Origin of the sequence: Streptomyces sp. HD (assembly GCF_028369295.1) — a bacterium.
Lineage (GTDB): Bacteria > Actinomycetota > Actinomycetes > Streptomycetales > Streptomycetaceae > Streptomyces.
In genome coordinates this window covers 1-56,129 of record NZ_JAQMYP010000021.1, presented here as the reverse complement: position 1 = coordinate 56,129, position 56,129 = coordinate 1, and the positions used below count along the sequence as shown (strand labels likewise).

Below are 56,129 nucleotides of genomic sequence, written 5' to 3'. Positions count from 1 at the left end.
CAAGGGGCACGACCCGGACCGGCCCGAGGACGTCGACACCGTCCGCGGCCAGGCCACCGTCGCCCTCACCCCCGGTGAGGTGCAGTCGGTGCACGTCGTACCGCACGACCCGCCGGCCGTGCCGGAGGCCGTCGCCGCCGTCCGGGACGCGGACTGGGTGGTGCTCGGCCCGGGCTCCTGGTTCTCCTCGGTCATCCCGCACCTGCTGGTGCCGGATCTCCTGGACGCCCTGACCGAGACGAAGGCGCGCCGGGTACTCTCGCTGAACCTCGCGCCGCAGCCCGGAGAAACCGAAGGCTTCTCTCCGCAGCGTCATTTGGAGGTTTTGGGACGACACGCCCCTAAACTCGCCCTGGACGTGGTGCTGGCCGACGAGGCCGCCGTGCCCGACCGGGATGTGCTCACCGAGGCCGCAAAGCGGCTCGGTGCCGCGGTCGAGCTGGCCCCGGTGGCCCGGACGGATGGGACGCCCCGGCACGACCCGGAGCTCCTCGCCGCCGCGTACGACCGTATTTTTCGGATGCATGGAAGGATCGGCCCATGGCGATGACGGCAGCGGTGAAGGATGAGATCTCCCGGCTTCCCGTCACCCGGACCTGCTGCAGAAAGGCGGAGGTCTCCGCCATTCTGCGGTTCGCCGGCGGCCTCCACCTGGTGAGCGGACGGATCGTGATCGAGGCGGAGCTGGACACCGCGATGGCGGCCCGTCGGCTCAAGCGGGACATCCTGGAGATCTTCGGCCACAGCTCCGAGCTGATCGTGATGGCGCCCGGCGGACTGCGCCGCGGCTCGCGCTACGTCGTGCGCGTGGTCGCGGGCGGTGACCAGCTGGCCCGCCAGACCGGCCTGGTCGACGGGCGGGGCCGCCCGATCCGCGGCCTGCCCCCGCAGGTGGTCTCGGGGGCCACCTGCGACGCCGAGGCCGCCTGGCGCGGCGCCTTCCTGGCGCACGGCTCGCTCACCGAACCCGGCCGTTCGTCCTCCCTGGAGGTGACCTGCCCGGGCCCCGAGGCCGCGCTCGCCCTGGTCGGCGCCGCCCGCCGGCTGTCGATCGCCGCCAAGGCCCGCGAGGTACGTGGCGTGGACCGCGTGGTCGTCCGGGACGGCGACGCGATCGGCGCCCTGCTCACCCGGCTCGGCGCGCACGAGTCGGTGCTGGCCTGGGAGGAGCGCCGGATGCGCCGCGAGGTGCGTGCCACGGCGAACCGGCTGGCCAACTTCGACGACGCCAACCTGCGCCGCTCGGCCCGCGCGGCCGTCGCCGCCGGCGCCCGGGTCCAGCGCGCCCTGGAGATCCTCGGCGAGGAGGTCCCCGAGCACCTCGCGGCCGCCGGACGGCTGCGTATGGAGCACAAGCAGGCCTCCCTCGAAGAGCTGGGCGCGCTCGCCGACCCGCCGCTGACCAAGGACGCCGTCGCCGGCCGTATCCGCAGGCTGCTGGCCATGGCCGACAAGCGGGCCCAGGACCTCGGCATCCCGGGCACGGAGGCAAACCTCAGCGAGGAACTGGCGGACAACCTCGCGGGGTGAGGTGACGGATCGCCAACACGCCGGTGCCGACGCCCACTTGGGATTCGGCACCGGCTTTGTGTGTCTTTGCGACACTCTTGACTGGGCAGTGAAGTGGCATGAGCCTGGCAGTCATTCGTCACTGTGGCGAAACACTGCTAGGGGGGTACATGAGACCCAGAGCGAGATCGATCCTCGCTGCCGGTGCGCTCCTGATAGGCGGAGCGAGTATTGCACCCATCGCCCAGGCACAACCGGGAAGTTCACAAGGAACCGACCCGAACGAAGTCAAGGTCTTCCGCGCCGAGGTCACCAAGAAGCAGGTACCCCTGCTGCTGGCGGCCGGCCAGGACGGCCATGAACTCAGTGAGCAGGCACCCGAGAAGGGCAAGGCCACCGTCGAGGTCTACCTCACGGACAAACAGGCCGCGAAGCTTGAGAAGCAGGGTGTCCAGCTCACCGAGCATGATCTCTCCGCCAAGGCGGAGGCCCGTACGGAGAAGGCCGCGGAGGGCGTGTACCGCCCGTACAGCGGAAGTGGGGGGCTCAAGGAGGAGATCGTCCGGACCGGGCAGGAGAACCCGGACCTCACCAAGGTCGTCTCCATCGGCAAGACCGTCGGCGGCCAGGACATCCTGGCCCTCAAGCTCACCAAGAACGCCAAGAAGACGAAGGACGGCGCCAAGCGCTCCGTCCTGTACGTCTCCAACCAGCACGCGCGCGAGTGGATCACGCCGGAGATGACCCGGCGTCTGATGCACTACTACCTGGACAACTACAAGACGGACAAGCGCGTCAAGAAGATCGTCGACTCCACCGAGCTGTGGTTTGTCCTGTCGGCCAACCCCGACGGCTACGACTACACCTTCAAGGACTCCAGCACCCGTCTGTGGCGCAAGAACCTGCGTGACATCAACGGCGACGGAGCCATCAGCACCGGTGACGGCGTCGACCTCAACCGCAACTTCGCCTACAAGTGGGGCTACGACGACGAGGGTTCGTCGCCCAACCCCACCAGCGAGACCTACCGCGGCGCGTCCCCGGCCTCCGAGCCCGAGACCAAGGCACTGGACGCCTTCGAACGCCGTATCGGATTCGACTACGGCATCAACTACCACTCCGCGGCCGAGCTCATCCTCTACGGCGTCGGCTGGCAGGTCGCCACCAACACGCCGGACGACGTCCTCTACAAGGCGCTCGCCGGCACGCCGGACAACCCCGCGATCCCGGGCTACCACCCGCAGGTCTCCTCGGAGCTGTACACCACCAACGGCGAGGCCGACGGACACGCGGGCAACGTCAACGGCATCGCGATGTTCACGCCCGAGATGTCGACCTGCCAGACCGCGTCGAACATCGACCCGAACGACCAGTGGAACGCGGCCGACTGCCAGTCGGTGTTCAACTTCCCGGACGACGAGAAGCTGATCCAGCAGGAGTTCGCCAAGAACATCCCGTTCGCGCTCTCCGTCGCCGAGACCGCCGCACACCCGGACCAGCCGTCGTCGTCGGTCGGTCTGAAGGCCGCCGACTTCACGCCGGCGCCGTTCACCACGTCGTACTCCCGCGGCGCGGACCAGAAGGTCTCCGTCGTCGTACGGAAGTCCGTGCGCGACAAGGAGCTCAAGTACCGCGTCAACGGTGGCCGTACCGAGGACATGGCGCTCCGGCCATGGAAGGGCGGCGAGACGTACGGCGGTGCGGACAACCTCCACTTCGACCAGTACCGCGCCAAGGTCGCCGACGGCGACCCGGGCGACAAGGTCGAGGTGTGGTTCACCGGCGAGACGAGGAGCGGAAAGCCCGTCTCCAGCGAGCACTTCACCTACACCGTGACGCAGCGGCCGCGCGCGGACGTCCTCGTGGTCGCCGAGGAAGGCGCCACCGCCACGCACGCGCAGAAGTACGTCGACGCGCTCAAGGCGAACGGCCGCAGGGCGATCGTCTGGGACGTCGCCGCTCAGGGCGCGCCCGACGCGCTCGGTGTGCTGAGCCACTTCGACACCGTCGTCCACTACACGGGCGCGAACGTCCCGGGCAACGCCACCCAGCTCCAGCTGCGCGCCTTCCTCAACGAGGGCGGCAAGCTGATGGAGGCGGGTGAGCAGGCCGGCGGCAACGTGGACCTCGGCGGCGGCACCCTGTCGAACGACTTCAGCCAGTACTACCTGGGCGCCTACTCCCGTACGTCACTGCCCGGCGCCACCGGCTTCACCGGCTCCGGCAAGCTCGGCGGCTTCACCGGAGCGCTCGGTGACGCCACCGGCAACCCGCTCGACAAGGCCGGGAGTTACAGCGTCACCTCGGACCAGCTGGCCGTCGACAAGTACCCGCAGTTCGCCAGCGCGGGCGCGGGTCAGTTCGCCGGAACGGTCAACCCGTACGGTCCCTACGCGGGCTCCTGGATGGTGGCCGCCGTGCACACCGACGACGCCTACAAGCGGCTCACCAGGACCGTCGACCTCACCGGTGTGACCGCGGCGCAGCAGCCGACCCTGCGCACCCAGTTGCTGTGGGACGTCGAGCCCGGCTACGACAACGTCCTGATCGAGGCCCACAGCACCGGGGCCGAGGACTGGACGACACTCCCCGAGAAGAACGGTGCCGGCAGCAACACCGTGCCGGCGGAGTGCGAGGCCGGCTTCTACATGGCCGAACACCCCTGGCTCAAGCACTACCTGACGCAGTCGGCCGCAGGCTGCACCGCGTCCGGCACCAGCGGTCAGTGGAACGCCCTCACCGGTGCTTCCGCGGGTTGGAAGCAGGTCGAGTTCGACCTGAGCGCGTACGCGGGCAAGTCGGTGGAGATCTCGATCAGCTATGTCTCCGACCCGGGCTTCGGTGGACGCGGCGTCCTCGCCGATCAGGCCGCGCTCGTCGTCGGCGGCACGGCCACCGAGACCGAGGGTTTCGAGACGTCGCTCGGCGCCTGGAAGGTGACCGGACCGCCCGCGGGCAGCCCGGCCGTCCTCAAGGACTGGGCACGTACCGGAACGCTGTTCCAGACCTATGGAGCGATCACCACGGACGACACCGTGCTGCTGGGCTTCGGCCTGGAACACGTCACCGCGGCGGCCGACCGTACGGCGCTCATCGGAAAGGCCCTCACCTCACTTGAGGACTGACACGCCGAGGTCAACAACACGCGACACAGCGTGACCGAATCGAGTGATCCAGGCCTCCGGGCCGGGCGGTCCGTACCCCTACTGGCGGGTACGGACCGCCGTGCCGTGTATGAGGCATCTGGATGTCACCACGGCGGCCACAGAGAGGTAGGGTCGTAGGCGGTCGGGGACATCCCAAATAGAGCTCGCCGGCACCGCATGGCCGGCGTACCAACGAGGAGATCGGTTCGTGACGATCCGCGTAGGCATCAACGGCTTCGGTCGTATCGGTCGCAACTACTTCCGCGCGCTGCTGGAGCAGGGCGCTGACATCGAGATCGTGGCTGTCAACGACCTGGGTGACACCGCAACCACTGCCCACCTGCTGAAGTACGACACGATTCTGGGCCGTCTCAAGGCCGAGGTGTCGCACACTGCCGACACCATCACCGTCGACGGTCACACCATCAAGGTCCTTTCCGAGCGCAACCCCGCCGACATCCCGTGGGGCGAGCTGGGCGTCGACATCGTCATCGAGTCGACGGGCATCTTCACCAAGAAGGCCGACGCCGCCAAGCACCTCGCCGGCGGCGCCAAGAAGGTCCTCATCTCGGCTCCGGCCAAGGACGAGGACATCACCATCGTGATGGGCGTCAACCAGGACAAGTACGACGCGGCCAACCACCACGTCATCTCGAACGCCTCCTGCACCACCAACTGTGTGGCGCCGATGGCCAAGGTCCTCGACGAGAACTTCGGCATCGTCAAGGGTCTGATGACGACGGTCCACGCGTACACCAACGACCAGCGCATCCTGGACTTCCCGCACTCGGACCTGCGTCGCGCCCGCGCCGCGGCCGAGAACATCATCCCGACCACCACCGGCGCCGCCAAGGCGACCGCCCTGGTCCTCCCGCAGCTCAAGGGCAAGTTGGACGGCATCGCCATGCGCGTCCCGGTCCCGACCGGCTCGGCCACCGACCTGGTCGTGCAGCTGCAGCGCGAGGTCACCAAGGACGAGGTCAACGCCGCGTTCAAGAAGGCGTCCGAGGACGGCGACCTCGCGGGCTACCTGTCGTACACCGAGGACCCGATCGTCTCCTCGGACATCGTCAGCGACCCGGCCTCCTGCACCTTCGACTCCTCCCTGACCATGGTCCAGGAGGGCAACTCGGTGAAGATCCTCGGCTGGTACGACAACGAGTGGGGCTACTCCAACCGCCTCGTCGACCTCACGGTCTTCGTCGGCAACCAGCTCTGATATCCAGAGCAGGCGCATTGATGTGAGTCAGGGCTCGGGCGGCGCAGGGACGCGCCGCCCGAGCCCTGACGCGCGTGCAGAACAGACCTGTTGGATCACGAGCGCTTTCGAGCGATCAAGAGCGATCACGAGCCCTCCTCAGGAGTCCCCTTCATGAAGACGATCGACGAACTTCTCTCCGAAGGCGTCGCAGGCAAGCGGGTCTTCGTCCGCGCCGACCTGAACGTGCCGCTGGACGGCACCACGATCACCGACGACGGCCGTATCCGCGCCGTGCTGCCCACCGTCAAGGCCCTCGCCGAGGCGGGCGCCCGCGTGCTCGTCGCCTCCCACCTGGGCCGCCCCAAGGGCGCCCCGGACCCGGCCTTCTCCCTGGCATCCGCCGCCGCGCGCCTCGGTGAACTCCTCGGCGCCGAAGTGGCGTTTGCGACCGACACGGTCGGCGAGTCCGCCACGGCCACGGTCGCCGGCCTCACCGACGGCCAGGTCGCGGTCATCGAGAACCTCCGCTTCAACGCCGGCGAGACCAGCAAGGACGACGCCGAGCGCGGCGCCTTCGCCGACCGGCTCGCGGCCCTCGCGGACGTCTACGTCGGAGACGGCTTCGGCGCGGTGCACCGCAAGCACGCCTCGGTGTACGACCTCCCGGCCCGTCTGCCGCACTACGCCGGCCACCTCATCGCCACCGAGGTCGGCGTCCTGAAGAAGCTCACCGACGACGTCAAGCGGCCGTACGTCGTCGCTCTCGGTGGCGCCAAGGTGTCCGACAAGCTCGCCGTCATCGACCAGCTGCTCGGCAAGGCCGACCGGCTGCTCATCGGCGGCGGCATGGCGTACACCTTCCTCAAGGCCAAGGGCCACGAGGTCGGCATCTCCCTCCTCCAGGCGGACCAGATCCCGGCCGTCACGGAGTACCTGGAGCGCGCCGAGAAGAACGGCGTCGAGATCGTCCTGCCGGTCGACGTCCTGGTCTCCACCGAGTTCCCGGACCTGAAGACCAAGGCCCCGGCCAACCCCACGACCGTCGCCGCGGACGCCATCCCCGCCGACCAGGAGGGCCTGGACATCGGTCCGGAGACCCGCAAGCTGTACGCCTCGAAGCTCGCCGACGCCGCCACCGTCTTCTGGAACGGCCCCATGGGCGTCTTCGAGCACCCCGACTACGCCGAGGGCACCAAGGCGGTCGCCCAGGCCCTCGTCGACTCCAAGGGCTTCACCGTGGTCGGTGGCGGCGACTCCGCCGCGGCCGTCCGCACCCTGGGCTTCGACGAGAAGGCATTCGGCCACATCTCGACCGGTGGCGGCGCCTCCCTCGAATACCTTGAGGGCAAGACGCTCCCCGGCCTCGCCGCACTGGAGGACTGACCCTTTATGAGCACGCGCACGCCGCTGATGGCGGGCAACTGGAAGATGAACCTCAACCACCTTGAGGCCATCGCCCACGTCCAGAAGCTCGCCTTCGCCCTGGCCGACAAGGACTACGAGGCCGTCGAGGTCGCCGTCCTGCCGCCCTTCACCGACCTGCGCTCCGTACAGACCCTGGTCGACGGCGACAAGCTGAAGATCAAGTACGGCGCCCAGGACATCTCGGCCCAGGACTCCGGTGCCTACACCGGCGAGATCTCCGGCTCGATGCTGGCCAAGCTGAAGTGCACCTACGTGGCGATCGGCCACTCCGAGCGCCGCCAGTACCACGCCGAGACCGACGAGATCGTCAACGCCAAGGTCAAGGCCGCCTACAAGCACGGCCTCACCCCGATCATGTGCGTCGGCGAGGAGCTCGACGTCCGCGAGGCCGGCAACGCCGTCCCGCACACGCTCGCCCAGGTCGAGGGCGGTCTGAAGGGCCTCCCGGCCGAGCAGGCCGAGACCATCGTGATCGCCTACGAGCCCGTCTGGGCCATCGGCACGGGCAAGGTCTGCGGCGCCGAGGACGCCCAGGAGGTCTGCGCCGCCATCCGCGGCAAGCTCGCCGAGCTGTACTCGCAGGACGTGGCCGACAAGATCCGCATCCAGTACGGCGGCTCCGTGAAGTCGGGCAACGTCGCCGAGATCATGGCGCAGGCCGACATCGACGGCGCCCTGGTCGGCGGTGCCTCACTGGACGCCGACGAGTTCGTCAAGATCGTGCGCTTCCGCGACCAGTGAGTATGCGGTAGCGGCGATACGTCGTACCCTTGCGGGGGCACAGCCCTGAGGCTGTGCCCCTGTCGTCCATCCAGATCCGAGGAAGTTGGTCCAGCCGTGGTTATGGGGTTCTCGATCGCCCTGATCGTCTTCAGCGGGCTGATGATGCTGCTGGTGCTGATGCACAAGGGGAAGGGCGGCGGCCTCTCCGACATGTTCGGTGGCGGCATGCAGTCGTCCGTCGGTGGCTCCTCGGTCGCAGAGCGCAACCTCGACCGGATCACCATCGTTGTCGGTCTGCTGTGGTTCGCGTGCATTGTCGTACTCGGCATCCTGACGAAGGTCAACAACTGACCTGACCAGGTCGGAAGCAGACCGGCGGGCCTATTCCGCCCGCATTCCACACGTAAGGCCCCATGTTCGGTACGCGCAGCTGAGCGCGGCCTATCATGGGGCTTGCGTCTTGGTGTGAGGGCTCTGTAACTCCAATCACTGGACGCGCGTTGGGCCTTACGTAGACTGAGGCGCTCGCAGCGAAGCGAAACGCCGACTCGCTTTGCGGCACCATCACGCAGGGAGTTACGACCGTGGCAAGTGGCAACGCGATCCGAGGAAGCCGGGTCGGGGCGGGGCCGATGGGCGAGGCTGAGCGGGGCGAGTCCGCGCCCCGGCTGCGCATCTCCTTCTGGTGCTCCAACGGGCATGAGACGCAGCCCAGCTTCGCCAGCGACGCGCAGGTTCCCGACACCTGGGACTGCCCGCGCTGCGGCTTTCCCGCCGGGCAGGACCGGGACAACCCGCCGGACCCGCCGCGCACCGAGCCCTACAAGACGCACCTCGCGTATGTACGGGAACGACGCAGCGACGCAGACGGCGAGGCGATCCTCGCCGAGGCACTCGCCAAACTGCGGGGCGAGATCTAGGAATTGAGGACCGGCCGGGTGCCTGCGGGCGCCTGGCCGGACCTGTTTGACCCACGGCCCCGATCCGCTCGCGGACCGATTGTCAGTGGTGCCCTCTACGGTTCGTGTATCGATCTTCCGCATCGAAGGACCGTGAGGGGGAGCTGTGGCGACGGCTGAGGTGGCTGGCCTGTGCGCGCCTGCGTGGCGCGGCGGATTCGGACGGCTGTGGAGCGCCGCCGTGCTCTCCAGCTTCGGCGACTCCCTGCGTACGGCCGCCCTGCCGCTCCTGGCCGTGACGCTGACGGACCGGCCGCTGCTGATCGCCGCGGTCACCGCCTGCGGCTATCTGCCGTGGATCGTCTTCGGGCTGCTCGGCGGCGCCGTCGCCGACCGGGTGGACCAGCGGCGCGCGATGTGGACGGTGGACGCGTTACGCGGCCTCCTGGTCGCCGCGTTCGCGGTGGGCGTGGCGCTCGGGCACGCCTCGATCGGCCTGCTCATCGCACTGGCCTTCACCCTGACCGCGCTCCAGACCCTCTTCGACAACGCGTCCACGGCTCTGCTCCCCGCCCTGGTGGACCATGACGCCCTCGGCAGCGCGAACGCCCGGCTGATGACCGGGCAGCGCATCGCGGGCGGACTGGTCGGCGGGCCGGTGGTGCCGCTGCTGCTGGCCGTGGGCGCAGCCGTCCCCTTCGCCGCCGACGCCGCCACCTTCCTGATCGCGGCCGCACTGGTGGCCTCGCTGCGCGTCGAGGCGCCCGAGCGGAAGCCGGCCGTGGCGGGCAGCACCCTGCGCCGGGAGATCGCGGAGGGCCTGCGCACCCTGTGGCACGACGGGCCCCTGCGAGGCCTGTGTGCCGCGACCGCCCTGTGCAACATCGGCATGGGCGCCCAGCTCGCCACCCTGGTCGTCCTGGTGACCGGATGGCTGGACGCCGGTGCCGCGGGGTACGCGGCGGTGGGTGCCGCGTTCACCGTCGGCGGCCTCGCCGGGGGAGTGGTGAACGGACGGATCGTGCGGCGCCTGGGGCGGATCCCGGCCGTGCTGCTCGCCGGTGCGGTGCAGACCGCCGCCCTGATCGTCATGGGCACCGTGCGCAGCCTGGCCGTGCTGGTGGCGGCCCTGGCCGTATTCGGGCTCATGGGCATGGTGTGGAACGTCAACACGACGACGCTCATGCAGCAGCGCAGCCCCGCCGAACTGCTGGGCCGGGTCGCCTCCGCCTTCCGGACGCTGGCCTTCGCCGGGGTGCCGCTCGGCGCCCTGCTCGGCGGTGCCGTCGCCACCGCCTGGGGGCTGAACACCCCGCCCCTGCTCACGGCCGGCTTCTTCGTACTGGCCCTCGCCGCGCTGATACCCGCGCGCAAGGCGGACGTATCTGTTGTTGCGCCGGACGACGCCGCCACGACGGGTCATGCCACGCGCTGATCAATTAGGTTGGAACAGCTGGGACAGGCACGAAAGAAGGCTGAAGTCGGACATGAACGCAGACGGCCGTATCAGGCTCAACCGGACGCCCGAGTGGACCGCGCTGGCCAAGCACCGCGAGGAGCTGGGCGAGGTGCGGCTGCGCGAGCTGTTCGCCGCCGCCCCGGGCCGCGGTGCGGGGTACACACTGCAGGTCGGCGACCTGCACATCGACTACTCCAAGCACCTGGTCACCGACGAGACGCTGCGGCTGCTGCGCGAGTTGGCCGCCGCCACGGACGTGTTCGGGCTGCGGGACGCGATGTTCCGCGGCGAGAAGATCAACACCACCGAGAACCGGGCCGTGCTCCACACTGCGCTGCGGGCGCCGCGCGAAGCGGTGGTCGAGGTCGACGGGGAGAACGTGGTCCCCGGCGTGCACGCCGTCCTCGACAAGATGGCCGACTTCGCCGAGCGGGTCCGCTCCGGTGCCTGGACCGGCCACACCGGCAAGCGCATCAGGAATGTCGTCAACGTCGGTATCGGCGGCTCCGACCTCGGCCCGGCTATGGCGTACGAGGTGCTGCGCAGTTTCACCGACCGCGATCTGACGGTCCGTTTCGTGTCGAACGTCGACGGCGCCGATCTGCACGAGGCCGTCCGCGACCTGGACGCGGCCGAGACGCTGTTCATCATCGCGTCCAAGACCTTCACCACGATCGAGACGATCACCAACGCCACGTCCGCGCGCAACTGGTTGCTGGGCGAGCTGAAGGCCGGGCCGGATGCCGTCGCGAAGCACTTCGTCGCTTTGTCGACGAATGCCGAGAAGGTCGCGGACTTCGGCATCGACACGGTCAACATGTTCGAGTTCTGGGACTGGGTCGGTGGGCGGTACTCGTACGACTCGGCGATCGGGCTGTCGCTGATGATCGCCATCGGGCCGGACCGCTTCCGGGAGATGCTCGACGGCTTCCGGATCGTCGACGAGCACTTCCGCACCGCACCCGCCGAGTCCAATGTGCCGCTGCTGCTGGGCCTGTTGGGCATCTGGTACGGCAACTTCCACGACGCACAGTCGCATGCGGTGCTGCCGTACAGCCACTACCTGTCCAAGTTCACGGCGTATCTGCAGCAGTTGGACATGGAATCCAACGGCAAGTACGTCGGCCGGGACGGGCAGGAGGTCGACTGGCAGACCGGGCCGGTCGTGTGGGGTACGCCGGGCACCAACGGGCAGCACGCCTACTACCAGTTGATCCACCAGGGCACCAAGCTGATCCCGGCGGACTTCATCGGCTTCGCCGAGCCGGTCGCAGAGATGAGTGACGAACTCAAGGCGCAGCACGACCTGCTGATGGCGAACTTCTTCGCGCAGACGCAGGCGCTGGCGTTCGGCAAGACGCCGGAGGAGGTGCGCGCCGAGGGGGTGCCGGAGGAGTTGGTGACCCACAAGACGTTCAAGGGCAACCACCCGACGACCACGATCCTCGCGCGTGAGCTGACCCCGTCGGTGCTGGGCCAGCTGATCGCGCTGTACGAGCACAAGGTGTTCGTGCAGGGCGCGGTGTGGAACATCGACTCCTTCGACCAGTGGGGCGTCGAGCTGGGCAAGGTCCTCGCCAAGCGGGTCGAGCCCGCGCTGACCGAGGGTGCGGACGTGCCGGGGCTGGACGCGTCGACGAAGGCGCTCGTCGCCAAGTACCGGGAGCTGCGCGGCCGGCAGTGACCGCAGATGCGGAAAGCGGGCGGCACGTTGTCGTCCGCTTTCCGTAGCCGCCCTCGGCGATCATGAGCACGATCACTCGGGGGAGTTCAAGGCGACCTGTCCACCAGGGAGTTGGACCGGCGGCACGCTGACCCCACGGTCGTTCCTGAAGCCCCACCATGTCGCGCGGGCGAGGCGGCCTCGCCTCCGCTGACCTCGGGAAACCCGTCGTGTCCCGGACCCGCCGGTCAGGCGACCGCGCTCAGGGTGTCCGCGAGTCGGCGGTGGGCCGCGCGGGAGGCGGGGACGGCGGCCAGGGCGGCCGCGCCCGTGACCGCGGCCGCGCCGAACAGGAGCAGGAGTGGGACCGACGGGCTCTGGGCGATCCCGGCGCCGATGCCGCTCGATCTGCCCTGGGCGTCGATCAGCCAGTGGGCGAGGGGCGTGCCCAGGGCCGTGCCGACGACGACCGCTGCCAGGGCGGTGCAGGCGGTGGACGTGACGGTGATCGCGGTGATCTGCCGTGGCGAGAGGCCGATGGCCTTGAGGGCCAGCAGATCGCGCTCGCCCTCCCGGACGGTACCGCCGATCGCGGTGAGCAGTTCGATGAGCCCGATGAGGGCCAGAACGGCGATCAGGCCCACCACGACTCCCCGCAGCGGCGAGAGCCCGTCGGCCGGGTTGGGCACTGCGTGGATGTCCAGGCGGCCCTGCCCCGCGTCGGCCAGCCGGTCGGAGACCTCGGCCGGGTCGGCGCCCGGGCGGAGCCGTAGCTCGTAGAGGGTGGGGCCGAGGCCGCTGCCGTTCTCACGGAGGGTGTCGAGGGAGGTGGAGATGACCCGGCCGGCGTTGTCCGGCTCGATGCTGCGGCCCACGATGTGCAGGATCTGCGGCTGGTCGCCGACGGTCACCCGGACCCAGTCGCCGACCGCCACGTCCAGCAGATCGAGCAGCCCCTGGCCGGCCACCGCCTCGTCGCGGCCCTGCGCGGGGCGGCCCTCGGCCAGCGCGTACGGGTAGGGGTCCTGGCCGGTGCCGAGGCCGCGCAGGGCGATGGTCGCCGTCTGCCCCGGGACCAGCGCGGCCACCTCGACGCCCGGGTAGGCGGCGGCGACCTGCGGGTCGCGTTCCAGCAGGGCGCGGGCGTCCGGGTCGGTCAGACCGGAGTCGGCGCGGGCGGTCAGGGCGGTGGGCAGGCCGATGCGGTCGGGGCTGCTGTCGAAGCGGTCGATGGTGGTCCATGCGCTCATCGCGACCACGATCAACAGCAGCGGCAGCGCCAGCCGGGCCACCGTGGCCAGCGACCGGGGGCGGCGGGTGAACGCCCGGTGCCAGCCCAGCACCAGCGCGGGCGGCAGCCGTAGCCCGAGGGCGCGGCGGGACAGCCCGGACAGCCGTCCGGCCGGTGGAGCCGCCGGCAGCCCCAGGGCTCGGCGCGCGGCGCCTGTCGTGCGCCCGGCCGGCGAAGCCGCAGCAGACCGCGGCCCGGCGTCACGGCCCGTCCCACCGGAAAGACCCCCGCCGATCGGCGCCGCGGGCCGGGGCACCGGAACCGGCGGCACCCGCCCCGCACGCCACGCCGCGAGCCAGGTGGTCGCGCCGATGAGGAGCACCGCGCCCACCGGCACCGTGAACAGCGCCACGGTGTGCCCGGGCAGCCCCTGCCACACGCCGACCGCGTCCCCGAGCCGCCCGGGGATGTGGTTGCCCAGGGCCTGGATGACGGAGGCCGCGGCCACGGCGCCCAGGAGCGCGTAGGCGAGATGCTGGAGCAGGAAGACGCGGACCACCTGGCCCGGCGTGAACCCGATCGCCTTCAGCACCGAGATGTCCCGCAGATGACCGCGGATCCGGGTGCCGATCGCCCCGTGCACGGCCAGCCCGGCGGCGACCAGCGCGCCCAGCCCGAACAGCCCCAGCACCTGCCCGAGCAGCCGGTTGTCGCCCTGTGCCTCGGCCTGAGCCTGCTTCCAGGTGGAGACCTCGCTGACCGCACCGGCGCCCAGCACGGTCACGGCGCGCTGGACGGCGTAGTCCGTGTCGTCGGGGTCGGTCAGGCGCAGCCCGATCACCTGGCCGCCCGGGTTGCGGACGGCGGCCGGCGGTGCCCAGACGAGGCCCGGCTGCTCGCCCGGCCGGTAGCGCGGCTCGGCGTTGTCGGCGATGCCGAGGACGGTCAGGGTGCGGCCGGTGCCGGGCAGGGTGAGGGTGTCGCCGGGGGCGGCCAGGAGGGCGCGGGCCAGGCGGGTCTCCAGGACCACGCCGTCGGGTTTCGCCGGGTCCAGCCAGTGGCCGGAGGTCAGGAGCGGGCGGCCGACGGCGGGCCGCTCGGGCGTGCCGCGCAGTTCGACGGAGGCCCGGGTGCCCCGGGAGGTCAGGGCCGTGGAGGAGGTGGGGTAGGGGCCCGCGACGGACTGGACGCCGTCGAGGTCGGCCAGCTTGCCGGTGTCGGCCGCGGAACCGGTGTGCAGCCAGACGTGCGCGCCGCGCGCCTGGGTGAAGACGCGCTGCCAGGGATTGGTGGCGTAGCCGAAGAGCGCCGTGGCCAGCAGCAGCGAGACGACGATCCCGGCCGTGGCCAGCACGAGGAACAGCGCCTCGCCGCGGTGCGTACGCAGATCGGAGTGCGCCCAGCGCAGGGTGGCTCGCATGGGCGTCAGCCTCGCTGCTCGCGACCGGGAGGCCGGCGCCGGGGGGAGCGACCGTGCCGGGGGGAGCGTCCGCAGTGGGCACAGGGATCGTCGTAGCGCCGCATGTCAGTCCTTCAGCTCCAGCACGCCCGATATCCCGGACCGGCGCGGCGGGGTCGTGCCGCCGTCCAGCTCGGCGTCGTCGGCGATCCGGCCGTCGAAGAAGCTGATCACCCGGTCCGCGGCGCTCGCGAGCCGGGCGTCATGCGTGACCAGCACGATCGTCTGGCCGCGCTGGTGGAAGCGGGACAGCAGCCGCATCACCTCACGGGTGCCCTTGCTGTCCAGGCTGCCCGCGGGTTCGTCGGCCAGCAGCAGCGGCGGACGGTTGACCAGGGCCCGGGCCAGCGCGACGCGCTGCTGCTCGCCGCCGGACAGTTCGCCCGGCATGCTCCGCTCCTTGCCCGCGAGGCCCAGCTCGGTCAGCAGCTCGGTCCGCTCGGCGCGGGCCCGCTTCGGCGGGACGCCGGCCAGCAGGGCGGGCAGCTCGACGTTGTCGGCGACGGACAGATCCGAGACCAGGTTGAAGAACTGGAAGACGATCCCGATGCGCTTCCGGCGCTCCACCGCCCAGCGGGCCTCGTTCCAGGCGTCGGCGCACTCGCCGTCCAGCCAGATGCTGCCGCTGTCGGGGCGCTGCAGCCCGCCGAGCAGATGCAGCAGAGTCGACTTGCCGGCTCCGGACGGCCCGGTGACCGCCACGAACTCGCCCTGCCGGACGGAAAGATCCACGCCCCGCACGGCATGCGCCGGAGCTCCCTCGCCGTAATGCGTCTTGACCAGACCCTCGGCACGCAGCCCAGGAGTGGAATCGTCGCTCACTCCAACTCCTCCAGCTCTTCCTGGCACCGCTCCAGCCAGTCCAGGTCGGCCTGCAGATGCAGCATCGCGCCCTCTATCAGCAGGTGGGCGATGCGGTTGTCCCGGTTCTCGGCGGCGGCCAGCTTCGACAGTTGACGCATGGTGTTCAAGTACTGGCGCCGCTGCTTGTTGATGAGGGCTACCTGGTCGGCGAGGCCGGTCTGCGGGGCGAGAGCCAGCTTCATGAAGAACTCGTCCCGCACCCGAGGCTCGTCCTCGGTGTCCTCGAACCAGGCGCGCAGCGCCTCACGCCCGGCGTCGGTGAGGTGGTAGACCTTCTTGTTGGGCCGGCTCGACTGCTCGACGTCCTCGCCCTCGATCAGCCCCGATTTCTCCAGGCGGCCGAGGGTGACATAGATCTGGCCGACATTCGGCTGAGGGTACGCGGAGCCCAGCATCTGCTCAAGGTCCTGCTTCAGCTCGTAGCCGTGCGCCGAGCCACGCGCCAGCAGGGCCAGGAGGGGCAGCCGCACTCGTGCTCTCCTCCCGCTTCCCGAGTTAATGTGCCGCAGGCCCTAGTATCGCCCATACCTAACAGGTATACATGGCCTCTGACCCCGGACGAAGGCGCCCGGTGCCAGGTGTACAGGGAGGAACCTATGCGGTGGATCCATGCCGCGGGTAGGGGCCTCCTTGTTCTGGTCGTGGTCATGACCGGCTATATCGCCTCCGGCGTCCACGCGGACGAGGGTTCGGGAAGCGGCCGAGGGCCCCTGACCCTCGCCACCGCCGGCGACCTCACCGGCTATCTCGGCCCCCTCCTGGAGGGCTGGAACCGCGCCCACCCGGACGAGAAGGTCACGCTCGTCGAGCTGCCGGACTCCGCCGACGAGACCCGCGCGCAGATGATCACTGACCTGCGCGACGGCGACGGCGACGACGACGGCGGCCGTTTCGACCTGCTCAACATCGACGTCAGCTGGACCTCGGAGTTCGCGGCACACGGCTGGATCCGTCCGCTGCCCCGCGACCGCTTCCCGCTCGACACCTTCCTGCCGCCGGTCGTGGACACGGCAACCTATGACGGACAGCTGTACGCGGTCCCGTACGTCACCAACGCCGGCCTGCTCCTCTACCGCAGGGACATCCTCGCCAAGGAGGGCGTCGACCCGCCGCGCACCTGGGCCGAGCTGGAGAAACAGGCGAAGACCATCGCCCCGAAGTACGGTCTCGACGGATACGCGGGCCAGTTCCTGCCCTACGAGGGCCTCACCGTCAACGCGGCCGAGGCCGTCTACTCGGCGGGCGGCTCGATCCTCGGCGACGAGGGCGAGCGGGTCACCGTCGACTCGACGGCCGCCCGCGAGGGCATCGACTTCCTCTCCCGGGGCGTACGCGAGGGCTGGATCCCGAAGCGGGCGCTGGCGTACAAGGAGGAGGAGTCCAAGCAGGCCTTCCAGGACGGACGCCTGCTCTTCCTCCGTAACTGGCCGTACGCCTATGTCGCCGCGTCGGCCAAGGGCTCGCCGGTCGCCGGGAAGGTCGGCGCCGTACCGCTGCCGGGGCCGGGCGGACCGGGGATGAGTGTCCTGGGCGGCTCCAACCTCGCCGTCAGCACACACGCCCGGCATCCCGACTCGGCCGCCCGGCTGATCGCGTACCTGACCAGTGAGCGCGTCCAGCGCCAGGTCCTGACGCGGGGTGCGCTGCCGCCCGTACGGGCCGACGTATACGAAGATCCCGAGCTGGTGCGGCAGTTCCCGTATCTGCCGACCCTGCGCGAGAGCGTGCTCAGGGCCGCGCCGCGCCCCAAGAGCCCGCGCTACGACCAGGTGAGCCTGGTGGTGCAGGCGGTCGTGCGGGACGCGATGAGCGGGCGGGAGACGCCCGAGGAGGCGGTGCGCCGGCTGGCGCGGGAGCTCGACGCCGTCGCGCGCTGAATAGTTACCTGTTAAGTAACGGCAGCATCTCATCCTTTCTGATTCTGACCCGGTATGTCCCAGTTCGATAGGTCAACCGCTCGGTAGCTTACGGCCAGTTCATTGACACCCTCCTGACACGCCTACTTAACATGCATGCATGCTGAGTAAGTACCACTGGTGGCGTGACGCGGTGATCTACCAGGTCTACGTCCGCAGCTTCCTCGACAGCACCGGCGACGGTGTCGGCGACCTCGCGGGGGTCCGGGCGGGGCTGCCCTATCTCAAGAAGCTCGGGGTCGACGGGATCTGGCTGAGCCCGTTCTATCCCTCGCCGCAGCACGACCACGGCTACGACGTCGCCGACTACTGCGGCGTCGACCCGCTCTTCGGTGACCTCGCCGAGTTCGACCTGCTGGTCGCGGCGGCCCGGGGCCTCGGGATCAAGGTGCTGCTCGACATCGTCCCCAACCACTGCTCCAGCGAGCACCCGTGGTTCGAGGAGGCGCTGACCGCCGAGCCCGGCAGCGCGGCCCGCTCCCGCTTCCACTTCGCCGACGGCCGGGGCGCCGACGGCTCCGAGCCGCCCAACAACTGGCACGCGATGTTCGGCGGCCCGGCGTGGAGCCGGGTGACCGAGGCGGACGGGCAGGCCGGCCAGTGGTACCTGCACATGTTCACGCCCGAGCAGCCCGACTGGAACTGGCGCAACCCGGAGGTCGGCGCCGAGTTCGACCGGGTCCTGCGCTTCTGGCTCGACCGGGGTGTCGACGGCTTCCGTATCGACGTCGCCGCCGGGCTCTTCAAGCACCCGGAGCTGCCCGACTCGGACGACCCGGAGGCCGACGCCCGCACCCGCGACTCGGTCAACCCGCTCGCCTGGAACCAGCCCGAGGTGCACAAGGTGTGGCGTGGCTGGCGCTCCATATGCGAGGAGTACACCGCCCGCGACGGCCGTGAGCGCCTCCTCGTCGGCGAGGTGTCCGTGCCGACCGCGCGCGAGCACGCCCTGTACGTCCGCTCCGACGAACTCCACCAGGCGTTCTTCTTCGACCTGCTCAGCGCCCCCTGGGAGGCCGACGCCTTCCGCAAGGTCATCTCCGAGGCCATGCAGGACATAGCCGGCACGGGCTCGACGGTCACCTGGGTCCTCAACAACCACGACCAGGTCCGCACCGTCACCCGCTACGGCGAACCCGCCACCGAGGGCAGCGGTCTCGGCGCCGCCCGCGCCCGTGCCGCCGCGCTGCTGATGCTGGCGCTGCCCGGAGCGGCGTACATCTACCAGGGCGAGGAGCTTGGTCTGCCCGAGGTCGTCGACCTGCCCGACGACGTGCTCACCGACCCGATCTTCCGCCGCACCGGAAGCCGGGCCCGGATCCGCGACGGCTGCCGGGTGCCGCTGCCCTGGTCGGGACAGGCGTCCCCCTTCGGCTTCACCTCCGGCGTGGAGAGCGCCAAGCCGTGGCTGCCGCAGCCGGAGTACTTCGCCGAGTACGCCACCGACCGCGCCCTCGCCGACACCCGTTCCTTCTGGCACCTGTACCGCGACGGCCTCCAACTGCGCGCCGGGCTGCCCCAGTTGGGCGAGGGCACGCTGCGCTGGCTGGACAGCCCACCCGGCGTCCTGGCCTTCGCCCGCGGCGACGGCCTGGTCTGCGCCGTCAACTTCGGTACGGCCCCCACGCCCGCGCCGGTCTCCGGCAGCCCGCTGCTGGCCAGCGGCCCCTGCCCGGCCGGCGTGCTGCCCGGCTCCACGGCCGCCTGGTGGATGAGCGACGGCACCGAGTCACCGGCCCGCTGATCCCCCGTTCGAAAGCCCCTTGCCCCCCGGTCCGAAGCCCCCTGATCCCCCGTTCGAGAAGGCCTGCTCCACCGTCAGTTCTCCCATCCCCGAAGGGACATCGATGATGATGCGACGACGTACCACCCTGCTCACCGGCTGTACCTCCCTCGTCCTCGCGCTCGGCGCGACCGCCTGTGGCGGTGGTCCCGTCTCCGCGGGCGGCGGCGACAAGGCGCTCGGGGGCCAGACGGTCACCGTGGCCGGTGTCTGGTCCGGCACCGAGCAGAAGAACTTCCAGAAGGTGCTGGACGCGTTCACCGAGAAGACCGGCGCCAAGACCCAGTTCGTGTCCACCGGGGACAACGTCTCCACCGTCGTCGGCAGCAAGATCGAGGGCGGCAACGCCCCCGACGTGGTGATGGTCCCGCAGGTCGGTGTGCTCCAGCAGTTCGCCAAGAGCGGCTGGCTCAAGCCGCTGTCCGGTGCCGCCCAGAAGTCCGTGGACGCCAACTTCGCCCCCGTGTGGAAGAACTACGGCAGTGTCGACGGCAGCCTCTACGGCCTCTACTTCAAGGCCGCCCACAAGTCGACCGTCTGGTACAGCCCCGACGCCCTCGCCCAGGCGGGCGTCGAGCCGCCGAAGTCGTACGACGACATGCTGAAGGCCGGACAGACGGTCTCCGACTCGGGCCTCGCCGCCTTCTCGGTCGCCGGGCAGGACGGCTGGACGCTCACCGACTGGTTCGAGAACGTCTATCTCTCCCAGGCCGGACCCGAGAAGTACGACGCCCTCGCCACGCACAAGCTGAAGTGGACCGACGCGTCGGTGGTCGAGGCGCTCACCACTCTCGGCAAGCTGTTCAAGGACAAGCAGCTGATCGCGGGCGGTCAGAAGGGCGCCCTCAACACCGACTTCCCGGGCTCGGTGGAGAAGGTGTTCGGGCCGAAGCCCGAGGCGGGCATGGTCTACGAGGGCGACTTCGTCGCGGGCGTCGCCAAGGACCAGTTCGGCAAGAAGATCGGCGAGGACGCGAACTTCTTCCCGTTCCCGGCGGTCGGCGGCGGCAAGGAGCCGGTGGTCAGCGGTGGTGACGCGGCCGTCGTCCTGAAGGACGGCAAGAACCAGAAGGCCGGCATGGCACTTCTTGAGTACCTGGCGACTCCGGAGGCCGCCGCGGTGTGGGCCGAGGCCGGTGGCTTCCTGTCCCCGAACAAGAACGTCGACCCCGCCTCCTACGGCGACGACGTCACCCGCGCGACCGCCAAGTCCCTCGTCTCCGCGGGCGATTCGGTCCGCTTCGACATGTCCGACCAGGCCCCGGCGGCGTTCGGCGGCACCAAGGGCGCGGGCGAGTGGAAGCTCCTGCAGGACTTCCTGCGCGACCCGTCGGACCCGAAGGGGACCGCGGCGAAGCTGGAGGCCGCGGCGGCCAAGGCGTACCAGGGCCAGGGCTGACCTGACATGACCGCCACTCTCGTGAATGAGGCGAGCCGGGGGGCCGCCGTGAGCCCGGGCAGGGAACGTGCCCGGCGCTCGCGGCGGCGCGCCCGGATCATCGCCCTGCTCTTCGTCTTCCCCGCGCTGCTCCTGCTGGGCGCGCTGGTCGTCTATCCCGTGCTGTTCTCCGTCGGGCGCAGCTTCTTCGACGCCTCCGGCACCCGTTTCGTGGGCGGCGAGAACTACGCCGAGATGTTCCGCGACCCGGCCACCCTCAAGGCCATCCGCAACACCACGATCTGGGTCGTCGTGGCCCCGGCCCTGCTCACCGGCCTCGGCCTGATCCTGGCCGTGCTGGTGGAGAAGGTCCGTTGGGCGACCGCCTTCAAGCTGCTGCTCTTCATGCCGATGGCGGTGTCCTTCCTGGCGGCCGGCATCATCTTCCGGCTCGCCTACGACGAGGACCCCGACAAGGGCGTGCTGAACGCCGCCGTCGTCTCCGTGCACGACGCCTTCCAGGGCACGTCGACCTATCCGACGGCCCGGGCACGTGACGGGCAGGGGCTGACGAAGGCGGCGGACGGCTCGTACCGGGCGACCGCGAGCGCGTCGCCGGGCGAGGCGCTGACGCTGGGCCTGGTCGGTGTGCTGCCGGACGACCTGCCCGGCGGCGCCGAGCCGGCCTACGAGGCGGCGGGGCGCAAGGCGGGCGCCGACGAGCTGCGCGGCGTCGTGTACCTCGACTTCACTCCCGGTGGGGGAGGGGAGCAGGGCAAGGTCGACCGGCGGGAGAGCGGGCTGCCGGAGATGACGGTCGAGGCGGTGCGGGCCGGGAAGACGGTCGCCACGGCGACCACCGCGGCCGACGGCTCCTTCCGCTTCGAGGGGCTGGACGAGGGCTCCTACACGGTGAAGCTGCCGGCGTCGAACTTCGCCGCCCCCTACGAGGGCATCTCCTGGCTCGGGCCCACGCTCGTGACCCCGGCGATCATCGGGGCGTACCTGTGGATCTGGGCGGGCTTCGCGATGGTCCTGATCGGCGCGGGCCTCTCGGCTCTGCCGCGGGACGCGCTGGAGGCGGCGCGGATGGACGGTGCGAACGAGTGGCAGATCTTCCGGCGGATCACGGTGCCACTGCTGGCGCCGGTGCTGACGGTCGTGTTCGTCACCCTCGTCATCAACGTGATGAAGGTCTTCGACCTCGTCTACATCATCGCGCCCGGGCCGGTGCAGGAGGACGCGACCGTGCTCGCGACGCAGATGTGGCTGGTGTCGTTCGGCGGCGGCAACAACCAGGGGCTGGGCAGCGCGCTGGGCGTCCTGCTTCTGCTGCTGGTCATCCCCGCCATGGTCCTCAACGTCCGTCGTTTCCGAGGGAGTCAGCGATGAACGGGACGATGAACGCGGTCCGGCGCGGACTGGGCAACAGCCTGGTCCAGGCGTTTCTGGTGGTGGTCGGGCTGGTGTGGATGACACCGCTGGCCGGGCTGTTCCTCTCCTCGCTGCGGTCCGCCGAGGACACCGCGAAGGGCGGCTGGTGGACAGTGCTCGCCAGTCCCGGCCAGCTGTCCTTCGACAACTACTCGCAACTGCTGGGCAACTCCGGGATCACCCAGGCCTTCTGGAACACCGTGCTGATCTCGGTGCCGGCGACCGTGCTGGTGGTGGTCATCGCGGCACTCGCCGGGTACGCCTTCGCGTGGCTGGACTTCCCCGGCCGCGAGACGATCTTCCTGGTCGTGGTGGCGCTGCTGGTGGTACCCGTGCAGATCGGCCTGCTCCCGGTCGCCAAACTCTTCGGTCAGCTCGGGCTGTTCGGCACGATCCCCGGCGTCGTCCTCTTCCACGTGGCGTACGGTCTGCCGTTCGCGGTGTTCCTGCTGCGCAACTACTTCGCCGAGATGCCGAAGGAGATGCTGGAGGCGGCGCGGATGGACGGCGGCACCGAGTGGCGGATCTTCACCCGGCTGGTGCTTCCGGTGGGGCGGCCGGCGATCGCCTCACTCGCCATCTTCCAGTTCCTGTGGGTGTGGAACGACATGCTGGTGGCGCTGCTGTTCGCCGACAGCACGTCACAGCCGCTGACCGTTGAACTCCAGTCACAGATACGGCAGTTCGGCAGCAACATCGATGTGCTGGCACCCGGTGCGTTCCTGTCGCTGGTGGTGCCGGTCGTGGTGTTCTTCGCCTTCCAGCGGCACTTCGTGCAGGGCGTGATGGCCGGCTCGGTGAAGTAGCGCGGGCAGGCAAGCAGCGCATCGGCAGGCAGCGCATGTGCTTCGGGCCCCCGCTTCACTGCGAAGCGGGGGCCCGAAGGACGTTCACGCGGATGCCGGTGGATACAGCGAACGCGGCAGCTGTGACGCCGCCGCCGAGTCCAGCAACCACAGGGTCCTGGAACGGCCGTACGCACCGGCCGCGGGCGCCTGGATCTCGCCCGCGCCCGAGAGGGCGATCGCCGCGGCCTGCGCCTTGTCCTCGCCCGCCGCCAGCAGCCACACCTCACGCGCCGCCCGGATCGCGGGGAGCGTGAGGGTGACGCGGGTCGGGGGCGGCTTCGGGGCGCCGTGGACGCCGACGACCGTGCGCTCCGTCTCACGTACCGCGGGGAGTTCCGGGAACAGGGAGGCGACATGGGTGTCGGGGCCCACGCCCAGCATCAGGACGTCGAAGGTGGGGACCGCGCCGTGGTTCTCGGGGCCCGCCGCCCTCGCCAGTTCCTCCGCGTACGCGGCGGCCGCGGCCTCCACGTCCGTGCCGAACGGGCCGTCCGACGCCGGCATGGCGTGCACCCGCTTCGGATCCAGCGGCACCGCGTCCAGCAGGGCCGCGCGGGCCTGCGTGACATTGCGGTCGGGGTCGCCCTCGGGGAGGAAACGCTCGTCGCCCCACCACAGGTCCAGCCGGCCCCAGTCGATCGCGTCCCGCGCGGGGGCCGCCGACAGTGCGGCCAGCAGGCCGTTGCCGTTGCGACCGCCCGTGAGGACCACGGACGCCGAGCCACGGGAGGCCTGTGCGTCCACGATCTTCGTGATCAACCGGGCCGCCGCGGCCTGCGCCATCAGCTCCTTGTCATGGTGCACGACGAGCTGGGGAGTACTCACTTCGCCGCCGCCTTCTTCAACGGTTCCTGCGTCGCCGCTTCCTGCGCATCGGCTTCGCCGGAAGACTCGGACGCCGCTCCTTTGGCTCCTTTGGCCGGAGAGTCCGCAGACTCCGCAGGTGCCTCTTCGGACTCGTTGGCCGGCGACTCCTCCGCCTTCGCCACGGCGGCCTCCGCCAGCGCGGCGGCCTGCACCGCCTTGGCCACGGCGGCCTCCGCTGCCTCCGCGGCGTACGCGCCGCCCCGCACCGCGGCGGCCGACACCGAGTTCAGCCGCTCCACGCCGAACCGCAGCGCCGACGCGTAGGTGTCGTCCGGGTCCAGCCGCCGCAGTTCCTCCGCGATCAGCTCGGCCGTCTCCCGCCGCTTCAGTGCCACCGCACGGTCCGGCTGGCCCTGGATGGAGAGGGTCGCCAGGGAGCCGTCCGCCCGGTCGAGCACGATCGGGCCGCAGTCGGTGTCCATCCGGACCGCCGTCAGACCGGGGCCCGACGACAGCGACCGCTTCACGGGGACGTCCAGCCGGTCCGCGAGCCACATCGCCAGCAGCTCACAGCTCGGGTTGAACTCCTCGCCCTCCACCTCGACGGCCTGCACGTCGCAGACCACCTGGTCCAGAGCCGCCGCCAGCATCGAGCGCCACGGCGTGATCCGGGTCCAGGACAGGTCGGTGTCGCCCGGCGTGTAGGTGTCGGCGCGGGCCGTCAGCTCCCGCACCGGCTGCTCCGAGGCGTATGTGTCGGTCACCCGGCGCTGGGCCAGCGCGCCCAGCGGGTCGTTCGCCGGGTCGAGCGGCGCGTTCACCGGCCACCAGACCACCACGGGGGCGTCCGGCAGCAGCAGCGGGAGGACGACGGACTGGGCGTGGTCGGACACCTCGCCGTACAGGCGCAGAACGACCGTCTCACCGCTGCCCGCGTCCGCGCCCACCCGCACCTCGGCGTCCAGCCTCGACGTCGTACGGTCGCGGGGCGAGCGCGAGACGCGCTTGATGACCAGCAGGGTGCGCGAGGGGTGCTCGTGCGAGGCGTCGTTCGCGGCCCGGAGCGCGTCGTACGCGTTCTCCTCGTCCGTCACGATGACCAGCGTGAGCACCATGCCGACGGCCGGCGTGCCGATGGCCCGGCGGCCCTGCACCAGCGCTTTGTTGATCTTGCTGGCGGTGGTGTCCGTGAGGTCTATCTTCATGGCCGGCGCCAGCTCCGTCCGTCTCGCTCCAGCATTTCGTCCGCCTCGACGGGACCCCAGGTACCGGACGGGTACTGGGCGGGCCTGCCGTGCGTGTCCCAGTACTCCTCGATCGGGTCGAGGATCTTCCAGGACAGCTCGACCTCCTCGGTGCGCGGGAAGAGGTTGGAGTCGCCGAGCAGGACGTCGAGGATCAGGCGCTCGTACGCTTCGGGCGAGGACTCCGTGAAGGACTCGCCGTACGCGAAGTCCATCGACACGTCCCTGATCTCCATCGAGGTGCCGGGCACCTTCGAACCGAAGCGGACCGTGACGCCCTCGTCGGGCTGGACGCGGATCACGATCGCGTTCTGGCCCAGCTCCTCGGTGGCCGTCGTGTCGAACGGGGAGTGCGGCGCCCGCTGGAACACGACCGCGATCTCGGTGACGCGGCGGCCGAGCCGCTTGCCGGTGCGCAGGTAGAAAGGGACGCCCGCCCAGCGGCGGTTGTCGATTCCCAGCTTGATCGCGGCGTACGTGTCGGTCTTCGACTTGGCGTCGGTGCCCTCCTCCTGGAGATACCCGACCGCCTTCTCGCCGCCCTGCCAGCCGGCCGCGTACTGCGCGAACACCGTGTCGCGGCCCAGGTCCTTGGGGAGTCTGACCGCCCCGAGCACCTTGGTCTTCTCCGCCGCCAGCGCGTCCGCGTCGAAGGAGGCGGGCTCCTCCATGGCGGTCAGGGCCATCAGCTGCAGGAGGTGGTTCTGGATGACGTCACGGGCGGCGCCGATGCCGTCGTAGTAGCCGGCCCGGCCGCCGATGCCGATGTCCTCGGCCATGGTGATCTGCACATGGTCCACGAAGGACCGGTTCCAGATCGGCTCGAACATCGTGTTGGCGAACCGCAGCGCCAGGATGTTCTGGACGGTCTCCTTGCCCAGGTAGTGGTCGATACGGAAGACCTGGTCCGGGGCGAAGACCTCGTGCACGACCTTGTTGAGCTCCTCGGCCGACTTCAGGTCGTGGCCGAAGGGCTTCTCGATGACCGCGCGGCGCCAGGAGCCGGACGACTGGTCGGCGAGGCCGTGCTTCTTCAGCTGCTGGATGACCACCGGGAAGGAGCGCGGCGGCACCGACAGGTAGAAGGCGAAGTTGCCGCCCGTGCCCTGGGCCTTGTCCAGCTCCTCGATGGTGGCGCGCAGCCGCTCGAAGGCATCGTCGTCGTCGAAGGTGCCCTGCACGAAGCGCATGCCCTGGATGAGCTGCTGCCAGACCTCCTCGCGGAAGGGGGTGCGGGCGTGCTCCTTGACCGCGTCGTGGACCTCCTGTGCGAAGTCCTCGTGGGCCCACTCGCGGCGGGCGAAGCCGACCAGCGAGAAGCCCGGCGGCAGCAGACCCCGGTTGGCGAGGTCGTACACGGCGGGCATCAGCTTTTTACGTGACAAATCGCCCGTAACGCCGAAGATCACCAGGCCCGACGGCCCCGCGATACGCGGGAGCCGTCGGTCGGCGGCGTCACGAAGCGGGTTCGCTTCAGTGACGTTGAAGGGTGGCAAGGGATCAGCCCTCCGAGGGGGCGAGGCGCGCCAGCTCTGCCTCGGTCGACTTGAGCAGGTCGTTCCAGGACGCCTCGAACTTCTCGACGCCCTCGTCCTCCAGCAGCTGCACCACGTCGTCGTACGAGATGCCGAGCTTCTCGACGGCGTCCAGGTCGGCGCGGGCCTGGGCGTAGCTGCCGGCGATGGAGTTGCCGGTGATCTCGCCCTTCTCCTCCGTGGCGTGGAGGGTCGCCTCCGGCATGGTGTTGACCGTGTTCGGCGCCACCAGGTCGTCGACGTACAGGGTCGCCTTGTAGGCCGGGTCCTTCACGCCGGTGGAGGCCCACAGCGGGCGCTGCTTGTTGGCGCCCGCGTTCTCCAGCACGCTCCAGCGGTCCGAAGCGAAGACCTCCTCGTACGCCTCGTAGGCGAGGCGCGCGTTGGCCACGCCCGCCTTGCCGCGCGCGGCCTTGGCCTCGTCGGTGCCGAGCGCGTCGATGCGCTTGTCGATCTCGGTGTCCACACGGGACACGAAGAAGGAGGCGACCGAGCGGATGAGCGACAGGTCGAGCCCGCGCTCCTTGGCCTTCTCCAGACCGGCCAGGTAGGCGTCCATGACCTCGCGGTAGCGCTCCAGCGAGAAGATCAGCGTGACGTTGACGCTGATGCCGAGGCCGATGACCTCGGTGATCGCCGGAAGGCCGGCCTTGGTAGCCGGGATCTTGATCAGGGTGTTGGGACGGTCGACCAGCCAGGCCAGCTGCTTGGCCTCGGCGACGGTCGCGCGGGTGTTGTGCGCGAGCCGCGGGTCGACCTCGATGGAGACCCGGCCGTCCTGACCGCCGGTGGCGTCGAAGACCGGGCGCAGGATGTCGGCGGCGTCCCGGACGTCCGCCGCGGTGATCATGCGGATCGCCTCTTCGACCGTCACCTTGCGGGCGGCCAGGTCGGCGACCTGCTGCTCGTACCCGTCACCGCCGCTGATCGCCTTCTGGAAGATCGTCGGGTTGGTGGTGACACCGACGACGTGCTGCTGGTCGATCAGCTCGGCGAGGTTGCCGGACGTGATGCGCTGGCGCGACAGGTCGTCCAGCCAGATCGCGACGCCTTCCTCGGAGAGGCGCTTCAGTGCGTCTGTCATGGAAAATCAAACTCCTACGTCTCGTATATGAGCGTCAGCGCTGGGTCGCGGCGAGGCCCGTAGTTGAATCAAGCACAGTCCGCGCGACGGCAGCCACGTTCTCGGCAGTGAAGCCGTACTCCCGGAAAAGGACCTTGCCGTCCGCCGAAGCACCGAAGTGCTCCAGGGAAACGATGCGGCCCGCATCCCCGACGTACTTGTGCCAGGTCAGACCGATACCGGCCTCCACGGCGACCCGCGCCTTGACGGCCGGCGGCAGAACGCTGTCCCGGTACCCCTGGTCCTGCTCCTCGAACCACTCCACGGACGGCATCGACACGACCCGCGTCGGCACACCGTCGGCCTGGAGCCGCTCGCGCGCCTCGACGGCGACGTGCACCTCGGAACCGGTCGCGATGAGGACGACCTGCGGCTCGCCACCGTCGGCCTCGAACAGCACATAGCCACCGCGCGCGGCGTTGTCGTCGGCCTCGTACGTCGGCACACCCTGACGGGTCAGCGCGAGCCCGTGCGGGGCACCCTTGCCGAATTCCTTGGTGTAGCGCTTGAGGATCTCGCGCCAGGCGATCGCGGTCTCGTTGGCGTCGGCCGGGCGGACGACGTTGAGACCGGGGATGGCGCGCAGGGACGCGAGGTGCTCGATCGGCTGGTGCGTGGGGCCGTCCTCACCCAGACCGATGGAGTCGTGCGTCCACACGTACGTCACCGGCAGGTGCATCAGCGCCGACAGACGTACGGCGTTGCGCATGTAGTCGGAGAACACCAGGAAGGTGCCGCCGTAGATACGGGTGTTGCCGTGCAGCGCGATGCCGTTCATCTCCGCGGCCATGGAGTGCTCGCGGATGCCGAAGTGGATCGTGCGGCCGTACGGGTCGGCCTCCGGGAGCGGGTTGTCCGCCGGGAGGAACGACGACGTCTTGTCGATCGTCGTGTTGTTGGAGCCGGCCAGGTCGGCCGAGCCGCCCCACAGCTCCGGGATGACCGCACCCAGAGCCTGCAGCACCTTGCCGGACGCGGCACGCGTCGCGACGCCCTTGCCGGGCTCGAAGACCGGGAGCTTCTCCTCCCAGCCGGTGGGCAGCTCGCCCTTGCTGATCCGGTCGAACTCGGCGGCGCGCTCGGGGTTGTTGTCCCGCCAGAGCTGGAAGGACTTCTCCCACTCCGCCTTCGCCAGGGCACCGCGCTCCAGGGCCTTGCGGCTGTGGGTGATGACCTCGTCGGCGACCTCGAAGGACTGCTCCGGGTCGAAGCCGAGGACGCGCTTGGTGGCCGCGACCTCGTCGTCACCGAGCGCCGAGCCGTGGGCGGCCTCGGTGTTCTGCGCGTTCGGGGCGGGCCAGGCGATGATCGAGCGCATCGCGATGAAGGACGGCTTGTCCGTCACCTTCTTCGCTTCCTCGATCGCGTTGTAGATGGCGTGCGGGTCGAGGTCGCCGTCCGGCTTCGGGGCGATCCGCTGCACATGCCAGCCGTACGCCTCGTACCGCTTGACGGTGTCCTCGGAGACGGCCGTCTCGGTGTCGCCCTCGATCGAGATGTGGTTGTCGTCCCACAGCAGGATCAGGTTGCCGAGCTTCTGGTGACCGGCCATCGAGGACGCCTCGGCGGAGATGCCCTCCTGGAGGCAGCCGTCACCGGCGATGACGTAGACGAAGTGGTCGAAGGGGGAGGTGCCCTCGGCGGCCTCCGGGTCGAACAGACCGCGCTCGTAGCGGGCGGCCATCGCCATGCCGACGGCGTTGGCGACACCCTGGCCCAGCGGGCCGGTGGTGGTCTCCACGCCCACGGTGTGGCCGTACTCCGGGTGACCCGGGGTCTTCGACCCCCACGTCCTGAACGCCTTCAGGTCCTCCAGCTCCAGGCCGAAGCCGGCCAGGTAGAGCTGGGTGTAGAGGGTCAGGGACGAGTGGCCGGCGGACAGCACGAAGCGGTCTCGCCCGACCCACTCGGCGTCCGCGGGGTCGTGCCGCATCACCTTCTGGAAGAGGGTGTAGGCGGCAGGTGCCAGGCTCATCGCCGTACCCGGATGGCCGTTGCCGACCTTCTGTACGGCGTCGGCGGCCAGGACACGGGCGGTGTCGACGGCCCGCTGGTCCAACTCGGTCCAGTCGAGGTCTGTGGTGGTCGGCTTGGTGCTCACCCTGGGTCAGGGCTCCTCTCCACATGTCGGTTGCCGGTGTCACGGGCACACACGCCCACCGGCTGCCGGCGTACTCGGCGTCGGCCGGCCGTTGTCGAGCCTACCCCCGGAAGTACGTGCGTTTTTTCGCGTCATTCCAGACTGCCGGGAGTCGCCGGGATGTGCCTCCCGACCGGGTCGTTCCGCATTCGGCATGTGAATACGGAGCCGCTCATCCGGGTGCTCAATCGAGCTTCGGCGCGCCCGTCGGACGGCCCCCTCCAACACGACCCCACCCCCGCGAATGTCCGGGTCTGGGCAACGTCTACAGTGGCGTGGTACGCGCGAGCCTTTACCGGGACTTCACACGGGGAGGCTTGCTGGGATGTCTCTGTCAGGGGTGTGCGTGACGGCCGTTGAATCCCGTCCAGCGGGGATTATCGGGACGAGCCAGAGCCCGAGCCGGCGGCCGATCGGGGCCCGGGTCAAGGCGTTCGTGGCGCTTACCAAGCCGCGGATCATCGAGCTGCTGCTCATCACCACCGTTCCGGTGATGTTCCTGGCCGAGCAGGGCGTGCCGGACCTCGGTCTGGTGCTGCTCACCTGCATCGGCGGCTACCTGTCCGCGGGTGGCGCCAACGCGCTGAACATGTACATCGACCGTGACATCGACGCGCTCATGGACCGCACCTCGCAGCGTCCGCTGGTCACCGGCATGGTGTCGCCGCGCGAGTGCCTGGCCTTCGGCATCACCCTGGCGGTCGTCTCCACGCTGCTGTTCGGCCTCACCGTCAACTGGCTCTCGGCCTGGCTCTCCCTCGGCGCGCTCCTCTTCTACGTCGTCGTCTACACGATGATCCTCAAGCGCCGCACGGCGCAGAACATCGTGTGGGGCGGCATCGCGGGCTGCATGCCGGTACTGATCGGCTGGTCCGCGGTCACGAACTCCCTGTCCTGGGCCCCGCTCATCCTCTTCATGGTGATCTTCTTCTGGACGCCGCCGCACTACTGGCCGCTGTCCATGAAGGTGAAGGACGACTACGCGCGCGTGGGCGTGCCGATGCTCCCCGTCATCGCCTCCAACAAGGTCGTCGCCAAGCAGATCGTCATCTACAGCTGGGTGATGGTCGCGGTCTCGCTCCTGCTGACGCCGCTGGGCTACACGGGCTGGTTCTACACCGCGGTCGCGCTCGCCTCGGGCGGCTGGTGGCTGTGGGAGGCGCACGCGCTGCAGAACCGGGCGAAGGCGGAGGTGACGGGCGGAAAGCTGAAGGAGATGCGGCTGTTCCACTGGTCCATCACCTATGTCTCGCTGCTCTTCGTGGCCGTGGCCGTGGACCCGTTCCTGCGCTGACGTGGTTCTGATGTAGGTCACAGGGCCCTGCTCTCGCCACCTGATCTACTCGCGAGTAGCATCCTGGCCATGGCAGACAAGGTGGCCAAGCTGGCCAAGCAGATCAACACCTTCGCGAAGTCCCACGGCGGCGCCGAGGCGCAGGTCGCGTACATCGGACAGCGTGGCGCCCGCATCGTGCTCGTCGGCGAGGACGGCGGCTGGGGAGACCTGGTGGCACCGTCGTACGAGATCGCCGAGCAGGCCGTGGAGAAGGCCGGCGTCACGCGCCACGAGTCCTTCGACGGCGAGTTCGCGGCGAAGGTGACGACGGGCAAGTACGAGTGGAAGCGGATGGCGGGCATTCAGCTCGGCGGCTGAGCCACCCACTTTTTCCTGAGCGACCCTCCCACTTCCGCAACACCAAGTCACCGGTTCACCCGTTAGGACCTGTAGCAAGCACGGTCCGCCCACGGGGAGCCAGGATGATCGAAACGCCGTCCCTCGTGGACCAGTACTGTCACGGCGTACTGAGGACGGAGCTGGGCCTCGGCACCTTCGAGGCCCAGTTGGCCCGCACGGAGGGCCCGCCCGCCCCGGGGACCACACTCTTCGACACCCAGACGGGTTTCGCCGTACGACGTTGGTGCCCCCCGTTACTCGGCCTGGAACCGCACTGCTCACCCGCCCGCTATCTGGCCAGGCGTCGTGAACTGGGCGTACTGGAGTCGGGCCGGCGCCTGCTGCGCGGCAGCGGCATCACGACGTATCTGATCGACACCGGCGTGCCCGGCGACCTCACCGGCCCCGACGAGCTCGCCTCCGCGGCCTCCGCCGGGGCCCGCGAGATCGTGCGCCTGGAGCTGCTCGCCGAACAGGTCGCCGACACCTCCGGCACCGTCGAGTCCTTCCTCGCCAACCTCGCCGAATCGGTGCACGGCGCGGCGGCCGGCGCCGTGGCCTTCACCTCCGTCGCCGGAGCACGGCACGGACTCGCGCTCGCCCCCGAGCCCCCGGGGCCGGGAGAGGTACGGGGCGCGGCGGGCCGCTGGCTGGCGGGGCGCCGGGTGGGCGGGGAGCTGACCGACCCGGTGCTGCTACGGCATCTGCTGTGGATCGCGATCGCATCGGGGCTGCCGCTCCAACTGCACGCGGGGCTGGGAGAGCCGGGCCTGCGCATCGACCGTACGGACCCGGTCCTGCTCACCGACTTCGTCCGCGCCACCGCAGGCCTCGGCACCGACCTGGTGCTGCTGCACGGCTACCCCTACCACCGCCATGCCGCCCATCTGGCCGGCGTCTTCCCGCACGTCTACACCGACTCGGGCGCCGCTCTCATCCGCACGGGCGCCCGCGCGGCCACGATCCTCGCCGAGATCCTGGAACTGGCCCCCTTCGGCAAGATCCTCTTCTCCAGCGGGGCCCAGGGCCTGCCCGAACTCCACGTGGTGGGCGCGGGCCTCTTCCGCGAGGCCCTCGCCAGGGTGCTCGGCGGCTGGGTGGCCGAGGGGGCATGGTCGCTCGTGGACGCACAGCGAGTGGCGGAGATGGTGGCGGCGGGGAACGCGAGGCGGGTGTACGGGCTGGAGTGAGCCGGCGGCCGACGTCCGCTCGGTCTCACCCCGGTGTCAGTCACCTCGCCCGCACTGGATCGAGGGCAGGGGCGGCGGCGTACCCACCTCGACCGCGGGCTTGTCGCCGTTCTCGTCGCAGATGACCCGGGCCAGCTCTGTGCCGCTGTCGGAACGGCAGAACTGGGCGGGATGCTTGACGTACCCCTTCGGCCTGGGAATCCGCGGGCCGATCACGAGGCAGTTGAAGAAGTCCTCCTGCTTGATCCGCGGCCCCAGATCCAGTGCGTGCCCCACGGCGAGGCTGTTGGCCAGCACGACCCAGGCGCCGAGTTCGTCGACACAGTGCTCCGCGGCGATCCGTTCCCATTTCTTCAGCTCCCAGCTGATCGGTGCGGCGAACAGCGGGACGAAGATGTGGGAGACGCCGAAGGCCTGGCACTTGCCGATCCAGGCGGCGTTCTGTTTGACGTCCTCGCAGATGAGGACGGCGATGCGCCCCATGGTGGTTTCCAGGACGGTGACCTGTTGACCCCTGGTGATGTCCTCGGCCACGGGTTCGCGCACGGGGCGGCCCGGCAACCCCCACTCGGCCGCCTGACCGACGCCGAAGGTGAAGCCGGCCCGCTTGTCCTGCTTCAGCAGGTGCTTCCCGGTGATCCGGTCCACCAGAACGGCCCGGTTGGGCGGCGGATCCATGCAGCCGAGCGGACCTGTGCCGAGGAGGATCCATTCCAGGCTGCTGGCCGGTGGCGGGTCGGCGTCCAGCAGACCCTCCCAGTGCTCCAGCAGGTCGTTGGAGAGCGTGCACTCGGGCAGGACTCCGATCACGGCGCCCGAATTCTCCAGGTCATGGATCACTGTTTCGATCCGTGGGCCCAGGACTCCCTCCTTCGGAGTGATCCGGTAAAGACCGGCGCCATTGGCCTCGGAGTAATCGAACTTCAGATCGTGGTGGGTTTCCGCGATCGGCGCCGACCCGATGGAAATCGGTTTCTCGGGGTGGAATCCCGGATCTATATCGGGCTCGATCCCCGTGTGGCGTATTCCTGCACACTGGGACGGAGTCACCCGGTGCACTCCGAAGAAATCGGGTTTGTCGGCCGGTTCGGCGAGTAGTCTGCCCGGGCGGGTGAAGCGAGGCAGTAAAAGCCCGGTGTGCTTTGTGTTGCTGTTGAGGCTGTGTGTTTCGTTGTAGCGCCTGCTGAGCCACTCCAGCTTCGTGTCGGGTATGTACCCCGGGTGCACTCCGGCGTGGCGGAATGCCTGGTCGAGGCCGATCAGTACGGTGAACCTCCCCATGTCGCCGTACTCGTGGATGATCCCGCGGACCAGGCTGAGTGTGGCCCGGCCGTGCTGGGTGACGTCATCGCACACCGAGTCGGCGAGGTTCTGCAGGTCCGGGTCGTTGTACCAGGTGAGCGCCTGGCGCCCGCTGAAGTGTTCGTCCGGCAGCTCGTCATAGAGGGCGACGAAGAGATCGGCCGGGTCGGCCGGTAATTCGATCTCGCTGATCGAATGGGCAGGATCTTGCGGCTCTATTGTGTTCATCTTTCCCCCCGAAGCGTGAGCACGTAGCCGGATATTAGTGGAGCCCTACATGCGGTTGTACCGGATTCCTCGAAAAACAGGTCACAAATGCGCTGCGGTGTGCCTTGCTCGATCATTCGCCGGGTTCCTGTAAAGGCTCGGAAAGGATCATGAATCATCACTTGACACTCACTTGACGCCCCTTCATGGTGGGGGAGCAACCCAAAACCGGGGGCGAGGAAGGAGAGCGACATGAGTGAGTCGAAGGAGCCCGAGCGTGATCGGTTAACCGAAGTGAGGGCCATCCTGGAGGAGATGAGGTCGCTGGACGAGATACCGTCGGGGAAGTTCAGTTCCCTGGCCATGATCGTCACCGACGCATCGTTGACCGCCGACGAACCGGCGCTCCGGGCCGCCCATGACGGGCTGCGCAGGCTGTACGGCAGCCATCTGCGTGCCGACCGGGACAAGGGGACACGTGCACAGCAGCACGGCCGCCTGCTCGGACTGATCGACATGACCTACTGGGCGCTGCGCCGACTCCCCTCGGGCCTGCAGCTGGCCCTCGACCCGCAGGGGCACGCGGCCCGCTTCCTGACCGCGGTCGCCCGCGAGCCCGGTCTCAGCAACGAGCAGCTCGCGAAGCTGCTGGACGTGGACATCACCGAGGTCAGCCGCATCGGACGGAAGATGCTCGGCGCCGGTGTGGCGTGGAAGAGCCGGCAATGGCGGCACAACTCCTGGGGAATCACCCCGCGCGGTGCGCAGTACCTGGAGCAGGCCGGGCTGCTCGCCCCGGAGCCCACACGCCTCGACTACTGCGTGGGCGTCAAGGTGCGGCCCTCCGCATTGACCGGCGTGGTGACCGACCCGCAGGGCGAGGTCCTGGCCACGGCGAGCAGCGATGAGCGCCTCGGTGGACAGGAGGAGCTGACCGCCGCCTTCACCGAACTCGTGCACCGTCTGCTGGACGAGGTACCGGCGGCCGCCGACGCCGCGCAGGCCGGCCGGACCGCCCTGGGTGTGGAGATCGGCGGCCATGTGGCGAGCGGACGCGGTGATGTCGTCAACGCGTCCAACTACGCGTCGGACACCGACTTGGCGGGCTTCTCATGGGCGGCAGCGCTGCAGGAGGCGACCGGTCTGCCGACCGTCCTGGAGAACGACGCCAACGCCCTGGCCCAACTGGCCCGGACACGGGGCGACGCCGGGGACAGCGACGACTTCGCCGTGGTCCTGCTCGACAAGGGCATCGGCGCCGGACTGATGGTCGACGGCCGGATTCTGCACGGGGCGTCGGGGGCCGCGGGCGAGATCGGACATGTCGTCGTCGAGAGTTATTGCGGCCATGAATGCAGCTGCGGGAACAGCGGCTGCCTGGAGAGCGTCGCGGGCACCGACGCCATCGCCCGCCGGGTCGACGAGCTGACCGGGCACGACGTACCGGATCTGAGTGCCGCGCTCGCCCTGCTCGGCAAGGAGAGCAAGGCCGTCAACGACTCCCTGGAGGAAGCCGGCCGCGCACTGGGCCTCGGCCTTGCCGACCTGCTCAACCTCACCAATCCGGAACGCGTCGTGGTGTACGGCCCCGAGGCGCTGGTGACGGAGGGGCGGGAGGAGTTTCCCGCCGCGCAGGTCTTCATGAACGCGGTCCGAAACACCTGCACCGAGCACGCGTTCTCCACGGCGGGCGAAGCACGGCTGGTGACCCGCCCCTACGAGGACGAGCTGGGAGCCCGCGCCGCAGCCGCGGTCGCACGGGACAGGCTCGGCCGGGACTAGGAGCGCACGATGGCGGAAGGGGGAACGGCGCAGCCGGATCGGCCGCCCGCGCGGCAGCCGCAGCGGATGGACGTGGGCACCCAGTTCGCGACGGCATGGGACGTCGTCGTCCTGGTCGGCGTACTGCTGTTCCTCACCGCCGCGCTCATCACGGTCCTGCTCCAGGCATGGCCGCCGCCCACCGCACCGGACGGCGGCACCGTGACGGAGACCAGCACCCGGATCCTGTTCTGGACGATCGGCCTGTCGCGCGACACCCTGCTCTTCCTGGTCGTCGTGTCGGCAGGTGGCCTGGGAGCCCTGATCCATGTGCTGCGCTCGGTGTACGAGTACGTCGGAAACCGGCGGCTGCGCCGCAGCTGGATGACGATGTACCTGCTGGAGCCGTTCGTCGGGGCGGCGTTGGCCCTCGTCGTCTACTGCGTGCTGCGCGGTGGGCTCACGACGAGCGTGGCGTCGTCCGAGGTGATCAATCCGTACGGGGTGGCGGCCGTGGCCGCCTTGGTGGGGATGTTCTCCCGGCAGACCGTGGACAAGCTGCGCGCCGTGTTCAACACACTCCTGACGGCACCGCAGGACAGCCCGGGAGAAGGACTGACCCCGAGCACGTCCGACAACGGCAGGTCACCGCAGGGCTCGCCGGACCGGGCGGGCCGGGCCGACGGCTCGTCAGACCCCGGCCCCCACCGCTGACCCCGACTGCGCGGGACCGGGGACCTCCACGCCCTCCGCGGGCCGCTCACGCAGCGCCAATAGCACCCGCAGCACCGCGATCCACATCACGGCCGAACCGAACATGTGCAGGCCGACCAGGAGCTCCGGGAGGTCCGTGAAGTACTGGACGTAGCCGATGACGCCCTGCGCGAGGAGGATCAGGAAGAGGTCGCGGGTGCGGTTCAGGGGGCCCTTGGGGGCGTCGACCGCCTTGAGCACGAACCACAGGGCGAACGTCAGCGTGACCACGATCCAGGCCAGCACGGCGTGCAGCTTGGTGACGTTCTCCCAGTCGAGCGGCATCCGCTCGACCTCGCTGGAGTCGCCCGCGTGCGGACCCGCGCCGGTGACGACCGTACCGACCGCGATCAGCAGCACCGACGCCGCGACCAGGAACCACACCAGCTGCTGCACCGCCTTGCCGACCAGTGGACGCGGCGCGCTGTCGCCCTCCCGGGTGCGCTGCCACATCACCGTCGCGACGGCGATCAGGGCGGAGGAGAGCAGGAAGTGCGCCGCGACCGTGTACGGGTTGAGGCCGACCAGCACGACGATGCCGCCGAGCACCGCGTTGCTCATCACGATCCAGAACTGCGCCCAGCCGAGCCGGGTCAGGCTGCGCCGGTACGGCTTCTCGGAGCGCGCGGCGATGATCGCCCAGCCGACGGCCGCGCACAGCACGTACGTCAGCATCCGGTTGCCGAACTCGATCACACCGTGGACGCCCATCTCGCTGGTGGCGGTGAGCGAGTCGTCGGTGCACTTGGGCCAGGTCGGGCAGCCGAGCCCGGACCCGGTGAGGCGTACCGCGCCGCCGGTGACCACGATGATCACCGACATCACGAGCGCGGCGAGAGCCGCCCGCCGGACCGTTCTCGGGGTCGGGGTCCAGCGTGCGGCGATGAAGGCGAGGGGGTTGCGCACGGCCGCCATGGCGTCGGCGCGGGTCACGTTTGGCACGCGCCCTATCGTAGGCGGCCGCTTGTGCACGCTTTCACGAGGGTCCCGGGCGAGGGCTTACGGACCTACTCCCAGCGGAAGAACTTCCCCGCCGCGGCGAGCCCCACGACCGCCCACACGGCCAGGATCCCCAGGTCACCCCAGGGCATCCCGGCCCCGTGCTGCAGTACGTCCCGCAGCCCGTCGGAGAGTGCCGAGATGGGAAGCAGACCGAGCACGTCCTGGGCGCCCGGCGGGAACTTGTCCAACGGCACGATGACGCCGCCGCCGACGAGCAGGAGCAGGAAGACGAGGTTGGCGGCAGCCAGTGTCGCCTCCGCCTTGAGCGTGCCGGCCATCAGCAGGCCGAGCCCGGAGAAGGCGGCCGTCCCGAGGACGAGCAGAAGGACGACGGCGGCCGGATTTCCGTGCGGCGACCAGCCCAGCGCGAACGCGATCACCGTCAGCAGCACGATCTGCAGCACCTCGGTGACCAGCACCGACACCGTCTTCGCCGTCATCAGGGCCCAGCGGGGGAGCGGCGAGGAGGCCAGCCGCTTGAGCACGCCGTACCGGCGCTCGAAGCCCGTGGCGATGGCCTGGCCCGTGAACGCCGTCGACATCACCGCGAGCGCGAGGATGCCGGGGGCGAGGAAGTCGACGGCCTCGCCGGCGCCCGTGTCGACGATGTCCACCGAGCTGAAGAGGACCAGCAGCAGGGTGGGGATCACGACGGTCAGGAGCAGCTGCTCGCCGTTGCGCAGCAGCATCTTGGTCTCAAGTGCCGCCTGGGCCGCGATCATGCGGGGGAGGGGGGCGGCCCCCGGCTGGGGGGTGTACGTACCCGAGCCCGTACCGACGGTGGTCACGAACGCAGCTCCTTGCCGGTCAGTTCCAGGGCTGTGTCTTCCCGGGGGCGCTGCACCTGATTGCGGCTGCGCCGCGGGCCGGACCCCCGGCCGATCTCGATGTGGGCCGGAATCATGAACGTAGCTCCTTGCCGGTCAGTTCCAGGAAAACGTCCTCCAGGGTGTGCCGCTCGACCGAGATCTTCTCCGGCATCACCCCGTGCTGCGCACACCACGACGTCACCGTCGCGAGCAGCTGGGGGTCGACCTTGCCGACGACCCGGTACGAGCCCGGCGTCAGCTCCGCGGCCGTGCAGTCGGCGGGCAGGGCCTTCAGCAGGGACCCCACGTCCAGGCCGGGGCGGCCGATGAAGCGCAGGGTGTTCTCGGCGCCGCCGCGGCACAGCTCCTCGGGGGAGCCCTGGGCGATGACCCGGCCGGCGTCGATGATCGCGACGTCGTCGGCGAGCTGCTCGGCCTCGTCCATGTAGTGGGTGGTGAGGATCACGGAGACACCGTCGGCGCGCAGCTCCCGGATCAGGTCCCAGGTGGACCGGCGGGCCTGCGGGTCGAGCCCGGCGGTCGGCTCGTCCAGGAACACCAGCTCGGGGCGGCCGACCACGGCCATGGCGAGCGCGAGCCGCTGCTGCTGGCCGCCGGAGAGACGGCGGTAGGTGGTCCGGCCGCAGCTGTCGAGGCCGAGCCGCTCGATGAGGGCGTCGACGTCCAGGGGATGCGCGTGCAGTTTCGCCACGTGCCGCAGCATCTCGTCCGCCCGCGCGCCGGAGTAGACGCCGCCGGACTGCAGCATCACGCCGATGCGCGGCCGCAGCTCACGGGACTGTCTCATCGGGTCGAGGCCCAGGACGCGCACCGTGCCGGAGTCCGGCCTGCGGTATCCCTCGCAGGTCTCGACAGTCGTCGTCTTGCCCGCGCCGTTGGGTCCGAGCACGGCGGTCACACCCGCCCGGGCCACCAGGTCTAGGCCGTTCACCGCGGTCTTCGTGCCGTACCGCTTCACCAGGGCCTGGACCTGGACCACGGGCTCAGTTCGCATGGCTCCAGAGTCTAGGTAGGCGGCCCGTCCCCCATACGGCCGGGTTCACATCTCCTCCGTACGGGGGCGGTGTATCCCCAGCCAGCGCTCCGCGTACGCCACGGCGTCGGCCACCGGGAAGAGCCGTGCGTCGGCCGCGCCCACCTTCCCGCGGACGACGGGACGGTCCCGTTCGAAGTCGTGCCCCAGCTCGTCGAACCGCTCCGAGGTGATCGACACCTCGGTGACCACCTCCCAGCCGGCCGGGCCCGGCCGGCCCCGCTTCACGCGCGGTGCCGGGATCCGGTATTCGGCCAGGTGGAAGCTGGTGCAGGAGTCCCAGCCCGCGCCCAGCAGGAGCACGCGCGCGTGGAGCTCCTCCAGACGGGCCAGCGGGCTGTGCTCGCCGAGGCTGCAGTCGGGGGCGTGCCCGGCGGTCACCTCCTGCGCGCGCGGGCCGACGGCGGCGAACGAGCACTGGGGATGCGCGCTGCGCAGGGCGCCCGGCCAGGTGCGTACGGTCTCCGGGATCACGCCCATCCCGCGGGTGGGTGTGATGCGAGGGTCGTAGGCGGGCATCGTGGCCCGGATCGTCTGCCACCACTCCTCGGGCACCGGCGGTCTGCCCCATTCCGCCGGGTCCGACAGATCGCCGGACTGCGTGGGCACGACCAGTGTGCCGTTCGGGCCGAGCGCGTCGAGGAGTCCCCGGACGGCCGCGACGGCGCCGCCGCACACCCAGCCGAGGGAGCTGAGCGAGGAGTGCACGAGCAGCGTTTCACCGTTTTGGACGCCTAGCTCGCGCACTTGTGCGGCGAGGGTGTCCCGAGTGACAAGAGGGCCGGTCGGAGGGGGTGTCGGCATGGTTCGGGAGTGTCCCGGACGGGGCGGGAGGACGCCAGCGAATTGACCCCTGGTTTGATCGATCAAAGATCATTCCCGCAGGTCAGATTAGGTATGCCTAAGTGACGCAGGGCACCGTCGAGGTGCCCGGACGCGGCTTGCCTGGCTTTGAGGAATTACGCAACAATGGCGTTGTGAAAAACGTCGGCGAGGCTCGGGAGACCCCCATGGGAACCCCTCAGGAGGAGCTCGCGGCTGGGTTGCGCTCGGACCGCTCCACGCGCAACCGGGTCGCGCGGTCCATCCTGGACCACGGCCCGTCGACCGTCGCCGAGCTGGCCGGCCGGCTGGGGCTCACCCAGGCCGCCGTACGCAGGCATCTGGACGCGCTGGTCGCGGACGACGTCGTGGAGGCCCGGGAGCAGCGGGTGTACGGCACGCGCACGCGTGGCCGTCCCGCCAAGGTGTTCGCGCTCACCGACTGCGGCCGCGACGCCTTCGACCAGTCGTACGACAAGCTCGCCGCGGACGCCCTGAAGTGGATCGCCGAGCGCGAGGGCGGGAGCGAGGCGGTCGCCGCCTTCGCCCGGGCCCGGATCGCCGCCCAGGCGGGCGCGTACCGCAAGGCGATCGAGGCCGTCAGCCCGGACGAGCGGACCGAAGCCCTGGCCAAGGCCCTGAGCGCAGACGGGTACGCTGCAACGGCGCGCAGCGCACCCCTCCCTCAACAAGGCGAGCAGCTCTGCCAGCACCACTGCCCGGTCGCCCATGTCGCGGAGCAGTTCCCCCAGCTGTGCGAGGCGGAGACGGAGATCTTCGCCGAGCTGCTCGGAACTCACGTCCAGCGACTGGCGACCATCGCGCACGGCGACGGCGTCTGCACGACGTTCATCCCGAAGATTTCCCACACGCAAGTTCACAGCGACAACGCATCTGCAAGCACGGCCGGGAGGAACCCCGCATGACTCTCCCCATCGAGGAGACTGCCCACCCTGAGCTTGAGGGCCTGGGCAAGTACGAATACGGCTGGGCCGACTCCGACGAAGCCGGCGCCTCTGCGAAGCGCGGTCTGAGCGAGGATGTCGTCAAGGACATCTCCGCGAAGAAGTCCGAGCCGGAGTGGATGACCAAGCTTCGTCTCAAGGGTCTGCGCCTGTTCGACAAGAAGCCCATGCCGAACTGGGGCTCGGACCTCTCCGGCATCGACTTCGACAACATCAAGTACTTCGTACGCTCCACGGAGAAGCAGGCGGAGTCCTGGGAGGACCTGCCCGAGGACATCAAGAACACGTACGACAAGCTCGGCATCCCGGAGGCGGAGAAGCAGCGCCTCGTCGCCGGTGTCGCCGCCCAGTACGAGTCCGAGGTCGTCTACCACCAGATCCGCGAGGACCTGGAGGAGCAGGGCGTCATCTTCCTGGACACCGACACCGCGCTGAAGGAGCACCCGGAGCTCTTCAAGGAGTACTTCGGCACGGTCATCCCGGTCGGCGACAACAAGTTCGCGTCGCTGAACACCGCGGTGTGGTCCGGCGGTTCCTTCATCTACGTGCCGAAGGGCGTGCACGTCGAGATCCCGCTGCAGGCCTACTTCCGCATCAACACGGAGAACATGGGCCAGTTCGAGCGGACCCTGATCATCGTCGACGAGGGCGCCTACGTGCACTACGTCGAGGGTTGTACGGCCCCGATCTACAAGTCGGACTCGCTGCACAGCGCCGTGGTCGAGATCATCGTCAAGAAGAACGCCCGCTGCCGCTACACGACCATCCAGAACTGGTCGAACAACGTCTACAACCTGGTCACCAAGCGCGCCGTCGCCTACGAGGGCGCCACCATGGAGTGGATCGACGGCAACATCGGCTCCAAGGTCACGATGAAGTACCCGGCCGTCTACCTGATGGGCGAGCACGCCAAGGGCGAGACCCTCTCCATCGCCTTCGCGGGCGAGGGGCAGCACCAGGACGCCGGCTCCAAGATGGTCCACATGGCGCCGAACACCTCCTCCAACATCGTCTCCAAGTCGGTGGCGCGCGGTGGCGGTCGTACGTCCTACCGCGGTCTCGTCGAGATCGGCGAGGGCGCCCACGGCTCCAAGTCGAACGTGCTGTGCGACGCGCTGCTCGTCGACACCATCTCCCGCTCCGACACGTACCCCTACGTGGACGTCCGCGAGGACGACGTGTCCATGGGCCACGAGGCGACCGTCTCCAAGGTCTCCGAGGACCAGCTCTTCTACCTGATGAGCCGCGGTCTGAGCGAGTTCGAGGCGATGGCGATGATCGTGCGCGGCTTCGTCGAGCCCATCGCGAAGGAGCTGCCCATGGAGTACGCCCTTGAGCTCAACCGGCTGATCGAGCTGCAGATGGAAGGCGCGGTCGGCTAAGCCCCGCCCCCGACAGCAGCCAGCAATTTCTGACGTAGGAAGAGAGCAGACCGACAGCCATGGCTGAGGCTCAGAACATCCCCGTGGGGTCCACCACCGCGGGCCAGATCGCGGTGGCCGCCGAGTCGACCGTCGCCACGCGCATGAGCGCGCCCCCGTCCTTCGACGTCGCGGACTTCCCGGTCCCGCACGGCCGCGAGGAGGAGTGGCGGTTCACCCCGCTGGAGCGCCTGCGCGGGCTGCACGACGGCACCGCCACCGTGACCGGTGACGGTGTGAAGGTCGACGTGCAGGCCCCCGAGGGCGTCACCGTCGAGACCGTCGGCCGTGACGACGCCCGGATCGGCAAGGCCGGCACTCCGGTGGACCGCATCGCCGCCCAGGCGTACTCGGCGTTCGAGAAGGCCGGCGTGGTCACCGTCCCCAAGGAGACGGTCCTCACCGAGCCGATCCGCATCGCCGTGCACGGCGAGGGCGGGGTCCGCTACGGCCACCAGGTCGTCGAGCTGGGAGCCTTCGCCGAGGCCGTCGTCGTCATCGACCACACCGGTGACGCCGTGCTCGCCGCCAACGTCGACTACATCCTGGGCGACGGCGCCAAGCTGACCGTCGTCTCCGTCCAGGACTGGGACGACAAGGCCGTGCACGTGGCCCAGCACAACGCCCTCATCGGGCGCGACGCGAGCTTCAAGTCGGTCGTGGTGACCTTCGGTGGCGACCTCGTTCGCCTCCACCCGCGCGTCACCTACGCCGGCCCCGGCGGCGAGGCCGAGCTGCTCGGTCTGTACTTCACGGACGCCGGCCAGCACCAGGAGCACCGCCTCCTGGTCGACCACAACGTCCCGCACTGCAAGTCCAACGTCGTCTACAAGGGCGCGCTGCAGGGCGAGGCCGCCCACGCGGTGTGGATCGGCGACGTGCTCATCGAGGCCAAGGCCGAGGGCACGGACACCTACGAGATGAACCGCAACCTGGTTCTGACCGACGGTGCCCGGGTCGACTCGGTGCCGAACCTGGAGATCGAGACCGGCGAGATCGTCGGTGCCGGCCACGCCTCGGCGACCGGCCGCTTCGACGACGAGCAGCTCTTCTACCTGATGGCCCGCGGTATCCCGGCCGACGAGGCCCGTCGCCTGGTGGTCCGCGGCTTCTTCGCCGAGCTGGTCCAGCAGATCGGCGTCGACGACATCGAAGAGCGCCTCCTCGTGAAGATCGACGAGGAGCTGGAGGCCACAGTCTGATGGCTTTCGTACGCGCCTGTGGGCTGAGCGAGCTGGAGGAGGACACCCCGAAGCGGGTGGAACTCGACGGCACGCCGGTCTCGGTCGTGCAGACCGAGGGGGAGGTGTTCGCGATCCACGACATCTGCTCGCACGCGAACGTCTCGCTCTCCGAGGGCGAGGTGGAGGACTGCCAGATCGAGTGCTGGCTGCACGGCTCCGCGTTCGACCTGCGCACCGGTAAGCCGTCCGGCCTCCCCGCCACGCGCCCCGTCCCCGTATACCCCGTAAAGATCGAAGGGGGCAACGTCCTTGTTGACGTACGCGCCTCCCTCACCCAGGAGTCCTGAGGCACCCATGGCAACGCTTGAAATCCGAGACCTGCACGTCACCGTCGAGGCCGACAACGCCACGAAGGAGATCCTCAAGGGCGTCGACCTCACCGTGAAGCAGGGCGAGACGCACGCCATCATGGGCCCCAACGGCTCCGGCAAGTCGACCCTCGCCTACTCGCTGGCGGGTCACCCGAAGTACACGATCACCTCCGGCACCGTCACCCTCGACGGCGAGGATGTCCTGGAGATGTCCGTCGACGAGCGCGCCCGCGCCGGCCTGTTCCTCGCGATGCAGTACCCGGTCGAGGTCCCCGGCGTCTCGGTCTCCAACTTCCTGCGCACCTCCGCCACCGCCATCCGCGGCGAGGCCCCCAAGCTGCGTACCTGGGTGAAGGAGGTCAAGGAGGCCATGGAGCGCCTCAACATGGACTCCTCCTTCGCCGAGCGCAATGTCAACGAGGGCTTCTCCGGCGGTGAGAAGAAGCGCCACGAGATCCTTCAGCTGGAGCTGCTCAAGCCGAAGGTCGCGATCCTCGACGAGACCGACTCCGGTCTGGACGTCGACGCCCTGCGCGTCGTCTCCGAGGGCGTCAACCGGGTCCGCGAGACCGGCGAGGTCGGCACCCTGCTGATCACCCACTACACGCGCATCCTGCGCTACATCAAGCCCGACTACGTCCACGTCTTCTCGGCCGGTCGCATCGTGGAGTCCGGCGGCGCCGAACTCGCCGACAAGCTGGAGAACGAGGGCTACGAGGCCTACACGAAGGGTGGCGCATCCGCGTGACACAGCTGCCGGGCCTCCTCGACACCGAGGCGCTCCGCAAGGACTTCCCGATCCTGGACCGCGTCGTCCACGACGGCAAGAAGCTCGTGTACCTGGACAACGCGGCGACCTCGCAGACGCCGCGCCAGGTCCTCGACGTGCTCTCCGAGTACTACGAGCAGCACAACGCCAACGTCCACCGTGGCGTGCACGTCCTCGCCGAGGAGGCCACGGCGCTGTACGAGGGCGCGCGCGACAAGGTCGCGGAGTTCATCAACGCGCCCTCGCGCGACGAGGTGATCTTCACCAAGAACGCCTCCGAGTCGCTGAACCTCGTGGCCAACATGCTCGGCTGGGCCGACGAGCCCTACCGGGTGGACCACGAGACCGAGATCGTCATCACGGAGATGGAGCACCACTCCAACATCGTGCCGTGGCAGCTGCTCGCGCAGCGCACGGGCGCGAAGCTGAAGTGGTTCGGCCTCACCGACGACGGCCGTCTCGACCTGTCCAACATCGACGAGGTCATCACGGAGAAGACGAAGATCGTCTCCTTCGTGCTGGTGTCGAACATCCTGGGCACCCTGAACCCGGTCGAGGCGATAGTGCGCCGCGCGCAGGAGGTCGGTGCGCTGGTCTGCATCGACGCCTCGCAGGCCGCGCCGCACATGCCGCTGGACGTGCAGTCGCTCCAGGCCGACTTCGTGGCCTTCACCGGCCACAAGATGTGCGGCCCGACCGGCATCGGCGTCCTGTGGGGCCGCCAGGAGCTGCTGGAGGACCTGCCGCCGTTCCTCGGCGGCGGCGAGATGATCGAGACCGTGTCCATGCACTCGTCGACGTACGCTCCCGCCCCGCACAAGTTCGAGGCGGGCACGCCCCCGATCTCCCAGGCGATCGGTCTGGGCGCGGCGATCGACTACCTCAACTCGATCGGCATGGACAAGATCCTCGCCCATGAGCACGCCCTCACCGAGTACGCGGTGAAGCGGTTCGGGGAGGTCCCCGACCTGCGGATCATCGGCCCGAGCACGGCCGAGGACCGCGGCGCCGCGATCTCCTTCACGCTCGGCGACATCCACCCGCACGACGTGGGCCAGGTCCTCGACGAGCAGGGCATCGCGGTCCGGGTCGGCCACCACTGCGCCCGCCCGGTCTGCCTGCGCTATGGAATTCCTGCGACCACGCGAGCGTCGTTCTATCTGTACTCCACGCCGGCCGAGATCGACGCTCTGGTGGACGGCTTGGAGCACGTCCGCAACTTCTTCGGCTGACGGGACGAGCGATCGCATGAAGCTGGATTCGATGTACCAGGAAGTCATCCTGGACCACTACAAGAACCCGCACGGGCGGGGCTTGCGGGATGGCGACGCCGAGGTGCACCACGTGAACCCGACGTGCGGCGACGAGATCACGCTCCGTGTGAAGTACGACGGCACGACGATCGAGGACGTCTCGTACGAGGGCCAGGGCTGTTCCATCAGCCAGGCTTCGGCGTCCGTACTGAACGAACTGCTGGTCGGCAAGGAACTCGCGGACGCGCAGAAGGTTCAGGAGACCTTCCTGGAGCTGATGCAGTCCAAGGGGAAGATCGAGCCCGACGACGCCATGGAGGAGGTCCTGGAGGACGCGGTCGCGTTCGCCGGAGTCTCCAAGTACCCGGCCCGGGTCAAGTGCGCCCTCCTGAGCTGGATGGCGTGGAAGGACGCGACGGCCCAGGCCCTGGGCGGAGCCGACGCCGAAAGGAAGACGGCATGAGCGAGACCGTTGAGATGAAGCCGGCCTCGGAGGAAGAGGTCCGTGAGGCGCTGTACGACGTCGTCGACCCCGAGCTGGGTATCGACGTCGTCAACCTCGGCCTGATCTACGGCATCCACATCGACGAAGCGAACATCGCGACGCTCGACATGACCCTGACCTCGGCGGCCTGCCCGCTGACCGACGTCATCGAGGACCAGGCCAAGTCCGCCACGGACGGCCTCGTCAACGAGCTGCGCATCAACTGGGTCTGGATGCCGCCGTGGGGCCCGGACAAGATCACGGACGACGGCCGTGAGCAGCTTCGGGCGCTGGGGTTCAACGTCTGAGCCCCCAAGAGCCACGAACGAACGGCGAGGCCCATCGGGCCTCGCCGTTCCTCGTTCTCAGGCCAGCCCCGCCACCAGCCGGAACGCGGAGTCCGCCGCGTAGAGGGAGCTGTGCTGGTAAGGATCCAGCTTCAGCCGGAAGTTCTCGTGGCGCAGGAAACGGCCCGGGTAGTTGACCGACTCCAGCATGACCGCGCCGGAGTACGGTGACGGGCGGGAGCAGAAGGTGGCGTCCTGGTCGAAGAGGGCGGAGCCGTCGTTGTGCTCGGCGCGCAGGACGAAGTTGCGATGGCGGAGGTAGGCGCCGTCGGCTGTCGTGAAGGAGTAGCAGGAGGCGTTGGCCAGGCCCTTGACCTGCTTGAAGGTGAAGTTCTCGCGGGATTCGGAGCCGTGGACCGGGTCCAGCTTCACGTAGCCGTCGCTCAGCTGCCAGTAGCGGTCCGGGTAGTTGACGGAGCGTATGGATCGCCAGGTGGTGGAAGCCGGGGGCTTCGGTGCGGCGGTCGGTGAACCGGCCCCGTGGGAAGGCGACTTGGACGGCTGCGGGGCGGGTTTGGGTGTGGTGGCGTGCTGTTGGCCGGGCGCCCTGGTCGGGGCGCCGACCGTCGACAGGCCGCTCTTGCCCTCCCGGTAGGTCTCCGACGGGGTGGCGAAGGAGATCAGGCCGGGGGCCGTCGCGTCCGCGGTGGCGGACTCGGCCGAGGCTGACGCTTTGTCAGCTTCCCTTTCCGACACGGCGATTGCCGTGACGCAGGCGACGACCGTCGCCACCGCCATCGCGCCCGCCAGCCACAGGCGGCGCGTTCCCGGTGCCCGGGTGGTGTCCGGGGCCCAGCCGTTCTCCCAAGGTAGGTCATGGGACGGCCGGGACTTGTTTTCTGGCATGCGCTGTTCCCCCCAGCGGCGTCATGGGGCGACGACCGCGGCTGCGAAGGCCCGGTATGTGAACGGTGAAACACTAGTGGACCCAGTGGTTTGGGAGCAGCCGTTTGGAACGAGCTGTGTCCACAACGAGCTGTGTCCACAACGAGCTGTGTCCACAACGAGTTGGCTCCATGGCGAGCTGCGTCCACAACCAGCCGTGCCCCCATCGATCTCCCGGCGCTCCGCCAAGTCCGCCATCCGGCGCAGGGCATCATGATCGTGCGGCACCGCGGATCACGCGGCGCCGCGAGCCACGCAGCGACAGGAGTCCTCCGGATAATGGCCCACCGCGCCCCCCACGCCCTCCGCCGAGCGCTGGCCGCCACAGCGCTGTGCGGTGCGCTCGCTCTGGCCGCCGGCGGCTGTACGGCGCCCGGCGGCGACGGCGCCGACGCGCCGGGCGGTGCCCAGGGCGTGGAGCTGCCCGAGCCGGGGGTCGCCTTCGACTACCAGATCGGCGGTGCCTATCCGCCGCCCGACGGCGTACGCGCGGTCTCCCGTGACCGCACCGCGAAACCGGCGCCGGGCGTGTACAGCATCTGCTACGTCAACGCCTTCCAGGCCCAGCCGGACGCCGAGGGCTGGTGGCAGGATCACCATCCCGACCTGCTGCTCCGCGACGCCGACGGCACGCTGGTGGTCGACGAGGACTGGGACGAGGCCCTGCTGGACATCTCGACGGCCGCCAAGCGCGAACGGCTCGCCGGGATCGTGGGCAAGTGGATCGACGGCTGTGCCGAGGCCGGATTCCAGGCGGTCGAGGCCGACAACCTCGACTCGTACGAGCGGTCCGACGGGCTGCTGACCGCGGCCGACGACATGGCCTTCGGCAAGCTGCTCGCCTCCCGGGCCCACGCCGCCGGTCTCGCGATCGGCCAGAAGAACGCCGCCGGTCTGGCACGGCAAGGTCGCGACCTCGGCTTCGACTTCGCGGTCGCCGAGGAGTGCGGACAGTACGACGAGTGCGGGGCCTACGCGGACGCCTACGACGACCGGGTCTTCGTCATCGAGTACCGGCGGGACGGCCTCGACGCCGCCTGCGAGGAGTGGGGCGACAGGCTGTCGGTGGTGCTGCGCGACCTGGACGTCGTACCGGCGGGGGAGAGCGGGTATCGCCGACGGACGTGCTGAACCGGTCCGGGGCCGTCGCGCCCGCTCAGTCCAGGACCGCGGTGGCCTCGATCTCGACCAGGTGCTCGGGTACGTCCAGGGCCGCGACGCCCAGCAGTGTGGCCGGCGGCACGGGGGCGGTCCCCAGCCTGGCGGCGGCCCGGGTGATGCCCTCCATGAGCAGGGGCATCTTGTCGGGGGTCCAGTCCACGACATGGACGTTCAGTTTCGCGACGTCGTCGAAGGTGCCGCCGACCGCGGACAGGGCGGTGCCGATGTTGAGGTAGCACTGCTCGACCTGGGCGGCCAGGTCGCCCTCCCCGACGGTGACCCCGTCGGCATCCCAGGCGACCTGCCCGGCGATGAAGACCAGCTTCGATCCGCTCGCGACCGACACCTGCCGATAGGCGTCGACCTCCACCAGTCCGGTCGGGTTCACCAGGGTGATGGCCATGTCGTGGTCCGCCCCTCTCGTAGTCACTTGTGGTTACTCGGGAACCGTAGGAGAGTGGCCGCTGACATGGAAGAACGCACTTTTCAGTGACTGGGGAACCTCATGGTGACCAAGCAGCTCAGCGGCCTGCCCGACCAGGCGGACCTGACCCGCGCGGACTCGCTGGGCCGGGAGATCTTCTCGGACATCGCCAACAAATGGGCGCTCCTGATCATCGAGGCCCTGGGCGAACGCACACTCCGCTTCAGTGAGTTGCGGAATGAGATCGAGGGCGTCAGCCACAAGATGCTCACCCAGAACCTGCGCATGCTGGAGCGCAACGGCCTGGTCGAGCGCACCGTGCACCCCACCGTGCCGCCGCGCGTCGAGTACACGCTCACCGAGCCGGGCCAGGCCCTGCGGGTGACCATCGACGGCATGTGCGACTGGACCCACCGGTACATCGGCCACATCGAGGCGTCGCGACGGGACTTCGAGGCGCGGAAGGCGTAGGGGAGAGGCGGTCGAGGCTGCGGGGACGGGGTTTGTGTACGGTCGTACGCATCGTTGTGTACGCTTGTACACATGGGATACCTGCTGCTCGCCGGAGCCATAGCGGCCGAGGTGGCCGCCACCACCGCCATGAAGTACAGCGAAGGCTTCAGCAGGCTGTTGCCGTCGCTGGTGACCGCCCTCGGCTATCTCGTCTCCTTCGCGCTGCTCGCCCAGACCCTGAAGACCGTCTCCATGGGCACGGCCTACGCCATCTGGGCCGGCGTCGGCACCGCGGTCATCGCCGGCATCGGGATCCTGCTCATGGGGGAGGGCATGACGGCCACCAAGGCCGCGGGTATCGCGCTGATCATCGTCGGCGTGGTGGTGCTGAACCTGGGCGGTGCGCACTGATGGCCCGGCGGTACGACCCCGAGCGACGTCAGCGGATCATCGACGCGGCGATCCGGGTCGTCGGGGAGAAGGGAATCGCCGGGCTGAGCCACCGCACCGTCGCCGCTGAGGCGGATGTGCCGCTCGGCTCGACGACGTACCACTTCAAGACCCTGGACGATCTGCTGGTCGCCGCATTGCGCCAGGCCAGCGAGGGCTTCGCCAAGGTGGTCGCCTCGCGCGGCGGCCTGGAGGACCCGGACACCGACCTGGCCACCGAACTCGCGGGCTGGCTGGGCGAATGGCTCGCCGGCGACCGCACCGGCGTGGAGCTGGAGTACGAGCTCTACCTCGCCGCCCTGCGCCGCCCCGCCCTGCGCCCGGTCGCCGCCGAGTGGGCGCAGGACCTCGCCGACCTGCTGTCGCACCGCACGGACACGGTCACGGCGCGGGCGCTGGTGGCCCTGATGGACGGCATCTGTCTGCAGGTGCTGCTCGCCGGGGGGACCTACGACGAGGGGTACGCGCGGGAGGTGTTGGGGCGGGTCATTCCGTGACGGGGCTCCGTGACAGGGCTCCGTGACGGGGGCAGCGGCGGGGGGCCGTGACGGGGTTCAGCGAGGCCCTCGCCGCCGGGCCGCGTCGCTGAGCATGCGCCGGGCCGGCGCACCGCGTGGCCGCGAGCCGGTGCGCCCCGTCGCGCCGAGCCCCCGCACCATGTGACATCAAGCCGCCGTACCGCCCGGCACGTGAGACGTGCCCCCGTCGGTTCGCCCCCGCGGTGGGCGTCACGTTAGGTTGCCCTTATGACCGACACGACTGCTCCTCGTACCACCGGCGCCGTGGCCGCCGGCCTTGCCACGATCGCCGCCGACGGCACCGTTCTCGACACCTGGTTCCCCGCGCCCGAGCTCGTCGCCGAGCCGGGCCCCTCCGGCAGCGAGCGGCTGTCCGCCGAGAAGGCCGTGGAACTGCTCGGCGAAGGCGCCGCCAAGGCGATCGGGCCGGACGCGCGCCGGGGCGTCGAGGTCGTCGCGGTCCGCACGGTCATCGCCTCGATCGACGAGAAGCCGATCGACGCGCACGACGTCTACCTGCGTCTGCACCTGCTCTCCCACCGCCTGGTCAAGCCGCACGGCCTGAGCCTGGAGGGCCAGTTCGGCTTCCTCGCCAACGTCGCCTGGACCTCGCTCGGCCCGGTCGCGGTCGACGACGTCGAGAAGGTCCGCCTCAACGCCCGCGCCGAGGGCCTGCACCTCCAGGTGACCTCGGTCGACAAGTTCCCGCGCATGACGGACTACGTCGCCCCGAAGGGCGTCCGCATCGCCGACGCCGACCGGGTCCGCCTCGGCGCGCACCTCGCCGCGGGCACCACCGTCATGCACGAGGGCTTCGTCAACTTCAACGCCGGCACTCTCGGTACCTCCATGGTCGAGGGCCGTATCTCCGCGGGCGTCGTCGTCGGCGACGGCTCAGACATCGGCGGCGGCGCGTCCACGATGGGCACCTTGTCCGGCGGCGGCAACGTGATCATCGCGATCGGCGAGCGCTGCCTGATCGGCGCCGAGGCGGGCGTCGGCATCGCGCTCGGCGACGAGTGCGTGGTCGAGGCGGGCCTGTACGTCACGGCGGGCACCCGCGTGACGATGCCCGACGGCCAGATCGTCAAGGCCCGCGAGCTGAACGGCGCCTCCAACATCCTCTTCCGCCGCAACTCGGTCACCGGCACCGTCGAGGCCCGCCCGAACAACGCGGTCTGGGGCGGTCTGAACGACATCCTGCACAGCCACAACTGACGACCTCCGACGGTCGGACCCACCTGGGTGGACGCCCTCCGCAGCCGGACCCGGCCGCGGAGGGCGTCCGTCGTTTGTCGATCGTCGTGGTCCTGACGCGGCGCGCTCACGTACGGGTTACTCCACGTGACCTCCGTGCGGTCCAGGCAGATGAACGGGTGGACGCAGTTTCCGATCAGACGCCGAACCGACGAAATGAGGGACCGATGGCCGGTCGAGGGAAGATGAGCGAGCGGACGAGGAGCGTGCTGCGGTTGGTGATCGGTGCGGTGACCGTCGTGGGGGCGTGCTGGTTGCCGGTCGGGAACGCGTACGCCGACGAGACCAACACCGGCTCGCACAACGGACCCCGCTTCACCCTGGTCGACGTGGGGCAGGTGGACGACCCGATGGAGGATGTGCTGGAGCACTTCCTGCTCTTCGGCGACGGGTACAGGTGGGGTTGATCGCGCGCCGCGCGCAGTGAGCGTGGGCCGGGCCCGTACCGCGGAGGGGGAGCGGTACGGGCCCCGGTCTTTGCAGGACGGGCCGGTCTTCGGAAGAACTTCCTGTGTGCCGGCAGCGGCGGCAGGCCGCACGCGTCACAAGGGGTGGGAGAGGCGGGCGCCCGGCCCGGAGGGGGAGTACCGGCCCCAGCTCGTGCTGGTCACGATCGGCAGCGACAAGGTCGTACCGCTGAGCGGAGCCCGCGAACCGAACGTGGACCCCACCCGGCAGGGGTGGGAGCCCGTCTTCGCGCGCCGCTGACCAGCCGGTCGTGATCCGCCGGTCAGACCGGCCGGTCGTGATCCGCCGGTCGTGATCAGTCGGCGGTGAGCATCTCGTACGCCGCCAGCAGTCCGTCGACCGCCTCCCGGCCGGCGGGCCGCAGCGGTGCGCGCACCGGGCCCGCGGGCAGGCCGAGCTCGTTGAGCAGGGCCTTCGCGGTGACCGTGCCGGGCAGACCCGCCGCCATCATCAACTCGATGAGCGGCGTGGCGCGTTGCTGGAGGCGGGCGGACACGGGGGTGTCGCCCGCCTCGAACGCGTCCAGGACCGCGCGGAGCCGACCCGGTACGACGTTCGCCACCGTGCTGATGTAACCGGCCCCGCCCACCGCGTACAGCGCGAGGTTGTGCTCGTCGCAGCCCGCGTAGTACGCCAACTCCGTGCGGGACAGCACCTTCTGGGCGCCGAGGAAGTCGTAGGAGCAGTCCTTCACCGCCACGATCCGGGGGTGCTCGGCGAGTCGGATCAGCGTCTCCGGCTCGACGCGGGTGCCGGTGCGGCCGGGGATGTCGTACAGCACGAGCGGCAGTCCGGCCGCGTCGGCGATCTCGCGGAAGTGCGCCTCGACGGCGTCCTGCGGGGGCTTGCTGTAGTACGGCGCGACCACCAACAGCCCGTCGGCGCCCGCCTTTTCGGCCGCCAGGGCCAGTTCGACGGTGTGCCGGGTGTCGAAGGTGCCCACGCCCGCGACGACCGACGCCCGCTCGCCCACCGCCTCCCGCACGGCCCTGACCAGATCCGACTTCTCGGCGTCCGTCGTGGTCGGCGACTCGCCCGTCGTACCGGAGAGGACCAGACCGTCGCACCCCTCGCTCACCAGACGGTCGGCGAGCCGCTGCGCGCCGTCCAGGTCGAGCGCCCCCGCCTCGGTGAACGGCGTGATCATGGCGCACAGGGCGCGGCCGAAGGGCGGGACGGGGGCGGCGTCGGTAGTCGTCATGAGAGTAGTGTCGGCCGCACGATTGCGTAGCTCCACTTAATTCTTCTACGAAGTATTGATAAGGGGTGCTGAGTGGTGAGATCGTCGACGGCGTCCTGACCGCCCGTTGCAGGCCCTATGTCCAAAGTCGCCCGTCATGGGTCACCATGGCTGAGACGGTGAATGACCCAGGTCATGGGAGGCGTCATGAAGCTCGGCAAGGCACTCGCCACCGGAATCGCGGAAGAGCGGCCGCAGGGGCACGACGAGGAACTCGTACTCACCGAAGAGATCACGGATACCCAGGACGTCGAGGCGTCCGCGCCCGAAGACGTCCCGGCACCCCGATGAGACTGCGGCTTCCGGAGGAACGCCCGACGGAGCCGCCGACCGGATACAAGATCGCCCACCCGATGCTGTCCCAGGACGGCAGCCGGGCCGGGTTCACCGGTGTGTCGCTGGGCGGCGCGCTGCCGTACGGAGTCCTGGCCGACGCGTCCTGCGTCTACGGCCTGCGGCACCGGGCGCCGAGCCGCCGCTGCGACTGCGGCTTCCACTGTGTGCACGACCACTCGGCGGCCGAGGCGCTGCTGGCCACGGCCGAGCACCGGACGGCCGTACTGCTCGAAGTCACCGTGCTGGGCCGGTACATCCGCTTCGAACGCGGCTTCCGTTACGCCCGTCAGCGGGTGCGCACCACCACGGTCGGCCCGTGCGCCTGCGGTACGGTCGCCGCCGCCCTGGCCGACACCGGCTCGGGCCGCCCCGGCTGGCGGGCGCTCGCCCCTTCCTGCGCGGGCTGCCTGCGCGGCCGTACGTCCGTCTCGCTCGTGGGGTTCGCCCGGCTGGCGGGAGAGGGGGTGCGGGTGGTGGCCGGGAAGGGGGCGTCCTCCGTGACGATGGCCGACCTCGGCGCCACCGCAGACCTCGGCGTACCCGAACTCGCCGCCGAGGCCGCACTGTTGCAGGCCCGCCTCGACTGGTTCCAGACCCAGCTGGCCCGTTTGGGAGAGACGGGCCCGGGCGGCGGACGACAGGGATAGCGGGGGCGGGGGCGGGTACCCGGGGGTCCCGAACCGGTAGGGAGGTCAGGGCAGGAGGACTGGGCGGGAGACCACCGGGACCGGGGTCAGGGCGCCCGGGCCGGTGTCGAACAGCTCTCCCGATTCGGGGCGGACGTCCGGGATTTCGAGGACGTCCAGGATTTCGAGGATCGAGAAGACCAAGGAAGGTGCAGCGATGACGGACAGGAAGGCGGGGGCGGAAGGGGCAGCGGGGGAGTCCGGCGGTGCCGCCAAGGGTGGTGCCGCGAAGGGCCGAGCCGAGGGCACCGGCGGTGCCGAGCGCGCCGACGCGGGCAAGGGGCTCGGTGGGGCCAAGCAGGCCGGCGAGGGCATGGGGCTCGGTGGTGCCGAGCGCGCCGACGCGGGCAAGGGGCTCGGTGGGGCCAAGCAGGCCGGCGAGGGCAAGGGGCTCGGTGGTGCCGAGCGCGCCGACGCGGGCAAGGGGCTCGGTGGGGCCAAGCAGACCGGCGAGGGCAAGGCGCCCGGCAGTGCGAAGCAGACCGGCGGGGCCAAGGGCGCCCGTGGAGCCAAGGGGCCCGAGGAACTGCGGCAGCAGATCGAGGAGACCCGGAGCGAGTCCGGTGACAGCGTGGCGGACCTCGCGGGGAAGGCGGACGTGAAGGGCCGGGCCCTGGCCCGTGCGGCCGACCTCCGCGACAAGGCGGGCGCGATGACCGTGCAACTGCGCAGCAGCGCGGCCCAGGCCGGGCACGCGGTGCAGGACCGGGCGACCCGGACCGGACACACCGTTCACGACAGTGCGACACGCGCCGGGCAGGCCGTCGAGCACAGCGTGCCGGGCCCCGTCCGCACCGTCGTCCAGGCCGGCCTGCGGCACCCACGGCCGGTACTGGTCGCCGGCGCTGCGGTGGGAGCGGCCGTCGCAACCGGGATGCTGCGACGACGGCACCACGGGCACCACTGAAGCGGGGCCGGCGGCGCCGCCGGGCGGCGGCCGCTGCGGCGGCCACGGCGGCTACGGCTGAGGTGCCGGGACGGCCGGTACGAAGGAATCTGCGTGGCGGGGGGGGGGGGGGGGCGGGGGGGGGGCCCCGCGCCCCCGCGCCGCCCGCGCCCCCCGCCCCCCCCCCCCCCCCCCCCCCCCCCCCCCCC

General features: G+C 69.9%; 55 protein-coding genes (1 of these 55 running past the window's edge). 38 read left to right on the top strand and 17 right to left on the bottom strand.

Going from position 1 to position 56,129, the window contains the following annotated elements; all coding sequences use genetic code 11:
• The 10 genes from POF73_RS21255 to pgi form a co-directional block, all read left to right on the top strand.
• A protein-coding gene (locus POF73_RS21255) for a gluconeogenesis factor YvcK family protein (protein WP_272117757.1) crosses the window boundary here: on the top strand, window positions 1–550 show its 3' portion. The gene continues 518 nt to the left of window position 1, outside the view; the window shows 550 of its 1,068 coding nt (coding positions 519–1,068); its start codon lies beyond the left edge, outside the window; its stop codon occupies window positions 548–550.
• Entirely contained in the window at window positions 541–1,530 is a 990-nt protein-coding gene (gene whiA / locus POF73_RS21250) for a DNA-binding protein WhiA (protein WP_190070616.1), read from the top strand. The genes POF73_RS21255 and whiA overlap by 10 nt, the downstream gene beginning before the upstream one ends.
• 149 nt (window positions 1,531–1,679) lie before the next feature.
• Window positions 1,680–4,634, top strand: coding sequence for a M14 family metallopeptidase (locus POF73_RS21245; RefSeq protein WP_272117751.1), 2,955 nt, complete (start codon window positions 1,680–1,682; stop codon window positions 4,632–4,634).
• 229 nt (window positions 4,635–4,863) lie between these two features.
• Entirely contained in the window at window positions 4,864–5,874 is a 1,011-nt protein-coding gene (gap, locus tag POF73_RS21240; protein ID WP_062719178.1) for a type I glyceraldehyde-3-phosphate dehydrogenase, read from the top strand.
• Window positions 5,875–6,027: 153 nt separating this feature from the next.
• A complete protein-coding gene (locus POF73_RS21235; RefSeq protein WP_272117746.1) occupies window positions 6,028–7,239 on the top strand; it encodes a phosphoglycerate kinase in 1,212 nt (403 codons plus the stop codon).
• A gap of 6 nt (window positions 7,240–7,245) precedes the next feature.
• Window positions 7,246–8,022 (top strand): triose-phosphate isomerase, encoded by a 777-nt coding sequence (tpiA, locus tag POF73_RS21230; RefSeq protein WP_272117744.1) that lies wholly within the window; start codon window positions 7,246–7,248, stop codon window positions 8,020–8,022.
• A 102-nt stretch (window positions 8,023–8,124) separates the two neighbouring features.
• A complete protein-coding gene (gene secG, locus POF73_RS21225) occupies window positions 8,125–8,355 on the top strand; it encodes a preprotein translocase subunit SecG (protein WP_272117916.1) in 231 nt (76 codons plus the stop codon).
• 233 nt (window positions 8,356–8,588) lie between these two features.
• Window positions 8,589–8,924: an RNA polymerase-binding protein RbpA gene (locus POF73_RS21220; protein ID WP_003957010.1), complete on the top strand. Its 336-nt coding sequence runs from the start codon at window positions 8,589–8,591 to the stop codon at window positions 8,922–8,924.
• A gap of 145 nt (window positions 8,925–9,069) precedes the next feature.
• Window positions 9,070–10,338 (top strand): MFS transporter, encoded by a 1,269-nt coding sequence (locus POF73_RS21215; protein WP_272117710.1) that lies wholly within the window; start codon window positions 9,070–9,072, stop codon window positions 10,336–10,338.
• A gap of 52 nt (window positions 10,339–10,390) precedes the next feature.
• Window positions 10,391–12,046 carry a glucose-6-phosphate isomerase gene (gene pgi / locus POF73_RS21210; RefSeq protein WP_272117708.1) on the top strand — a complete coding sequence of 552 codons (1,656 nt, stop codon included), beginning with the start codon at window positions 10,391–10,393 and terminating at the stop codon, window positions 12,044–12,046.
• 227 nt (window positions 12,047–12,273) lie between these two features.
• On the opposite strand, the gene POF73_RS21205 is transcribed toward pgi, so the two are convergent.
• From POF73_RS21205 to POF73_RS21195, 3 genes are all read right to left on the bottom strand, one after another.
• Window positions 12,274–14,676, bottom strand: coding sequence for an ABC transporter permease (locus POF73_RS21205; protein WP_272117706.1), 2,403 nt, complete (start codon window positions 14,674–14,676; stop codon window positions 12,274–12,276).
• Window positions 14,677–14,781: 105 nt separating this feature from the next.
• The gene (locus POF73_RS21200) at window positions 14,782–15,537 is read right to left on the bottom strand and encodes an ABC transporter ATP-binding protein (RefSeq protein WP_272117704.1); all 756 of its coding nucleotides are present in this window, start codon (window positions 15,535–15,537) and stop codon (window positions 14,782–14,784) included.
• Window positions 15,534–16,049 (bottom strand): PadR family transcriptional regulator, encoded by a 516-nt coding sequence (locus POF73_RS21195; protein ID WP_272117701.1) that lies wholly within the window; start codon window positions 16,047–16,049, stop codon window positions 15,534–15,536. The genes POF73_RS21200 and POF73_RS21195 overlap by 4 nt, the downstream gene beginning before the upstream one ends.
• A 126-nt stretch (window positions 16,050–16,175) precedes the next feature.
• On the opposite strand from POF73_RS21195, the gene POF73_RS21190 reads away from it, so the two are divergent.
• From POF73_RS21190 to POF73_RS21170, 5 genes are all read left to right on the top strand, one after another.
• Window positions 16,176–17,456, top strand: a complete 1,281-nt coding sequence (locus POF73_RS21190; RefSeq protein ID WP_272117699.1) for an ABC transporter substrate-binding protein — start codon at window positions 16,176–16,178, stop codon at window positions 17,454–17,456.
• Between the two features lie 139 nt (window positions 17,457–17,595).
• Complete coding sequence (locus tag POF73_RS21185; protein ID WP_272117697.1) at window positions 17,596–19,239, top strand: glycoside hydrolase family 13 protein; 1,644 nt, start codon at window positions 17,596–17,598, stop codon at window positions 19,237–19,239.
• A gap of 106 nt (window positions 19,240–19,345) precedes the next feature.
• A complete protein-coding gene (locus tag POF73_RS21180; RefSeq protein ID WP_272117914.1) occupies window positions 19,346–20,677 on the top strand; it encodes an ABC transporter substrate-binding protein in 1,332 nt (443 codons plus the stop codon).
• 6 nt (window positions 20,678–20,683) lie between these two features.
• Complete coding sequence (locus tag POF73_RS21175) at window positions 20,684–22,048, top strand: carbohydrate ABC transporter permease (protein ID WP_272117694.1); 1,365 nt, start codon at window positions 20,684–20,686, stop codon at window positions 22,046–22,048.
• Window positions 22,049–22,056: 8 nt separating this feature from the next.
• On the top strand, window positions 22,057–22,896 hold the full coding sequence (locus POF73_RS21170) for a carbohydrate ABC transporter permease (protein ID WP_272117912.1): 840 nt from the start codon (window positions 22,057–22,059) through the stop codon (window positions 22,894–22,896).
• An 84-nt stretch (window positions 22,897–22,980) separates the two neighbouring features.
• Here the strand turns inward: POF73_RS21170 and pgl are convergent, their stop codons facing one another.
• The 5 genes from pgl to tkt are packed head-to-tail and all read right to left on the bottom strand — an operon-like array spanning window position 22,981 to window position 29,748.
• Window positions 22,981–23,763, bottom strand: coding sequence for a 6-phosphogluconolactonase (pgl, locus tag POF73_RS21165; protein WP_272117692.1), 783 nt, complete (start codon window positions 23,761–23,763; stop codon window positions 22,981–22,983).
• Entirely contained in the window at window positions 23,760–24,950 is a 1,191-nt protein-coding gene (gene opcA / locus POF73_RS21160) for a glucose-6-phosphate dehydrogenase assembly protein OpcA (RefSeq protein ID WP_272117690.1), read from the bottom strand. The genes pgl and opcA overlap by 4 nt, the downstream gene beginning before the upstream one ends.
• Window positions 24,947–26,485, bottom strand: coding sequence for a glucose-6-phosphate dehydrogenase (gene zwf, locus POF73_RS21155; protein ID WP_272117688.1), 1,539 nt, complete (start codon window positions 26,483–26,485; stop codon window positions 24,947–24,949). Before zwf ends, opcA begins: the two co-directional genes overlap by 4 nt.
• Before the next feature lie 4 nt (window positions 26,486–26,489).
• Window positions 26,490–27,608, bottom strand: coding sequence for a transaldolase (tal, locus tag POF73_RS21150; RefSeq protein WP_272117686.1), 1,119 nt, complete (start codon window positions 27,606–27,608; stop codon window positions 26,490–26,492).
• Window positions 27,609–27,642: 34 nt separating this feature from the next.
• Window positions 27,643–29,748, bottom strand: coding sequence for a transketolase (tkt, locus tag POF73_RS21145; protein ID WP_272117684.1), 2,106 nt, complete (start codon window positions 29,746–29,748; stop codon window positions 27,643–27,645).
• 364 nt (window positions 29,749–30,112) lie between these two features.
• Here tkt and POF73_RS21140 point away from each other — a divergent pair, with 364 nt between their 5' ends.
• The 3 genes from POF73_RS21140 to POF73_RS21130 all read left to right on the top strand — a co-directional run bounded on the left by POF73_RS21140 (window position 30,113) and on the right by POF73_RS21130 (window position 32,652).
• Window positions 30,113–31,081 (top strand): heme o synthase, encoded by a 969-nt coding sequence (locus POF73_RS21140; RefSeq protein ID WP_443049580.1) that lies wholly within the window; start codon window positions 30,113–30,115, stop codon window positions 31,079–31,081.
• A gap of 69 nt (window positions 31,082–31,150) precedes the next feature.
• Window positions 31,151–31,441 (top strand): hypothetical protein, encoded by a 291-nt coding sequence (locus tag POF73_RS21135; protein WP_272117682.1) that lies wholly within the window; start codon window positions 31,151–31,153, stop codon window positions 31,439–31,441.
• 104 nt (window positions 31,442–31,545) lie between these two features.
• On the top strand, window positions 31,546–32,652 hold the full coding sequence (locus POF73_RS21130) for an amidohydrolase family protein (protein ID WP_272117679.1): 1,107 nt from the start codon (window positions 31,546–31,548) through the stop codon (window positions 32,650–32,652).
• 36 nt (window positions 32,653–32,688) lie between these two features.
• On the opposite strand, the gene POF73_RS21125 is transcribed toward POF73_RS21130, so the two are convergent.
• On the bottom strand, window positions 32,689–34,182 hold the full coding sequence (locus POF73_RS21125) for a hypothetical protein (protein ID WP_272117677.1): 1,494 nt from the start codon (window positions 34,180–34,182) through the stop codon (window positions 32,689–32,691).
• Window positions 34,183–34,413: 231 nt separating this feature from the next.
• Here POF73_RS21125 and POF73_RS21120 point away from each other — a divergent pair, with 231 nt between their 5' ends.
• Entirely contained in the window at window positions 34,414–35,943 is a 1,530-nt protein-coding gene (locus POF73_RS21120; RefSeq protein ID WP_272117675.1) for an ROK family transcriptional regulator, read from the top strand.
• A gap of 9 nt (window positions 35,944–35,952) precedes the next feature.
• Window positions 35,953–36,636: a hypothetical protein gene (locus POF73_RS21115; RefSeq protein ID WP_272117673.1), complete on the top strand. Its 684-nt coding sequence runs from the start codon at window positions 35,953–35,955 to the stop codon at window positions 36,634–36,636.
• Here POF73_RS21115 and POF73_RS21110 read toward each other — a convergent pair.
• From POF73_RS21110 to POF73_RS21095, 4 genes are all read right to left on the bottom strand, one after another.
• The gene (locus POF73_RS21110; protein ID WP_272117908.1) at window positions 36,613–37,608 is read right to left on the bottom strand and encodes a COX15/CtaA family protein; all 996 of its coding nucleotides are present in this window, start codon (window positions 37,606–37,608) and stop codon (window positions 36,613–36,615) included. The two genes, POF73_RS21115 and POF73_RS21110, sit on opposite strands and share 24 nt — an antisense overlap.
• Before the next feature lie 74 nt (window positions 37,609–37,682).
• Window positions 37,683–38,399 (bottom strand): ABC transporter permease, encoded by a 717-nt coding sequence (locus POF73_RS21105; protein WP_272117906.1) that lies wholly within the window; start codon window positions 38,397–38,399, stop codon window positions 37,683–37,685.
• 178 nt (window positions 38,400–38,577) lie between these two features.
• Window positions 38,578–39,501 carry an ABC transporter ATP-binding protein gene (locus POF73_RS21100; protein ID WP_272117671.1) on the bottom strand — a complete coding sequence of 308 codons (924 nt, stop codon included), beginning with the start codon at window positions 39,499–39,501 and terminating at the stop codon, window positions 38,578–38,580.
• 45 nt (window positions 39,502–39,546) lie between these two features.
• Window positions 39,547–40,344 carry an aminoglycoside N(3)-acetyltransferase gene (locus POF73_RS21095; protein ID WP_272117669.1) on the bottom strand — a complete coding sequence of 266 codons (798 nt, stop codon included), beginning with the start codon at window positions 40,342–40,344 and terminating at the stop codon, window positions 39,547–39,549.
• Between the two features lie 173 nt (window positions 40,345–40,517).
• Between POF73_RS21095 and POF73_RS21090 the strand changes: the two genes are divergently transcribed.
• The 8 genes from POF73_RS21090 to POF73_RS21055 are packed head-to-tail and all read left to right on the top strand — an operon-like array spanning window position 40,518 to window position 47,117.
• Window positions 40,518–41,288: a helix-turn-helix transcriptional regulator gene (locus POF73_RS21090; protein ID WP_272117667.1), complete on the top strand. Its 771-nt coding sequence runs from the start codon at window positions 40,518–40,520 to the stop codon at window positions 41,286–41,288.
• Complete coding sequence (gene sufB / locus POF73_RS21085) at window positions 41,285–42,709, top strand: Fe-S cluster assembly protein SufB (protein WP_272117665.1); 1,425 nt, start codon at window positions 41,285–41,287, stop codon at window positions 42,707–42,709. The genes POF73_RS21090 and sufB overlap by 4 nt, the downstream gene beginning before the upstream one ends.
• A 59-nt stretch (window positions 42,710–42,768) precedes the next feature.
• The gene (gene sufD / locus POF73_RS21080) at window positions 42,769–43,950 is read left to right on the top strand and encodes a Fe-S cluster assembly protein SufD (protein ID WP_272117663.1); all 1,182 of its coding nucleotides are present in this window, start codon (window positions 42,769–42,771) and stop codon (window positions 43,948–43,950) included.
• Entirely contained in the window at window positions 43,950–44,279 is a 330-nt protein-coding gene (locus tag POF73_RS21075; RefSeq protein WP_272117661.1) for a non-heme iron oxygenase ferredoxin subunit, read from the top strand. Before sufD ends, POF73_RS21075 begins: the two co-directional genes overlap by 1 nt.
• A 7-nt stretch (window positions 44,280–44,286) precedes the next feature.
• The gene (gene sufC / locus POF73_RS21070; RefSeq protein ID WP_272117659.1) at window positions 44,287–45,051 is read left to right on the top strand and encodes a Fe-S cluster assembly ATPase SufC; all 765 of its coding nucleotides are present in this window, start codon (window positions 44,287–44,289) and stop codon (window positions 45,049–45,051) included.
• Window positions 45,048–46,304, top strand: a complete 1,257-nt coding sequence (locus POF73_RS21065) for a cysteine desulfurase (RefSeq protein WP_272117657.1) — start codon at window positions 45,048–45,050, stop codon at window positions 46,302–46,304. The genes sufC and POF73_RS21065 overlap by 4 nt, the downstream gene beginning before the upstream one ends.
• 16 nt (window positions 46,305–46,320) lie before the next feature.
• Window positions 46,321–46,788: a Fe-S cluster assembly sulfur transfer protein SufU gene (gene sufU / locus POF73_RS21060; RefSeq protein WP_272117655.1), complete on the top strand. Its 468-nt coding sequence runs from the start codon at window positions 46,321–46,323 to the stop codon at window positions 46,786–46,788.
• Window positions 46,785–47,117, top strand: coding sequence for a metal-sulfur cluster assembly factor (locus POF73_RS21055; RefSeq protein WP_031143572.1), 333 nt, complete (start codon window positions 46,785–46,787; stop codon window positions 47,115–47,117). The genes sufU and POF73_RS21055 overlap by 4 nt, the downstream gene beginning before the upstream one ends.
• 57 nt (window positions 47,118–47,174) lie before the next feature.
• On the opposite strand, the gene POF73_RS21050 is transcribed toward POF73_RS21055, so the two are convergent.
• Window positions 47,175–48,002: an AbfB domain-containing protein gene (locus POF73_RS21050; protein ID WP_272117652.1), complete on the bottom strand. Its 828-nt coding sequence runs from the start codon at window positions 48,000–48,002 to the stop codon at window positions 47,175–47,177.
• 318 nt (window positions 48,003–48,320) lie between these two features.
• Between POF73_RS21050 and POF73_RS21045 the strand changes: the two genes are divergently transcribed.
• Window positions 48,321–49,172, top strand: a complete 852-nt coding sequence (locus POF73_RS21045) for an endo alpha-1,4 polygalactosaminidase (protein ID WP_272117650.1) — start codon at window positions 48,321–48,323, stop codon at window positions 49,170–49,172.
• Between the two features lie 25 nt (window positions 49,173–49,197).
• Here the strand turns inward: POF73_RS21045 and POF73_RS21040 are convergent, their stop codons facing one another.
• On the bottom strand, window positions 49,198–49,605 hold the full coding sequence (locus tag POF73_RS21040) for a RidA family protein (protein ID WP_272117647.1): 408 nt from the start codon (window positions 49,603–49,605) through the stop codon (window positions 49,198–49,200).
• 102 nt (window positions 49,606–49,707) lie between these two features.
• Here POF73_RS21040 and POF73_RS21035 point away from each other — a divergent pair, with 102 nt between their 5' ends.
• The 6 genes from POF73_RS21035 (at window position 49,708) to POF73_RS21010 (ending at window position 53,012) form a co-directional block, all read left to right on the top strand.
• Window positions 49,708–50,097: a winged helix-turn-helix transcriptional regulator gene (locus tag POF73_RS21035; protein WP_272117645.1), complete on the top strand. Its 390-nt coding sequence runs from the start codon at window positions 49,708–49,710 to the stop codon at window positions 50,095–50,097.
• Between the two features lie 72 nt (window positions 50,098–50,169).
• Window positions 50,170–50,490, top strand: a complete 321-nt coding sequence (locus tag POF73_RS21030; RefSeq protein ID WP_272117642.1) for a DMT family transporter — start codon at window positions 50,170–50,172, stop codon at window positions 50,488–50,490.
• Window positions 50,490–51,026: a TetR/AcrR family transcriptional regulator gene (locus POF73_RS21025; RefSeq protein WP_272117640.1), complete on the top strand. Its 537-nt coding sequence runs from the start codon at window positions 50,490–50,492 to the stop codon at window positions 51,024–51,026. The genes POF73_RS21030 and POF73_RS21025 overlap by 1 nt, the downstream gene beginning before the upstream one ends.
• A 249-nt stretch (window positions 51,027–51,275) precedes the next feature.
• The gene (gene dapD, locus POF73_RS21020) at window positions 51,276–52,265 is read left to right on the top strand and encodes a 2,3,4,5-tetrahydropyridine-2,6-dicarboxylate N-succinyltransferase (protein ID WP_272117637.1); all 990 of its coding nucleotides are present in this window, start codon (window positions 51,276–51,278) and stop codon (window positions 52,263–52,265) included.
• Window positions 52,266–52,471: 206 nt separating this feature from the next.
• Window positions 52,472–52,711: a hypothetical protein gene (locus POF73_RS21015; protein WP_272117635.1), complete on the top strand. Its 240-nt coding sequence runs from the start codon at window positions 52,472–52,474 to the stop codon at window positions 52,709–52,711.
• A gap of 106 nt (window positions 52,712–52,817) precedes the next feature.
• Window positions 52,818–53,012: a hypothetical protein gene (locus POF73_RS21010; RefSeq protein WP_443049578.1), complete on the top strand. Its 195-nt coding sequence runs from the start codon at window positions 52,818–52,820 to the stop codon at window positions 53,010–53,012.
• A 55-nt stretch (window positions 53,013–53,067) separates the two neighbouring features.
• Here POF73_RS21010 and dapA read toward each other — a convergent pair whose 3' ends face one another.
• Window positions 53,068–53,973: a 4-hydroxy-tetrahydrodipicolinate synthase gene (dapA, locus tag POF73_RS21005; protein WP_272117633.1), complete on the bottom strand. Its 906-nt coding sequence runs from the start codon at window positions 53,971–53,973 to the stop codon at window positions 53,068–53,070.
• A 186-nt stretch (window positions 53,974–54,159) separates the two neighbouring features.
• Between dapA and POF73_RS21000 the strand changes: the two genes are divergently transcribed.
• Both POF73_RS21000 and POF73_RS20995 read left to right on the top strand, forming a co-directional pair.
• On the top strand, window positions 54,160–54,303 hold the full coding sequence (locus tag POF73_RS21000) for a hypothetical protein (RefSeq protein ID WP_272117631.1): 144 nt from the start codon (window positions 54,160–54,162) through the stop codon (window positions 54,301–54,303).
• Window positions 54,300–54,995 (top strand): hypothetical protein, encoded by a 696-nt coding sequence (locus tag POF73_RS20995; protein WP_272117629.1) that lies wholly within the window; start codon window positions 54,300–54,302, stop codon window positions 54,993–54,995. Before POF73_RS21000 ends, POF73_RS20995 begins: the two co-directional genes overlap by 4 nt.
• A gap of 45 nt (window positions 54,996–55,040) precedes the next feature.
• Here the strand turns inward: POF73_RS20995 and POF73_RS20990 are convergent, their stop codons facing one another.
• Window positions 55,041–55,178 (bottom strand): hypothetical protein, encoded by a 138-nt coding sequence (locus POF73_RS20990; protein ID WP_272117627.1) that lies wholly within the window; start codon window positions 55,176–55,178, stop codon window positions 55,041–55,043.
• Between the two features lie 382 nt (window positions 55,179–55,560).
• Between POF73_RS20990 and POF73_RS20985 the strand changes: the two genes are divergently transcribed.
• The gene (locus POF73_RS20985; protein WP_334313616.1) at window positions 55,561–55,941 is read left to right on the top strand and encodes a DUF3618 domain-containing protein; all 381 of its coding nucleotides are present in this window, start codon (window positions 55,561–55,563) and stop codon (window positions 55,939–55,941) included.
• The last annotated feature ends 188 nt before the right edge of the window (window positions 55,942–56,129 follow it).

Excerpts from the sequence above, each read along its gene's own strand:
- whiA (WP_190070616.1), top strand. The coding sequence starts at position 541 with ATGGCGATGACGGCAGCGGTGAAGGATGAGATCTCCCGGCTTCCCGTC.
- POF73_RS21245 (WP_272117751.1), top strand. The coding sequence starts at position 1,680 with ATGAGACCCAGAGCGAGATCGATCCTCGCTGCCGGTGCGCTCCTGATA.
- POF73_RS21235 (WP_272117746.1), top strand. The coding sequence starts at position 6,028 with ATGAAGACGATCGACGAACTTCTCTCCGAAGGCGTCGCAGGCAAGCGG.
- tpiA (WP_272117744.1), top strand. The coding sequence starts at position 7,246 with ATGAGCACGCGCACGCCGCTGATGGCGGGCAACTGGAAGATGAACCTC.
- secG (WP_272117916.1), top strand. The coding sequence starts at position 8,125 with ATGGGGTTCTCGATCGCCCTGATCGTCTTCAGCGGGCTGATGATGCTG.
- pgi (WP_272117708.1), top strand. The coding sequence starts at position 10,391 with ATGAACGCAGACGGCCGTATCAGGCTCAACCGGACGCCCGAGTGGACC.
- POF73_RS21205 (WP_272117706.1), bottom strand. The coding sequence starts at position 14,676 with ATGCGAGCCACCCTGCGCTGGGCGCACTCCGATCTGCGTACGCACCGC.
- POF73_RS21190 (WP_272117699.1), top strand. The coding sequence starts at position 16,176 with ATGCGGTGGATCCATGCCGCGGGTAGGGGCCTCCTTGTTCTGGTCGTG.
- POF73_RS21185 (WP_272117697.1), top strand. The coding sequence starts at position 17,596 with ATGCTGAGTAAGTACCACTGGTGGCGTGACGCGGTGATCTACCAGGTC.
- POF73_RS21180 (WP_272117914.1), top strand. The coding sequence starts at position 19,346 with ATGATGCGACGACGTACCACCCTGCTCACCGGCTGTACCTCCCTCGTC.
- POF73_RS21175 (WP_272117694.1), top strand. The coding sequence starts at position 20,684 with ATGACCGCCACTCTCGTGAATGAGGCGAGCCGGGGGGCCGCCGTGAGC.
- POF73_RS21170 (WP_272117912.1), top strand. The coding sequence starts at position 22,057 with ATGAACGCGGTCCGGCGCGGACTGGGCAACAGCCTGGTCCAGGCGTTT.
- opcA (WP_272117690.1), bottom strand. The coding sequence starts at position 24,950 with ATGAAGATAGACCTCACGGACACCACCGCCAGCAAGATCAACAAAGCG.
- tal (WP_272117686.1), bottom strand. The coding sequence starts at position 27,608 with ATGACAGACGCACTGAAGCGCCTCTCCGAGGAAGGCGTCGCGATCTGG.
- POF73_RS21140 (WP_443049580.1), top strand. The coding sequence starts at position 30,113 with ATGTCTCTGTCAGGGGTGTGCGTGACGGCCGTTGAATCCCGTCCAGCG.
- POF73_RS21135 (WP_272117682.1), top strand. The coding sequence starts at position 31,151 with ATGGCAGACAAGGTGGCCAAGCTGGCCAAGCAGATCAACACCTTCGCG.
- POF73_RS21130 (WP_272117679.1), top strand. The coding sequence starts at position 31,546 with ATGATCGAAACGCCGTCCCTCGTGGACCAGTACTGTCACGGCGTACTG.
- POF73_RS21125 (WP_272117677.1), bottom strand. The coding sequence starts at position 34,182 with ATGAACACAATAGAGCCGCAAGATCCTGCCCATTCGATCAGCGAGATC.
- POF73_RS21120 (WP_272117675.1), top strand. The coding sequence starts at position 34,414 with ATGAGTGAGTCGAAGGAGCCCGAGCGTGATCGGTTAACCGAAGTGAGG.
- POF73_RS21115 (WP_272117673.1), top strand. The coding sequence starts at position 35,953 with ATGGCGGAAGGGGGAACGGCGCAGCCGGATCGGCCGCCCGCGCGGCAG.
- POF73_RS21105 (WP_272117906.1), bottom strand. The coding sequence starts at position 38,399 with ATGATCGCGGCCCAGGCGGCACTTGAGACCAAGATGCTGCTGCGCAAC.
- POF73_RS21100 (WP_272117671.1), bottom strand. The coding sequence starts at position 39,501 with ATGCGAACTGAGCCCGTGGTCCAGGTCCAGGCCCTGGTGAAGCGGTAC.
- POF73_RS21095 (WP_272117669.1), bottom strand. The coding sequence starts at position 40,344 with ATGCCGACACCCCCTCCGACCGGCCCTCTTGTCACTCGGGACACCCTC.
- sufB (WP_272117665.1), top strand. The coding sequence starts at position 41,285 with ATGACTCTCCCCATCGAGGAGACTGCCCACCCTGAGCTTGAGGGCCTG.
- sufD (WP_272117663.1), top strand. The coding sequence starts at position 42,769 with ATGGCTGAGGCTCAGAACATCCCCGTGGGGTCCACCACCGCGGGCCAG.
- POF73_RS21075 (WP_272117661.1), top strand. The coding sequence starts at position 43,950 with ATGGCTTTCGTACGCGCCTGTGGGCTGAGCGAGCTGGAGGAGGACACC.
- sufC (WP_272117659.1), top strand. The coding sequence starts at position 44,287 with ATGGCAACGCTTGAAATCCGAGACCTGCACGTCACCGTCGAGGCCGAC.
- sufU (WP_272117655.1), top strand. The coding sequence starts at position 46,321 with ATGAAGCTGGATTCGATGTACCAGGAAGTCATCCTGGACCACTACAAG.
- POF73_RS21055 (WP_031143572.1), top strand. The coding sequence starts at position 46,785 with ATGAGCGAGACCGTTGAGATGAAGCCGGCCTCGGAGGAAGAGGTCCGT.
- POF73_RS21050 (WP_272117652.1), bottom strand. The coding sequence starts at position 48,002 with ATGCCAGAAAACAAGTCCCGGCCGTCCCATGACCTACCTTGGGAGAAC.
- POF73_RS21045 (WP_272117650.1), top strand. The coding sequence starts at position 48,321 with ATGGCCCACCGCGCCCCCCACGCCCTCCGCCGAGCGCTGGCCGCCACA.
- POF73_RS21040 (WP_272117647.1), bottom strand. The coding sequence starts at position 49,605 with ATGGCCATCACCCTGGTGAACCCGACCGGACTGGTGGAGGTCGACGCC.
- POF73_RS21035 (WP_272117645.1), top strand. The coding sequence starts at position 49,708 with ATGGTGACCAAGCAGCTCAGCGGCCTGCCCGACCAGGCGGACCTGACC.
- POF73_RS21030 (WP_272117642.1), top strand. The coding sequence starts at position 50,170 with ATGGGATACCTGCTGCTCGCCGGAGCCATAGCGGCCGAGGTGGCCGCC.
- POF73_RS21025 (WP_272117640.1), top strand. The coding sequence starts at position 50,490 with ATGGCCCGGCGGTACGACCCCGAGCGACGTCAGCGGATCATCGACGCG.
- dapD (WP_272117637.1), top strand. The coding sequence starts at position 51,276 with ATGACCGACACGACTGCTCCTCGTACCACCGGCGCCGTGGCCGCCGGC.
- POF73_RS21015 (WP_272117635.1), top strand. The coding sequence starts at position 52,472 with ATGGCCGGTCGAGGGAAGATGAGCGAGCGGACGAGGAGCGTGCTGCGG.
- dapA (WP_272117633.1), bottom strand. The coding sequence starts at position 53,973 with ATGACGACTACCGACGCCGCCCCCGTCCCGCCCTTCGGCCGCGCCCTG.
- POF73_RS21000 (WP_272117631.1), top strand. The coding sequence starts at position 54,160 with ATGAAGCTCGGCAAGGCACTCGCCACCGGAATCGCGGAAGAGCGGCCG.
- POF73_RS20995 (WP_272117629.1), top strand. The coding sequence starts at position 54,300 with ATGAGACTGCGGCTTCCGGAGGAACGCCCGACGGAGCCGCCGACCGGA.